Source organism: Grimontia kaedaensis (genome assembly GCF_023746615.1).
Taxonomy (GTDB): Bacteria; Pseudomonadota; Gammaproteobacteria; order Enterobacterales; family Vibrionaceae; genus Enterovibrio; species Enterovibrio kaedaensis.
On the sequence record NZ_CP082276.1, the window covers coordinates 1613103 to 1669887 of the forward strand.

Here is a 56785-nt window from a genome sequence, read left to right on the forward strand (position 1 = left end):
CCGACTGGTCACAGAAAGCCGTAATGCCGCAAGCGCAGAAATCGACAAACTTTCCACGCTGGAAATGCTCGAAGTGATTAATCAGGAAGATCAAAAAGTCGCGCTCGCAGTGAAAGATCAACTCCCACAAATCGCCGAGGCGGTAGACGCCATCACTAAAGCATTTGCGGAGGGGGGCCGACTGATTTATATGGGTGCAGGCACATCAGGTCGTTTGGGTATTTTGGACGCCAGCGAATGTCCACCAACCTACGGCACCAAGCCTGAACTTGTGGTGGGCTTAATTGCTGGCGGTCATCAAGCCATTTTAAAAGCAGTTGAGAACGCCGAAGACAATGTAGAACTCGGCAAACAGGATTTGGTGGATTTGAACCTGACCGCTAAAGATGTGGTGGTGGGCATTGCAGCCAGCGGCCGCACTCCTTACGTGCTAGGTGGCATGAGGTACGCCAAGTCTGTCAGTGCGACTGTTGCGGCGATCGTTTGTAACCCTGTCTGCGCGATGGCAGATGAAGCAGATATTGCCATCCTTCCTGTAGTGGGACCTGAGATTGTGACTGGCTCATCAAGAATGAAAGCAGGGACGGCGCAAAAGCTGGTGCTGAACATGCTCACGACAGGCGCGATGATCCGAAGCGGCAAAGTGTATGGCAACCTGATGGTGGATGTTGAAGCCACCAATGCCAAGTTGGTGCAGCGTCAGGTCAACATTGTCGTCGAGGCAACAGGTGTCGGTACGGAAGAAGCAGAAATCGCTCTTCAAGCATGCGGCCGTCATTGTAAAACCGCGATCTTAATGATTCTGGCTGGCATTGACGCCGAAGAAGCGAAAGCGCGACTTGAAAAGCATAAAGGATTTATTCGCCAAGCATTGAATGCGTAATCAGAAAAAGGACTAATGGCTCAAGGCGAATCGCCTGTTATTCCCAGTGGCAGTCTTCAGGAACAATCAGTTTGAGCAAGGCCGCTGGTGGAAGTTCGCTAAGCGCGACTTGTCGGAAGACATCTGCGATTTGAACATCGCCACCCAAGCACCGAATAATCGTGGTGTTAATGGCTTCTTTTTCCATGCCATCGGCATGAAGCATTTGCACCCAATGGTACTCCGGCGCATTGGCATCAAGAATTGTCCGCCTACCTAATGTGAACGTATGTTCTTTCATTTCTCTCCTTAACATGTCATAAAAATTAAACATCCTTCCATAATGCGCAGAATTTAGACAGCTGGCAAGATATTTTCATAGAATGCTGTTTTTAATGAGCTTTATGATTCTACAGACTAATAATACATAAGTGCTCAGACATAATTTAACTCGTTGATAATCTCCTCCATTCGTCTTTTTATGGATAGATATATAGGCAGAAATAATAAAATACCAACTACCTGCCCCAAACTCTGTTCAACACATATTTATCGCACTTTCATGGTGCATATCCATTGCACCATCGCACCATAATGAAGCATTTCTGTGCATTAAATTTGGAGATAGAAGGATAGATAGTTTCTTTACGGTGCACATCTAAATCATTAAATATCAATAAATTAAAAACATTACGCACTTAATTAGCGCTATGTTGCACACCCTTGGTTCACACGGGCACGATTTGTGCTTATTCCCCTGCGGCCTGAAGAAGCAACTCTTCAGCAAGGAAAGCAATCTCAAGGAAGTAGAGGAATTACAACGTGGAAAATATTAGTAGCGCGATTCAAACGCTGTCAGAAAGCGCGAACACGCTCTTTATTCTGATCGGTGCCATCATGGTTTTGGCAATGCATGCAGGCTTTGCCTTTTTGGAAGTGGGTACCGTCCGCCATCGCAACCAGGTAAATGCCCTGGTGAAAATTATGTCCGATTTTGGCTTCTCAGCTCTTGCCTATTTCTTCATTGGCTACTGGGTTGCCTACGACGTTAACTTCTTCAGCAGCGCCAGCGTACTTTCCGAAGGTAATGGTTATGAACTGGTGAAGTTCTTCTTCTTGATGACTTTCGCCGCGGCGATTCCAGCCATCATTTCCGGCGGTGTTGCTGAACGTGCAAAGTTCTACCCTATGTTGATTGCTGCCGCAGCTATCGTCGCTTTTGTTTATCCATTTTTCGAAGGACTGATCTGGAACGGTAATTTTGGTTTTCAGGATTGGTTAGAAGCAACCTTTGGTGCCCCTTTCCACGATTTCGCTGGTTCAGTCGTTGTTCACGCTGTTGGCGGATGGATTGCGCTGGCTGCCATTATGATTCTTGGCGTGCGTCAAGGCCGTTACCGCGGCGGCAAGCTAATTGCCTTTGCACCTTCCAATATTCCGTTCCTTGCACTTGGCGCATGGATCCTGACTGTGGGTTGGTTCGGCTTTAACGTGATGTCTGCACAAACCATGGACGGTATCAGCGGTTTGGTTGCCGTGAACACCCTGATGGCGATGGTTGGCGGTATCGTCACTTCCCTTATTGCTGGCAAGAATGACCCTGGCTTCCTGCACAATGGTCCCTTAGCAGGACTTGTAGCCGTTTGTGCCGGTTCTGATTTGATGCACCCAATCGGTGCGCTGATCACTGGTGGTGTGGCTGGCGTGTTGTTTGTTTGGCTGTTCACCCTGATCCAAAACCGCTTCAAAATTGATGATGTGTTGGGCGTTTGGCCACTTCACGGCGTTTGTGGTGTTTGGGGCGGTATCGCGGCAGGTATCTTCGGTTCAGAAGCGCTCGGTGGTTTGGGTGGTGTTAGCTTGATGGCTCAAATCATCGGTACAATTGCCGGTGTCGTTGTTGCATTTGTCGGTGGTTGGATTGTTTATACTCTGGCGGAAAAAGCGGCGGGTATTCGCCTGAGCGAAGAAGACGAATATAACGGTGCTGACTTAGCTATTCACAAAATCGGCGCGACATCCGAAGATTAATAGTTTTATTAATTTCTTGCCAAGCCCTGCTGATCAGCAGGGCTTTTCGTAAAAATATAATAATTACAAGATTGCATTTGCTGAAAAAGGCCGTCAACACCTTCCTCCAAAGTTCATTCCCTTTCCCGTTTTTCATCCAGCGCTATTCAGATAAAAAGCAAGAAATGCAATCACACGCATAATCCATTAATATTTTGTCTCATATTGAAAACACCCCTAATATTAATTTGACAAATTATTTGACGAAACTTTAAATATACGCCAACTATTAATACAACAAATTATTAATAAGTAGACACCTGTCTTTTATCTATATATTTGGGACATTGGTATTAGTGGAATATTTCCCGAAAGGGGAGGGAACATGGACTTAGAATACATGCAAGCAGTAGACGTATTGGGACAACTGCGCGTAGGCGACTCTATCAGCGACGCACTGAGAAATGAGGCGCAATGTGTAACCCGTGAAATTTTTGAAAAATATCGGGACCGATGCGACGTCGACTCAATTGAGGGCTTACTGTTTGATGATGAAGTGAGCACCAAATTAAGAAACACATGGACAGATGCGATATGCGATGTATGGCTTAATTAGGCCTGTTTTCTTATATTTTGATGGTGTCCCAAAGCAGCTTTAAACTTGGTAAAATGTGATCATTGAAATTGAGTGAAAACGCTCTGCACATAGAATTATGGAGCCCATAACGGGCTTCATTTATTTTTCTTTACTCTTCGAAGCATCTCATATCTAAGTGTATTCTGACTGACTTGTCAGCTTACTAAACCCTACTCCCAGCAAGTTTCCGATCATTTACCGCAGCAAATTCCGTCATTGGCTTTTCAATTGATGAGCTTGAGATATTAAATCTTTCTCGTCACCGCCTTCGCATTTCAGAGTTGGGAAGTGAGTCGTCCGTTTTCTGAAGAGGGTCTTTGCTTACCATTCAAATGGGACAAAAAAATGCTTAAACAACTCGGATGCGCTTCTTTATTGTTACTAGCCGGAAATGCTATTGCTGGTTCTGTACCTGCCACCCACCATGCCCTCAATTATGAGGGTCGTACTGTTAAAGATTATTCTGGCGGTACCGTTCAATTCAATTGGCCAGGAACGTCAGTCAAAACGCAATTTAGCGGCAGTATGCTGAAACTCACCCTAATAGGAAATGGCGATCATTTCGATGTATTAATTGATGGGAAGTTCACTCAAAAACTTCTCACCAACCGTGGCAATCAACCACAGACATTTACCCTGTTTGAAAGCGACAAGTCACAAAACGTCTTGGTGGAAATCATTAAACGAACTGAAAACTATGACACATTGGCTCAGGTGATCTCTTTTGATCACGATGGCGGCCTGCAAGGGGTTTGGGAAACACAACCCCATATCCTGTTTATTGGGGATTCCATTAGTGCCGGTTTCGGTAGTGAATCAAATAAGCGCGAATGTACTTGGGAAGAGGTGTACGCGTCATCCAACGCCCGACTCGCTTTTCCCTATCAAACCGGCGAAGTGTTGAATGCCAGCATTACGCAAGTGTCGTTTTCAGGCTTGGGGCTGATCCGAAACTGGAGCGGTAACCAGCCTTATCATAATCTTACTTATTACGCCGACAAGGCCAGCGCAGTATTTGGACTCACCCATGACTTCGAAGACACATATCCTAATCTTATCGTTGTAGAAGTGGGCACCAATGATTTCAGCACCGATCCTCAGCCCCATGAACCTTGGGCGGATATTGAGGAAGTGAAAGCAGACTGGACAGCACGTATGGTTGAGTTTGTCGGTGACCTTCGCCAGCGCTACAGCGGCGTAAATGTCATTTTGATGCCTCGCCCAGCGTATCCTTATGACTACATTATTCCAGCGACCGACGAAGCGATTGAAAGGCTCACTGCCCAAGGTCATGAAGGTATTTATAGCCACACCTTTGTGTCGCCGCTGGAAGGATGCATTTGGCACCCAACGGCTGAAGAACACAAGGATATCGCCAACAAGCTGTCTGATTTTATTCAGGTCAATAAGCTTCTTTAACCCCTCTTTGCAAACGTTCGCCTGCCCGTGGTTTTCACCATGACAGGCGTTCTTTTCTAACTTCAGTGATAATATTCACTCATCAGATATTTTCTAATACCCAAACAACTGACGATGCAAACCATCATTGACTGGATTCAAGAAGACGCCTTGCGCATGGAGGCGATCAAGGCGGTTCACTCTCTCAAATTACCCAACGGTTATCTTGCCGCGGGCTTTATCCGAAATCTGGTTTGGGATCGCCTCCATCAAAAAGAAAATACAACGCCACTTAATGATGTCGATGTCATTTATTTTGATGCTGATGAATCTGATAAAAATGCCTATCTAACATATGAACTAAAGCTAAAAGCCATCATGCCCACGCTCAACTGGCAGGTGCGTAACCAAGCTAAAATGCACGTGAGAAATGGTGACCAACCCTATCAGAGTATTCTGGATGCCATGAGTTTCTGGCCGGAGAAAGAAACTGCCATAGCAATTCGTATCAATGACAATCACACACTGGACTGTATCTCTTCGTTTGGATTTGAATCCCTTCTCGCGTTAAAAATCACGCCTAATCCCAAGCGCGATATCACCCTATTCCACCAGCGCATTCAGTCTAAAAATTGGCTCTCAGATTGGCCAAAATTAACCGTGGAAAAAAGTTTCGAATAACCTGCATCCAATCCCCCCGTCCCACCGTCTCCATCTTTGACAGCGCTGTCTCATGATGTCAAAAACAATGAGAAGGAAATCCCATGCACAAACACATGCTTGTCGGCACTTTGTTGGCGCTTCCAGCGCTGGCTATTGCCGCAGACAACACTGTCAACACCGCTGCAGGTGAGGTCTTTGTCGATCCGAACGGACGCTCGCTCTACACCTTCAGCAAAGACAAAAAGGACAGGTCCATCTGTAATGATGGCTGCGCAGCAAAATGGCCGCCTCTTCCAGTCAATCCAGCAACAGAAATGTTGTATGGCAGTCAGTCTGGATTCAGCGTTATTCGTCGCGACGACGGCAGTAAACAATGGGCTTATCAGGGCGCACCACTTTACCGCTGGTTTAAAGACATGAAGACAGGCGATATCGAAGGAGCAGGTATCAAAGGCGTTTGGCCTTTAGCGCGTGCCGATGATGTGACAGTCCGACTATATAACGATGATAACCGCCGCTATCTGGTGGATGACAACAATTTTACCCTCTATACCTTTGATAACGATGAAAAGGGTATCTCCAACTGCTACGGCAACTGCGCCGCTTATTGGCCACCCGCTTTGGTGGACACGCAGAACATGGCATCACTGACATTGTCCGGTGATTTTGGGGTAACAGAGCGCAAGGATGGGAACGTTCAGTGGACATACAAAGGTATGCCGCTTTACCGATGGATTAAAGATACCGCGCCGGGTCAAACGACAGGAGATGGCGTGAAGGACATCTGGCACATGGTGCCGCTATGAGGTGATTTTTGAGTCTCGATACCAAGGAAGTCGGTGAGTTGCTCTCCCGCATTGCATTGAAAGATCGGAGCGCTTTTGAAGCGCTCTATTCGCTCACAGGTTCGCGCCTTTATCATTTACTGGTTTCTATTGTCAAAGACGAAGGATTGGCTGCAGATTTACTACAGGAGGGTTTTCTGAAACTCTGGTTCAGACAGCACAGCTACCCTATTGATTACCCTTGGGCTTGGCTATGTCAGAGTATGCGGAACCTCGCCATTGATGAACTGAGAAAGGCTCGCTATTCAAAGGAAGAATCGGTCTCTGACCCCATGTCAGAGGCCGATAAAGGTCTGGCGATGCTGGAACACAACGCACATCCTGAACACCAGAAGCTGAGTTACTGCCTGCAAGCCCTCACACCAGAAAAGCGCAGTGCCATCGTCCTCGCCTATGAGCACGGCATGAGCCATGAAGAAATTGTCGAACATGTAAAATCCCCACTCGGAACGGTGAAATCCTGGATTCGACGCGGACTGATGGAGCTGAAACGATGCCTAAATTAACCGTTGCCAAGCGCTACCAATCCACAAAGTTACGAGACAGGCTTGCCGCTGAATATGTGCTCGGCACGCTCAAACCCAGAGTTCAACGTCGTCTGGAATTTCTGATGAATCAAGACCCAAGTTGGTGGGAACACATTGAACATTGGCAGCAGCATTTTCAAGGCATCACCCCTTCTATCGATGCAAGTTTAGATTGGGCCTTTACCAAACCGCCGGAGCGGGTCTGGCGCAATATCACTAACGCAGTTTACCCTCAACGAGAAGAGCCAAGAACCCGATCGAAAAAGCCTTGGTGGAAGGCTGTCACCACGCCCATGTCACTGGCTTTTTCTCTGGTTATTGGCGTGTTGATAAGCCCCAGTATCATGCCACCAGAGGCTCCAAAGAAAGGGCCGATTATTGTTCAGCCTGCTAACTACTTTGCTTTGATGTCCTCTGAGCAAGAACACAACCTGTTTGCCATTGTGGCGTATCGCGGATTAGGGGATGCAAAGTCTACACTGCGTCTGCAGCGAAACCTGCGTGAATCGGAGTTGCCGCCGGAAACGGCCACTGTGTGGATGCGGGACAAAGAATCCCGAGAAGTTACGCGCATCGACACGCTGAGAAACATCAACGACACGCGTTTTCTTTCCCGCGCAGAATGGCAACAATTGAAGAACAGTTCAGAACTGATCGTCACCATCGGTGAAACGCCGGATAGTCAGGTTTTGTATGAAGGCCGCTGTGTTGAACTGAGTAACTGGAACGCCATTTAAAAGCTGTTCAGGGGGTGCGCAGAAACCGACGCGGAAATTTAACCAATAAAAAGCCCTCCAAACATTGGAGGGCTTTTTCGATCTAAGGGAGCGAATTAGTTATATTCCGACACCTGCTTCGAGAAGTTATTCATTGCCTTTACGCCGTCGATCTGATTGTCAAAACCCAGCGGTAGCTTAGTGTTTGGAGAGAGCTTTTCTGGCGTAGAGAAATATGGGATCGCATTGCCACCCATCACGGTGCGTTCCGCAGAGTAACCAACCGCGATACTGCGTGCTAAATCTGGCGTCAGTACCCCATGATTCAATCCCATGTTATGTCCCAATTCATGACGCATAACATTGGTGTCACAGTTCAGCGAGCCCGACGCCACCATGTTGAAACGGCTGGATTTCACATACGCTAAGCCGCAACCACTTTCTGTACCCTCATAGTAAATCGCGTCCGCTTTCAGGGCATCACGTCGTTGCTGGGCAACTGGATTTGAGCGTATTTCGCGCAGCACATCACCAAGTCTCAGCCAGGTATCCGGCGTCTGGAATTTCTCAAGAGAAACCATGCGGAAACGGAAGTTCGCCCCTGAATTCAACAGCGCTTCATTGGTTTTCACGAAGCCTTCCACCAAACGGGCACGTGATTTGGTTTCGCCAATTTTCTGCACGTTTCGATGGCTGTAGTAAGCCAGTAAATCGATGGTGACAGTTTCGCGTTCCCAGTTTCCACTGCCATTGACCACAAAGGTTGCCCATTCGCCACGGTAAAGCCTGTTTGGGCTCATACCCTGCCCTGATACGACAAACGACCATGCGGCATCCGTTTTTACATGAACGCGGGTGCCTTCGCCACTGTTTGGCAACTTCAGGTTTCGCACATAGTTTGCGTTGGCAAAATAAACGTGGGTATCGGGCGTGGTGATATTCAACTCACCGTTTTTCACATCACGCGCATTCAAGCGTACTTCTGGGCTCTTATACAAACTCCACAGATTACGGTCACCACGATATACGAACACATATTCCTGACCGGTTCTGAGTGTGAGAGGCGCGCCCAAGTCGGTGCGGGTATTCATAATAGTGGCGTTCCAAGTAGCGCGGGAGCGGATTGACACTATGTCTCCCTCTTTGCCCTGTCTGGGCAACGAAATATTGCCGATGTAGTTAGCATCTGCAAACTGCACCACTGTCATTGGCGAATAAGGAGCGGGTACCACACCGTCTTTAATATCGCGCGCATTGATAAAACGCTCCGGCGCTGATTTGAAGAACCACTTCTTATATTGCCTGTTATACACCAGCACATACTTATCTTTAGTGCGTATGGAGGCAGTACTTTTGGCTCCCAGTTGCGCGTCATCAATGCGTGATGTCCAAGACGCGTTTGAAGTAATCACAATACCCTGAAGCTGATTAACGTTTTCCGGTAATTTAACCGCCCGCGTCCAGTTCCCGTCGTACATGTGATAGCGAACAAAACGCTGTCCCGCATCGTTCTTGATGGTATCCCCCACCTTGTTTGGCGTCTGGAAATCTATGTCCATACCCCACGCTTTGGTGGCAGCATCATAGCGGAACGTCACCGAGTCATTGGTGTAGAGATAAACGGTTTCAAAATCCAGAGAGTCATGACTGATTGAAGAGGTATAACCCGCCTTGGAAACCAGATTCACAATGGTTTTGTCCTGAGGCGCTGTGGGGAATTTTATCTCGCCCACCCAGTTTCCGTTGTAAGTCGTAAACGTGATGTTGTTGTCGTTGTTCGGTAATTGGCCATCGGGAAAATCCTTTGCCGTATAGTTTCCCGCCAAGACCGTTGAAGACAAAAGCGCCAGGCCAAGGCTCCCCGCCATCCGTATATATTTTTTTAAATGCTCCAGATTCATCAAATATCCTTTTTAGTTATTAACTCGTATCTCAGCCAGTACTTTTCTTGGCTGCGAGAAGGGTATTGAATTCGTCTCGATAAATTTGCCTCCAAAATGATACAGGTATTGATATCAATACTTTTGTACCACTCAAGTAGCAAAAAAAGCCCGGCATCCAAGGAGAAAATGCCGGGGGAGTGTTTTGCAGTTCACTGGAAGAAAGAACTGCATCAAATGGAGAATGTGTGCCTTCAGTAAACTCGAAAAACCGAAGACACTTGATCATGATTGCGCGACAGATAATCCTTCCGCGTCGAAGAAGTGAAGCTTGTTAGTATGGAACTGGAGACCCACGTTGTCGCCAGCTCTTACCTCGCTTTCCCCATCGGTGCGAACAGTTATTTTGCCGAGCTCACCACAATCAACAACTACATAGATATCCGCACCAAGGTATTCAGTCACATCTACGATGCCACGACAGTTACCTTCTTCCGGAGAAACCAGATTTATTGCCTTTGGACGCATGCCAAGCTGTATTCGCTACCTTCCGTGACACACGGCATGATGTTCATCATGTCAGGATCTGGTTCTGTTTGAAGGTCAGAAACTTGGACTTCACAGACAGACGCCCGTCAGGAAGGAGATTTAAAGAGTAGATAAATGAAAAACATATTAAAAAGGCAAGCCATTGGCTTGCCCCTTATCAAAGTGTTCGGAGTGATCTATGAGATAAGCGAAGGCACTTTGGTTTGGAAGATGGTTTCCATGGGTACCTTTACATTGATGGAATAGCCAAGGTGGTCAATTTCCATCGCGACCGGCCTTTCTCCCTCGCCATGGGGAAGAATGCCTGTCATGCCGGTGAGGTGACCGCTCACCACTGCCACGGTTACACCATCAACATCGTCGTTAGAGATCGAGGTTGCATCTTCGTAGTAGTAAAGAATCGTTCTCATTTTGACGATGTGCGATTCAGGAATGGTCGCCACGTATTTTCCATGGCGCACCAAATGGGAAAAGCCCGGTGCTTGTTTCACCTTCTGCAGACCTGCCTGCGTCGCGCGCACAAACAGGTGGCACTTAAACAGCGGCTCATAAGCGATTCTGCGCTTGTTGCCAACCGTTTCCCAGAACCTGCGCTCTGGCAAATAAGCTTCATACCCTTGTGAAAGCAGGTAATCAAGGAGAAGGTTTTCCTCGTTGAAATGGGTATAAACTGCATACCATCGATAGTAATGCAATTCGAATCTCTCCAGTAAAATAGAAAGGCCACGTCGACAAACATTCAGACGTGAAAAACGATCGACTCAAGCAAGTTAGAGCTGGATTTCGCGATGCGATGAAAAAGTGATTATTAGAGTGGTTTAACCAACACGAAATCTTTGGGTTGCCAACATAACCCGGCGCTTAGAAACGCACGCTAAAATGCACGAAGTTGATGGACAAATAATATCTTTTTAATGGGCTACAAGGAAGCAAGAATGGGCGCTAGCGTGAAGTGACCTCTAATTACTAAGATGGCATTATGGCATAGCTCACACATCAGGATGAAACCGCTAAAGTTATGCCTGAGAAATACGGTTTGCTGTTAAAGCCACTCCAACCCCGAATAGGGTTTTTCTCTCAGGCTATCCAACCTGCTTTGAAGATCGCCAGCATGCACTTCGAGCTTATGTCCATCCGGATCCAGAAGGTAAAGTGAGCTTCCCTCACTGCGGTTTTGCTTCCACTCGGTCACACCTTTTTCACGTAGCCCTGCGGCAAACGCACTAAAATCTTCAGTGTCAATATTCAACGCAATGTGTGAGTAATCACTTTTCTCACAGGGCTTACCTACAGAGAGACAAAGCCAAAGTTCACCCAAAGAAAGGTAAGCGCCTCCATCCCATTTGACATGGCCTTTAAAGCTCAGCACATCAAGGTAAAACGCCAACGATCTTTCCAAATCAGATACCGCCAGCGTGATGTGATTCAGTCCTGTCAACATGGTTTAATCCACCAGCTTTTTGGTAAGAAAGTGCAGCTGATGCTCATCGCCGGGAAAGGCATCCAGCGTCATTTGGTTGTGATAACCCATAGACTCATAAAACGGTCTTGCCTGAAAGCTGAAAGTATCGACCATGGCAGCTTTACAGCCTTTGCCGACTGCTTCAGCTTCCATTTTCTGCATCAGCGTTTTGCCAACACCTCCCCCTTTCAGCGCTGGGTCAATCCAGAGGAAAAGGATGTGCATCCAGTTCCCCCAAAAGCGCGAGACAATACCACCACGTCTTTGCCCGCTTTCATCGAGGACAAACACGGCCATTTGCATTTCATTCAGATGCTCAACAAAGGGATCGTTGAACGCCCGTAAACCTCCGCGCACATCCATGATGTCCTGCTCTGTTGGGTTGGCAACAACCTGATATTCCATCACTCCTCCCTGAGCCTCAATCAAGGCTAACTAGCCGACGGGTTGTCTTCCTTCACCGCATCTTTCAGCTTCTTGATGCGGGATTCTTTATAACCAAAGATACCGAACATCGCGACGGTAACAGCAATACAGGTATAAAGCTGCAGCTGGGAGTAAAGAGTGAAGTTGGTTGCGAGGAAATAAAGCATCAGTGCCATCAGCACGATTTGGATAACCCAGCGTGGCTTGTCATTGAAGTTGAAGGTCTTAGTATCTTCTTCGTAACGCACGTGCACGCGCCCTACGAGAAAACCAAGGTTAATCAGCAATCCATCGTTATCAGTCGCTGATTTAAAGTCGATGTGGTTCAGCGCCAGGTATTTTTCCAGACCTTTCAGATCCATTCAGAGATTCTCCCAAAAACATCTTGTCGAAAGCACACGCTTTCCATCTGCAAGATAATATCAGAAGAGCAGCGCGAGTCTGAATGCCATGCGTCAGCCGCATTCAATTTGTTGTTACGAAGTGTGAGCCCAAATGAGAAAAGGCCACTGATGCGGGTGACCTTTGTTTACGAGGTAAAGAGATAAAAGCGAATAAACCCAAAAGCGATGATTATTTTATTCACGTTTCTGTGATTGTTTGGTTTCCCAGTCAGCCGTGGAGACCCGCTTTTCGCATAATAAAGTCGTCAATACCAGTCGAGATAATCAAATCTACAACAGCTTCCATACACTCGTCATGTCGACCTTGGATGACTTCACCATATGCCAGAAATGAAAAGTGATTTGTGAATCTCGCCGAAAATTCATCGCGCCGATTCATTTTCTTTACATGCTGATTTTTCGGCCCTTTTCTTGCCTTTGAATTGTTGCCTTTACACCACTGAATGATGAACGGAAAGATGACAAGCACAAAAAAGGCAGCATCAATGCTGCCTTTTAAAATTCTATTTGGGGAGGAAGATACGATAGATCGCACCTTCTTCATCTCTCAGACTGAGGGCCTGTTTGCCAGAGATACGATGTCTGGGAGCTTCTTCAAAGCTCCAGTAAGTAGATTTCGCACCTTCTCGCATTGCGATACTAACACCCAGCGCTTTGAGCTCTTCCAAATTATCCGATTCTCTGACGATATCGCCGCTAAGTACATTCACCAGCTTCATACTGCATACCTCTCGTCGTTGAGGTTTTTCCTAAACCTAATTCGAGGCTAGCAAACGAATGTGACGATTTTTTGAACTATTTTTGGGACTCGTTGGTTTTTAGAGCCACCACTAAGTTCGACCGTAAACTCTCACACCCGCCGATGAGTTTTTCGACTCACCGAAAACTTCCAGCTTCTTCACACAACGTTTGTAAGGCAGTTCACGCCAGTCCGTGTTGTCATCTTCCTTGATATTTCGGTAGAAACGGAACGTCTTGGTGTCGCCGTTTTTAAACGTTGCCACGACCTTTCTCAAGTACATGTCGCGGTCAGCTTTTACCTGAATAGCTTCAACACGGCGACAAACTAGCAGTGGAATCGGTGCACCGTAATCCGTGTTTTCAAACACAATCGTTCGACCCAGCGTGATATCGTCATCTGCCTGAGCGCTTGCACTCGCACCCAATAAGCCCAAAGACAGACAAACCACAGAAAACCAGGATTTCATTTTCATCTTTCAATCTCTCAATATCGGCCCGTCGCCGAAGGACGCGGAGTGTAGCGCCCAACTGGAGATGAAAAGACTGGGGAGTGTTAATTTTTCACCGGTAAGAGTCTGGCTAACAGGATTGATGCAACGCGCGTACTTTTCGTTCCAGCAGCTTTCGGGATGCATCATGTGGTGCTGTCTTAATCGCCTGCAGGTATGCCTCATGAGCGCCGCTGAACTCGCCAAGCTTCTCCAGCACATGAGCGCGAGCCGCGTACCAAGGTTGATAGTTTTTAAGCTTGGGTTTCAGCTCATCCATCTTTTGTAACGCGAGTTCAGGTTGACCGGCTTCTGCCATGGCCACAGACCAGTTCAGTGCGACAACGGGGGTGGGTTCAAAGTGCCAAAGTGATCTGTAGAGAAAGGCTATCTGCAGCCAGTCTGGTTTAGGTCGCATCATATGGCAGTCCGTGATGGCGGCTTTGATTTGAAAAGGGCCAGATTGCCCACGCTCGATGGCGTTTTCAAGAATACCTATCGCCTCTGTCACTGCATCACTTAACCAAAGCGTTTCGTTTTGAGCTTCGACTGGCACCAAAATTCCTTCAGCGTCGATTCTTGCACCCCGCCGGGCATCGGTCAGCAGCATCAAGGCAAGCGCACCCTCGATTTCCGGATCGTTCGGGCAAAGGTTGTGCAAAAGGCGCATCAGAAAAATGCCTTCTTCACACAGGTATCGCGGCCCCTTATCTTCTGTGACATAGCCAGTGGTAAAAATCAGGTATATCGTGGACAGCACCGTGTCCAGCCTGTCCGTCCATATCCCTTTTTCGGGAACAGAAAAGCTGATGCCTTTGGACCGAATCTTCGCTTTGGCCCGGGACAAGCGCTGTCCCATTGTTTGCTCGTTATCGAGGAAGGCTGCTGCAATCTCCCGGGTCGTTAGATGGCAAACAGTACGCAGCGTTAACGCAACGCGGGACTTTTCCTCAAGCGCAGGATGGCAACAGGTGAAAATCAATCGCAGTCGTTCATCAGGGATGACTTCCGCAACATCTACACCCGCTTGTTCTTGTGCGTCTTGGGCGACTAAATCGAGATCGGTTTTTCTCTGAGCTTCACGTTGGGAGGAACGGATTTGATCTATCCCTTTGTTCAGCCCCACCTTCATCAGCCACGCAACCGGATCTTGCGGAACACCATCCCGGCTCCAATGCTTGAGCGCAGAAATTGACGCTTCCTGCAGAGCATCTTCACCCAATTGGAAATTTCCCAGTCTGGCAATCAACCCAGACAAAATCCGCCCCCGATCGCGGCGTAATACCTCATCAATAAGGTGACCTACCGCGATAGCTTTGGGGGCGTTATTTTCCATCTGTCAGCTTTCTTGATCAAAGACCAACAGCGGCCGCACCTCTATGGTGCCGAAGTGGGCGACAGGTATCATCTCGGCATATTTCAAGGCCGCATCCAGATCCGCAACGTCGAGCACGTAATAGCCGCCCAGATGCTCGCGTGTTTCCGCAAAGGGGCCATCCATAATTTCCACCTTGCCGGACTTTATCCGTAAAGACGTCGCTGTTTCGATATCTTGCAGCCCTTCACCACCCACCAGCACCCCATCTTTCTCATAAGCGTCGCTGGTTGCGGCAAATGCGGCCATCATTTCATCGAATTCTGGCGTTCCGTATTGAGGCTCTTTATCCGGTGCAGCGTAAAGCAGTAGCATGTATTTCATTTCCAAATTCCTTGCTTAATGATGGTTCTCGTTACAAGGACGATCCCAATCCGCAATTTTCGACATGTACGGGAAAAAAATTTGTCACCTGCTGCTCAAAACATTCGCTTAACTTCGGAGTACTTACCGCTGGTGCGCAATATCACCATCACAGTGTGGTCATTGCGATTGCGGAAAAACCAGCCATGGTTGCCCGTGAATGCAGCCGTTAGCACACCTTGATCTTCAGTCGCACCGCGGCCCTTTTCATAGCTGACCACATTGCCATTCCCATCACCATGTGCGTCAAAATTCACAGCCCCACCTTTGGCTTTCCATTCAAATATCGCTTGCTCTCCCTGCTGCATCAACAACTTCACTTCCGCCCCTTGTCCGGGCTTAAGGGCCAACAGCACCCGGTCTTTCCAGACGGGTTTTTCGCCCTGAAACTCGGTAATAGTGAGTGCTTCTACGTCCATGTTATCTGACGTGACAGCTAAACTATTGGTGGCTTTATCTGCTGCCGCCTCTTGGGCTAACTGCGTTTTGATATCACCCATCTCTTTAAGCCCCAATACCCGGCCAATACCCGTTGGGTCAATGCCATACTCCGCTGGCAAAATCACTGTCACCAGCAAGACGATAGCGGTGACAAGCGCAATCAGCGTTGAGCGGATAAGCTGTTTCGACGTGGGCAATTCCGCGCGGGTGGGCATATCGGAGTTATACATGTTGAGTTCCTTCTCTTAATGCTGCGCGACGACGTAGCCCGTTAACTGATATCCGATCAGCATAAAACCGAGGCTCATCATCACAACATTGGCAGAATAAGCCTGGCGATAAAAGTGGGTATGCCGACGCCAATACCCCATCAAAATCAGTATCGCCCCCAAAGCCAAGAGTTGACCAAGCTCTACCCCGATGTTGAAAGCAAGAAGATTCGGCACCAATCCATCGGGCGAGATATCGTAATCAATGATTTTGGATGACAAACCAAAGCCGTGACAGAAGCCGAATAGCAAGGTGGCAAGTTTGGTGTTGGGTTGGACACCAAACCAGCGCTGGAAGGCACCGAGGTTATCCATGGCTTTGTAAACCACAGAAAGGCCAATAATGGCGTCAATAATGTAACTGTTGATACCAATGTTGAAATAGACGCCCAGTAGCATTGTCGTTGAATGCCCCAGCGCAAACAGGCTGACATAAAGCGCTATGTGCTTTGGTCTGTAGAGAAAGAAAATAACGCCTAACAGGAAGAGGATGTGGTCGTAACCCGTCACCATATGCTTTGCACCGAGGTACATAAAAGCGAAGATATGTGTGCCTGTGATTTCCTGAATATAACCTTTGTCGCCTTCCGCGACGGCGTGCGCAAACGCCTCTGAGCTGCTGATAGCAGCCAAAAACAGCACCACTGTGCTGAACATGATTGAGCGCGTTTTTCTTTGCATAATTCTACCGTGATTGTTCCGTTGAAAAAGCAATACGTCGTTTGCTGCCTCTACGAGATGCCATTTAACCGAGGAGCTTAGCGTCTTCATTTACCAAATGGTCAAGAAAACAACAAAACAGTGAGATCGTCGTCATTACAGTTTTTGCGCTCTCAACAGTATTGAGGAAAACTTGACCACACTCTCTATTCTTTCAACGGGCAGGCTTCTTCCACACAAGATAGAGCACAAACAAACCGCCCAAGGCCGCTGTCACAATACCGACTGGCAGTTCCTGTGGTGCCAGAATGGTGCGGCTAACAAGATCACCAAGGGTTAAGATCACCGCGCCCCACAATGCAATGAGGGGCAACGCGCGCTTGTGGGTCATCCCTGAAAATGGGCGCACCAGATGAGGCACCATTAATCCCACAAAGCCAACCACACCGGTGAGTGCAACAATCGAAGCTGTACAAAAAGCGCAGCACAGGAATACTTCACTTTGCAGCCTGTGAACATTGATACCCAGCGAGTGGGACGTTTGCTCGCTGACAAGCAAGGTATCCAACTCCCGGTATCGCACCAGAATCAGAACCACCAAGCAGAGCACGCCCACAGCGGCAAAAATCAGGTTATCCCAACGGGCTAAACCCAGTCCGCCCATCGTCCAGAACAAAATTGAGCTCGCAGCACGTTGGTCACCAGAATAGATAAGAAAGCTGGTCACAGCACCAAACAAAAAGGAGATGGCTAATCCACACAGGACAATGTTGTTGTCGCCTTGCTTTTTCTGGAGGGAAAAGAGCATCAGCACCGCTGCGGCTGAGACGATTCCTCCTGCAAATGCAGCAATAGGCAGAGACCATATGCCAAGTGCATCACCAAGCTTGGTAATAACTAATACCGCTCCTGCCGACGCACCGGAAGACAAACCAAACAGGAAAGGATCCGCCAAATCATTGCGTGTGGTGGTTTGAAGCAGTGCACCCACCAAGGCTAAACCAGCGCCTGCAATCAGTGCGAGGATTGCTCTGGGTAACCTCAAATCCATTAGGATACGGCTTATCATACTGGCGTCGTCTTCGTTGAACGCGCCCAAGCCTATAAGCACCTGCTCCAAGGAAAGCGGCACAGTTCCAAACTGCAAACTCAACACAAAAGCAATCAGCATGGCACTGATTCCCAGTAGCCATGCTGCGCGATACTTGTTGATTCCTGCAATCAATCTAGTTGCTTTCTAGGTTATTGCGGATAGAAGGCCTGAGCGAGCTTTTCGATTGCCTGAATATTGGCGGGTCCCGGCGTTAACTGCTCATAACGCAGCTTCACATAGCGACCATCCTTTACCGCATTCGTGTGTTTCATCAAAGGATGTTGTTCCAGGAAAGTTTTCAATGAATCTGCGCCACTGGCGGTTTGATAATCCAAAAGGATAATCACATCAGGGTTTTCTGTCGCGACATGTTCCCATGACGTTCTGGCCCAGCTGGTTTCCATGTCATCAGTGACATTTTCCCCACCCGCCGCTTTGATCATTGCGCTAGGCATCGCGAATTTACCTGCGGTGAATGGCTTGTCTTCACCGGAATCAAACAGAAAGACCTTCGGCGCGTTGTTTTCTGCGTTGCTTTGAGAAGTGACCGTTTTCATTTTGGCTTGCCAGGCTTCCACCAAAGCTGCCGCTTCATCCTGCTTGTCAAAAATCACACCCAGCTTTTTGATGTCATCGTAGAGCAACGCCATGCTGGCGCCTTGCTCCAGCTTGTTGGTGTGAATACAGCTTTCCGAGAGTACAAGGGTGTCGATGCCATAAGGCTTGAGGGTTTCCGGAGTCACTTCGCCACCGACTTTCATCCCGTAGTTCCAGCCGGCAAAGAAGAAGTCGGTTTTAGCCGCAATCAGGGTTTCCAGCGAAGGATACTTGGGTGCCAGTTCAGGAATGTCGCCCAGTGCTTTTTCAAAAGAAGGAGACATCTTGTACCAACCTGTAATGCCCGTCACACCCACCATGCTGTCTTCCAAGCCAAGTGCAAAAGCCATTTCCGTCATGTTGATGTCGTGAAACACAGCAGCATTCGGGCGCTTTTCAATTGTCAGTGGACTCCCACAGTTATCGACCGTGACCGGATATTCCGTGCTTTTGGCATTAGCGATTGCGATGGGAAAAAGGAAGAACAGCGTCGATGCGACTGACCACTTCATTGTGCAGCTCCTATTAATGGCATGGCTTAATGGGACGGTGCGGCTTCAAAATGATGCACCGTGTTGTTGATTTGGGGATGGCTGAGTGGAAATACACGAAGACCAAAAACGGGGGTAATGAATGCGTCCTGCAACACCTCGTTGGGGGACGCGCAGGTCACCATTTTCTGCCCGGACATCAAAATTACTTTGTCCGCAAAAGGCGCGACTAGAGGTAAATCATGCAGCACTGCAATCGACGCGATGCCGCGCTGTTTAATCAAGTCGAGCAGCTCAAGACGCGCCAATGGGTCAAGGTGATTGGTAGGCTCATCCAGAAGCAAAAGTTTGGGCTCTTGAGCAAATGCGCGGGCAATGCTGGCACGCTGTTTTTCACCCCCGGAGAGAGAGCCGAACAGGCGATTTTCTTTGGCAGACAAACCTGTGTCATGAATGGCTTGTTTGACGGCACGTTGATGCTCTTTTTCAGTGCAGCAGAAGGTATGTGGCACCCGACCCAAACCGACATATTCACTCACACTCAACCTTGGGTCGACATGTTCATGCTGGGCAACCACCGCCACTCTTTTCGCCCGGTATAAGCGATTCAGATTTTCTTCAGCGCAGCCTTCAAGCCAGAGTTCACCCGCCACTTTCCGGTATTCACCCGTGATGGCTTTAAGCAAACTCGATTTCCCACTGCCATTAGGTCCGATAACAGCGATGCATTCGTTTGCGGAAACAGAAAACGTCACGTCAGACACCGCGCGCCAACCTGAGAGGCTATCAGCACAGAAGTTAGCCAATGAGAGTATGGGTTGATGAGTTCCTTTCATCTGATGCCCGCGGATTGAATTGATATGTTATAACATAACATTTATATAAGTAGACTTGTCAATAGGCAGGAAAATGAGTCTTTCGGAGCGTCATAAAAGAGAGAATGGCAGCGCCCATTCCCAGAAAAGTTGAAGGGAACAAAGCCGCACAAAAGTACGTTGAGAAAAGAGTCTTTCAGGTTAGCTCATGGTAATGGTCGGCCATCCTTGCACCACCTGACCACCATGCGCGCAACCGTCTCCCATTCTCACCACGGCTTTTCCGTTAATTTTCACCAAAGAGGAGCCTTGCTTCAGGTCATCAGGCATACCTACACCGGTGCAAATTGCCTTGCCTCCGACCACTGCGACAGGAATACCATTGACCTTCACTAGCGATTGGCCAGCATCGATGATTGGACCTCCCACATGAGGTACTGGGCCGGGTTCTACTTTGGGGCAGACATGCATGTGGCCAAGTAAAGAAACAGGTTTACCCATAGCAAAACCTCATTGATATAAGTGAAGGTTTGGGTTCACATCAATGATCGCAAACCCTCTCGATGTATCCAAAACAACATCAATCAGTAGAGGTTGTTCAAGTTGCGCGACATCATCCCCAAGGCCGAGCCACCACTTTTTGATCGCTTCTCGGTAACCGGCTTGAAAATCTTGCCGTTGCCGATAACAACGAGCGTCCAATAATGCCCCTCCGGAAACTGCCAGTCGGTATTCAGAGCGCGCAGAAAAGTCATGATATGGAAACAAATACAGCCTCGGTGTTACCTGATCTACGACATACGCATGAAGTACCTGAGCCATTCGGTCCGATAGGTTTGTCAGCCAGCACGATAGCACTTCATTTTGACTTTCTGGGTGAAGCAACCCTTTGGGCAGCATTGCCATACCAACGCAATCTTTCCAACTCACTACGCCTAATTTGGGTAAATAATCTTGGGGCTCGATGATGCTATTAGCCTTAAATCTCACCGCCCTTTTAGGTAGCCCCGAAAGGCGGCGGTAACTCGTATTGTTTGAAAGCCCTGCTAACAATGTCTCACTTGAAACCGCCAGTGTCGCTGCCGGTTGCTGAAAATAATGATGCAGGAAAACATCGGGAAGATTTCCATATTCTGTCGCGATGATTGCTGTTGAACATTTGGCGATTTTTTCCGGCTGTTTCATCGAGTCATTTCGTCAGGGATATTGAAATCAGGCTCCTCAGCCGAGTCATTCTCTACAATCTTTAACAGCAAATCTGTCAGCGACTCGGCAATTAAAACAAGGTAGTCACTGTCTTCAAAAGCTCCCCATGGTTTCAGATTGCTGAGAAAGTAGATAAAGCCAAATCGCTCGTCACAAAGATCCATCACTAAAAAATCACCGGAAATAGAATCCGCAATGATCAAACTTTCATCCGGGATTCTTCTGTCTTCACCATCATCAGAGTACATTTGGGTGACAACAAGTGCTGAGTCGGCAGCCAAGAATGCAGAGAGAAAAGACAGCGAAATTCCACTCAACTTGAGATGCACTCTTTCATCTTCGAAGCTTCGCATCCCATAGCTTTTCATAAACCATCGATAATCCTTCGGTAGCTTACGATTCAGAAACGTTTCAATCGCGACCAGCTCTTGCTCCGTTGCACAATAAACGTCTTTCGTTTCACACTCCTCGGCGATTGAACTCCAAGAAATATCTTTACAAAGCTGCTCAATCACATGATTGGAATCAGACACTGCTCCCACCCTGAGCCACGATCAATTCGGCTTCGTCATATGTCACCAGACTTTCAAGCCAGTCTTCGAAGCTATTGGCAATCAAGATGATGGAATCATTTCCCTTGTCTCCCCATGCATTCTGGGTAAACCGCCAATGCCACAAAGAGCCATAATGTTTCTCCGCCAAGTTCATCAGAAGGTAGCCATTGTCATCGGCCAAGCTGTCAGCAATGGGGATCATGGCGGGTGGGATCAACGCGGCATCCGTTTCCCAGAAATCAGGTAGTTCCTCGTTCAACTCAAACAGCGTATCTTCAATATCATCCACGTTGTAAATGAAGTTATGCGCCACAAAACCCGGCACACTGCGTTCGCCTACATCCAACATATAAACGCAAAAGTTCTGTTCAAGGTCATTAAAACTACACGCGCCGTATTCTGTCAGAAAAGATTTGAACCCCTCTGGTAACACAACACCATGCTTGGCCTCAAAATCCGATATTGCTTCTTGAGAAGACAAACGGTCACCGAGGTCTTCCGTGCTAACTATTTCCTGCTTCCAAAACGACAACAGTTTCTCTTTGTTCATTTGCGTCTCCTTGTGAAACAGGTGTTGGTTGGCTGATTTCAGTTGGGTTCATATTGGACAATCTTTTCCAACAGCTCGGTGAATGAGTCAGCCAAAAGCACAAGTCCTTCGTAATTGTGTCCAGACCAGTCTTTTTCGCCTTGATAGCCATTCATGTACCAGACTTTCCCGTAGTTGTTCTCGGAGACATCAAGCAACAATAAGTCTCGGGAAATGGAGCTTTCCATCACCACTAAATTCGGTGGAATGCGGGCGTCACCATCATCATCGACATCGCTTGCCATCATGGTGAATGTCAATACATCAACGGCATCCCGAAACCAGTCTAAAAATTCCAGCGATATACCGTTCACTCTGACTTCAATTCTCTGATCCTCAATCAAGCGTCTCCCTACATTTCTGAGGAACCATCTGTAATCTTGGGGTAACTTGGTATTGAGAAATGCTTCCACTGATAGCACTTGTTCTTCAGTCGAACAAAACAGCTCGGGTGTTTCCCCGTCCTCAGCATCAATAGGCTTCCAAACGATTTGCTGACTTAGTGTCTCAATGTTCGACGGCATATCTTTCCTCATTAATTCGTCGCTAGAACGCATCCGTGTCCATGATTGAACGGCTACCTGTGTGGCTTGCTTTGGAGTGTAGCTTGGAAGGGACATAACCCAGCGTACCATCTTCAAAATGGTGTAGAGTCCAATCTTTACCGGGAGCCGTGATCCCCTGTTGCTTCAACAATGCGCTGTCAGTTGCGACGTTGTTGCTCAAATCAGTAACTCTCACCCTGCCATGAACGTGTTTGTCCTTAAATACAGGAAAACCATCCTGATAATCGATTGATTTAACCTGACCACCAGGCGGGTTTGGAAGGTCCACAGGTTTGTTAAACGTCAGTTTCCCTGAGCCAAAATTCGGGCTTTTCGGGTCATTGGCACCGGGTGGATTCCATGTTCCTTTTCGGTTAGATGGCATTTTGTGTTTGCGCTTAAATTGCTCGCATTTTTTGCACTTAAAGGCCCTTTTACGCGCATCAATCATTTGAGCTCTGGCTTTTCTCAGCGCTTGCATCCTAGCTTTCATCACCTGTGTAGCGGACAAGACGCTTTCATAAGACTTGGTCATCGAGGCGACATTGTCGAACTTCTTAAACATCAGCCCGACCAGTCCCTGAACCTTGCTCCCATATTTGGCAAACTTAGCAGGCTTTGCCAATGCATCCCCCGCATAAGGGATCATAGAAACTAGTGACAAACCGGCTCCAAGCCAGTCCCCTTTTGCCGCCGAAATGACGGCAGAAATCCCATCACTTGCCGGTGTCGGGTCAAAAATCCCTGTGATATCTGTGATGATCTGCGGGTTGTTTTTGGCAATCTCTCCCGCTTCTTCCCATAGCTTTTTGTCTCTGGCTTCTTCTAACAAACGCGTATATTCGTTACTCATGACGCCCCCTCACCCTCAGGCCACCAATCCTTGTATTTTTCTGCGCCAGCACGTATCCAGACTTCCTCAAAGTCATCAGACAGCAGCATATCGAACTTTTCTTCTGTGCTGGATGATTGGGATAACACCTGATGTATGGAGGGTTGTAGATGAAACTGGGGGTTGATCGTCCACATCAGGTTAATGAAAAGCCGCATATGGATAAGGTCCAGAACTTTGTAAGTAAAACAGTGCTCTATGCCCTGATTAACCATGGCTCGGACAAACCCTTTTGGATAGAAGTGCACCGTTTCGACTTCTTCATACTCCAGGTATTCAATCAAGTCATCGATCAGTTCGTCACGATGGGCGAACAACGGATACTGAAGCTGCTCCTCGGTGAAAAACCAAGGTAGAGACGGGTCATGTTCTTCGGTTTTTAATCCCGGAAGTGGGTAAATGCCTGAATCTTCAATGTTGCCAGATACCGACCAGTTCATGGTCGCGTCCCCATTCAGCGTGTACGTGAAGAAGCCCTCTTCCCCTTCCTCAGCGTAAACACTGTTCATGGCGCTGAAAAACTCACGTCGCTGCCCTTCTGAAAACACAGGTAAATAACGGTTCAGCGTATTGGCGTCGTAAAACCGGAAATAAACCAACTCCCCACTCGGCTCGACGACCTCTTTGACCCTTTGAAGTTTGGTGAAGAGGCTGTCTATCCCCTGATTGCTGACAAAGTACAGTGCCTGCTGTTTGCCAAAGGTTTCTTTGAGTAGCCAGTCAAAAAGCGGCTCTCCTTCAAGAATTTCAGCTATCCAGGGCGATTCTTCCTGAAATTCTTCTAAATCTTCCCCGACAAACAGGCAACGATGACGCGTCGACATGCCCTGAACCGCGGCGATGAGCTGCTCGTTGTGTGAAGGGTCGAGAAGGACATAAAGGCGACATTCTTCACTTTGATTTTTGGCTTTGAGTAAGGATGCACTGAGGGTTTCTGTTACTGTCATTACCCTTTCCCCTTGGTGCATTTTTCTTTAAATGGCTTGTCTTCTTTGTCGCCACCGCCCGCACTCGAAAAATCAATTGCGTTGCCTTTGATTTTGACTTGATTGCCTTTAATCAAAATGCCGGATGCATCCATTTCAATCATTGCACCCTTTGTACTGAGCACGATTTTTTCCGCTTGAACGACGTATTTCTTGGTGTTGGAGTGAATCGATTTACCCGCAACAATGGATTTAATCGTCCCAACTTGCTCTGCGCTAACCAACGCGACCGATTCATTTTTTGCAGCCCCGACGGTCACTTGATACGCCCCGCCCACCGTAAGTGTGCTGGCTATCCCGACCGTTTCCGTCAAGAAGCGGTTGACCTTGATGTGTTGATCATTGCCGACACTGATCTTCTGGGTATCACCGATTTTTACCGTTTCGTTATTCTTAACGTCCCGTTGCCTGTCATTACCAACAATGTCGCCTTCGTTATTTTCGATAACGCGGTTAACATCCTTCTGAGCATGGACATAAATCTCTTCTTTGCCTGACTCATCTTCGAAGCGCAGCTCATTAAAGCCGTCACCTTTGTGGGTTTGCGTCCGCAACACAGTCTGTGTTTTATGCGCTGGTAATGACTGTGGAACAAGGTTGGCAGCGTGATAGGTTCTTCCCGTTACAATCGGCTGGTCCGGGTCTCCTTCTAGAAAACTGACAATCACTTCGTGACCGATCCTGGGTACACTCACAGCGCCATAGCTCGCCCCTGCCCAGCCCTGTGCCACACGCACCCAGCAACTGGAGTTTTCGTTCCATTCCCCCACTCGGTCCCAAGGAAACTGGACTTTGACCCGCCCATGTTCATCACAGAAGATTTCTTCATTGGCTGGCCCCACGACAATCGCAATTTGAGGACCATCAACACGGGGTTTGATATTCGGCATCGGACGCCAGGTTCTGGTTGCCGGAATCACCAAAGCCTCGTTGTTGTAGGTCGTTTGGCCTTCGCCCCCCGATTCCTGTGCTGCCTGAGGCTGGGTACCTATATGAATAACCCTGACACCAAGCCATTCCATGTTGACGTCAGACGCGTCTTCAGGCCCTTCAACCGTCATTTTCAGACCCGGAGAGATGGCGGGAATATTGCTCAGCAAAGAAGCGGACAGACTTTCGCGCCTCAGAGATTCAAGCCGGAACTGAGTGAAAGGTTTCCCCGAACCGTCGTCTTTAAACCGTCCGGGATAGTCATAGTGTTCATAACTCGTACGCTGAAAGCTGAGATCTGTCCCTGTGTGGCTGTGCACCAACCCATAGTCGGGTTTTTTAAAACTGTAATCTTTGAGAGTTGCACTGGACGCCCCCATTTCGCTGGAGGGTTTGAAGCTACGGATATAGGGATATTCAGCCACGCCGCCAATGTTTGGCTCGTAAGTCAGTGGGGTAGAAATAGCAGATAGTACGGAGCTGTCGTCCGCAAACACCAGAGAATGCTTACCGCCTGATTGCTCGAAGAAGTAAAACATGCCCTCTTCAGCTGCCAAGCGTTCGACAAAATCTAAATCCGACTCTCGATACTGCACACAATACTCGCGGGTAGCAGGCGTGTGTGTCAGTGAGAACGCGAAATCATCAACGCCCATCTCCTCCAGCAGCGTAGAGATGATTTGAACAGCATCAGCACTTTGGAAGATCCGGCTGTTCTGACGCAGGCTCAACCGTTTCAGCGCAGGAACCAGATCCAGAAAGTAGTAGGTTTGCGAATGACCGGTGTCCCCGCGGGTAAAACGGCTGACGATGCCATGGAATTGCCGGTACAGCACACCGTCTTTCCATACGCAAAGTAAGCCGTCTTTGTCTACCAGTTGGTCAGGCGAAACGCCTGCTTCACGGCTTACCAGCTCAACTTTTGCCACGAAGGGCGTCGAAAGCCCCTCCTCAACGGAAAAGCCAAGAACACCAAACAATGAAAGATCCAGACTGCTGGTCTGAAAAGTGAACTGTAGCCCTGTCGCATTCGCCATCGTTAAACCATCCCTAGACGCTTGTGCGGTATCTGTTCGATGGATAACGGGTAAGCATCAACTGAGTCGACGCTTACCCAGTCTTTTACCCTTCGATCGGCGCTCTCCAGTCGTCGGCACCTGATGTACCTGCGACGGTATGTTCCCAATCGATTTTTCGGTAAGCCACGGACACAGTCACTAGCTGAGTAAACTCTTTTTTCTCTAAGTCCTGACAGTGCGGCATATTGCAGTCAATATCGATGATGGTGCCGTCTGTCAAAATGGTCGAGAAAAAGTGTTCCTGCTTACCTTCTACTGACGTTCTGTACCACTTGAGTTCAATTTTCGGCAGCATTTCACCCGATGACAGTGCGTTATACATGAGGGGTACCGCTTTGTTCAGCGCCACGGTGAACTTGAACGGTTTGTGGACACGTTGACCTGACGGCTGACCACTTTGCGGGTCGGTGGGAACTGTCACGATGTGATCAAATGCCTGAACCAGCATTTCATCTTCGTGACCTTCAACATAGATGTTACCGACAGAATCGGCGGTAAATGCACCGGCAGTAATATTGCCTTGGGTTTGTCCTTCAATCGCGATATAGCATGGAGTTGGCATTGCGTATTCCTTCTGCAGCTAGTGTATGTATCGACCAATACACACAGGCAACACATATGCCAATTAGGTTTTTTCAGATAAACAGACACTTGAGAATTTCAACCAAATACCCGGGCAAAAAACTGCTCAAAATTTGCGCAATTCTTGCCCGTTGGGTAATTTTTGGCCTGAAAGGTGAAACCAGATTAATCCTTAGAAACTGATCAGTACCGTTGCGAAAAACCGCTATCCGGCGTCACTGAAAGCTCCATAAATTCACAGAATGCGGTGACCGCATCACTACGCTCGCGCTTTCTCGACCAAACCAAACCAACATCCATCGGCGGTACATGATCAGCCAGTGGACGCACTTCCACCCTTCTCCCTTCCAATGACCAGGGTCGGTAAACCATGTCTGACAGAATGGTGATGCCGTAATCATTGGCGACGAGACTGCGCACGGATTCCACGGAAGAGGTGCGGAAAATGGTATTGGGCTGATAGGGCGTTTGGTTCCAATAGCGCAGAGCGGTATTACTTGCCTCATCGACCGTTAGCATAATGTAGGGATATTGAGCGACATCGTGGAAGGTCACCATTTTGTTTTCCAGCAGAGGATGACTGGAGCTGAGCCACAATCGACGCTGGGAACTCAACAGGGTTTGGAAACTGATGTCTTCCTGGTTAATTAGGTTGGACGTCAGCATAAAGGCAACATCAAATTCCCCTGACACCACGCCTTCTTCGATATCCCCCCGGGTGGCTTCCACCAGCTTCAGGTTCACATTGGGGTAGCTGCGCTGAAACCGGGTGAGGTAGGGTGGCACAAAGTATCCCGCCACGGTGTAAGACATGGCGACGGTAATTGTGCCTTCAACCTGATTGGCGGAGCGGTGCGAAAGTAACATGGCTTCTTCCAGCTCCTTCACAATGTGCGTGGCATGTTGGTAAAACTGGTTCCCCTCATAGGTCAGCAACATGCCATGAGGCTGACGCACAAACAGGTTCACATTCAGCATCTCCTCCAACTGTTTAATGGCGGTGGTAATCGCTGACTGGGAAACGTGCATGGCATTGGCCGCTTGAGAGACCTGCCCGGAGTCCGCCGTCGCGATGAAATAGCGAATCTGTTTCATGGTTGGGAGCATGTTCTGTTTTCCTTAAGTCTTGTATCCATTCTTCTGATATCCAGACCTGTCGACAGGTCTGAAAAATGACACCAAAAAACAATTTAATCATTAAATATCAACAAAATAACTCAGTTTTATTAGGTGATATCAAAGCACTTTTTGTTATCTGTTTTTCTAATAACACTAGACAAAACTCTGTAATTTACATACCAGTGATGCAAATTTAACCTGTTATTAACACATCGAGCAATAGTCAAATCCGGCGTTTCTCGCCATGACCATTGCAAACATTGGTTGAAGTAACAGGGAGAAGAAACATGAACGGCAAACCTTCTGCTGTCCCATGGTTAACCTTGGTCGGTGCAATGGCGCTGACTCAAAGCAGCACTGCAAACAGCGAAAACTGGTACCCGTATACGGTTGATGTCTGGACTACACCATTCGACATGAGCAGTGCCCGCGACGTGATGCAATATCAGCCCGTTGAAAAGGCCAGCAAGGCGTGGGACATCTGCGTCTCCTTCCCGCACCTCAAAGATGCTTATTGGACCGCAGTGAACTACGGCGTTGTGGATGAAGCAAAACGCGCCGGTGTCGAAATGCAGTTGGTGGAGGCAGGCGGTTACACCAACCTCAATACTCAGCTTTCACAGATTGAAGACTGTGTGGCTTCCGGTGCAGACGCCGTGATAGTGGGCGCCATTTCTTACGATGGTCTCAATAATCTGGTGAAGAATATCGCCCAATCCGGTGTGCCGGTTATCGACATCGTCAACGGCATGTCATCGCCAGATATCTCAGCGAAGTCTCTGGTCTCATTTGGCGAGATGGGCGCAAAGATTGGCCAGTATCTGGCGGAGCGCCACCAGAACGATAAAGAGAAAGTGAAAGTTGGCTGGTTTCCGGGACCTCCTGGCGCAGGTTGGGTTGAAGCCGGAAACAAGGGTTTTCAATCTGCCGTAGAAGGCTCAAACATTGACGTAGTAGAAACCAAATACGGCGATACCGGTAAGGAAGTGCAGCTCAAACTGGTGGAAGACACCCTCGAAGCACATCCGGACCTGGATTACATTGTCGGTACGGCAGTGACAGCAGAAGCGGCCACCAGCCTGCTCCGCGCCCGAGGTCTCACTGACCAAATCGGCGTCCTTTCCTACTACTTCACCCCCGGCGTTTATCAGGGGATCAAACGTAACCTTATCGTTGCTGCGCCCACAGACTCGGCGGTTATCCAAGGTCGTGTCGCGATTGATCAAGCTATCCGTATCCTCGAAGGCAAACCCTACACCAAACATGTGGGACCGCAGCTTTATGTCATCGATGACGCCAACATCAACAGCTTTGATCGTAACAGCTCCCTCGCACCAGCGAACTTTAAACCGACGTTTACAGTGAAGCCGCAGTGATGGACGCACCGATTCTCAGCCTACACGGGATACACAAACAGTATCCCGGTGTAAAAGCGCTCGACGGGGTGGACTTCACGCTTGAGCCCGGCGAAGTTCACGTGTTGTTTGGCGAGAATGGCGCTGGGAAATCAACGCTGATTTCCATTATCTCCGGCGCCAACCAGCCTACGGCAGGAGAGATGCGTTTTTTCGAAGACACCGTGCGCTTCAAAAGCGTTTACGACGCGAGGCAAAAAGGCATCAGTGCGGTGTTCCAGGAGTTTTCTCTGGTCGACACCCTCTCCATTGCCCAAAACCTGTTTCTGGGCGAAGAGCCATTGACCGGACACTTTCTGGATAACGCCACCTTGCACACCGAAGCACAGGCACTGCTCGAAAAAATGGGGTTTGACCTTGATGCACACCTGCCCGTCAGCGAGCTTTCCCGTGCTGAAAAGCAAATGGTGGAAATTGCTAAAGCGCTCCGTGGCGAATTGTCAGTACTGATCCTTGATGAGCCGACAGCGTCCCTGACGCATCAGGAAACCGAGCAGTTATTTTCACTGATTGATCAGCTAAAAGCACAAGACGTCGGCATTATCTATATCTCTCACCGTATGGGCGAGATCCGCCAGATTGCAGACCGGATTACCGTACTGCGGGATGGAAAATACATCGGCACCCGCGAGGTTGATACTGTCGAAGAGCAAGACCTCATCACTATGATGACGGGTAGGGAAATCGACAACGTCTATCCGCACGTGCCCTTTTTACCCACTGAAACCGTGTTGGACGTGCAATCCCTAACCACCGACAACCGACTCGTCGAAGACCTTTCTTTCCACGTCAGAGCCGGGGAGATTGTCGGCTTTGCCGGGTTGGTTGGCTGCGGCAAATCCGAAGCGCTCAGAGCCTGTTTTGGTGCAGAGAAGGTCACTGCCGGTTGCGTGGTGTTTAACGGTGAAAATGTCACAGGGCTTAGCATCCGCGAGATGCTGGACCGCGGCTTTTTCTATAACTCCCGTGACCGCAAAGACGAAGGTTTGGTGCTCAACCGCAGTTGCCGGGAAAACATCAGTTTGCCTTCTCTGGGTTCTCATCCCCTTTCCCATCGCCATGGCGCACTGAATCTCGCCCACGAACGCAAGCAAACCCAAAGCCTTGCAACAAGGCTCAAGCTCTACCCGATGCAAACCGAGCGCGATGTCGGCCAGTTCAGCGGTGGTAACCAACAGAAAGTGCTATTGGCAAAATGCCTGACCCGCGATGTCTCGCTGTATGTGTTCGACGAACCCACCGTGGGGGTGGATGTCGGGACACGCGCAGAAATCTATCGCTTTATTGCCGGTTTGTGCGAGCAAGGGGCAGCGGTCGTCATCATTTCTTCCGATCTGCCCGAGGTCGTACACCTCTCCCACCGTCTCTACGTGATGCGTGAAGGACAAATCGCCGCTCACCTTCAGGGAGCAGAGATAACAGAAACCAAGGCGCTCAGCCACTTTTTTGAATCAATGGAGTATGAAAATGAACAGTGAGCCAGTGAAGGCCAGTTCCCAAGACGCCGATCTGGGCGCTTCCAAAGGGCAATTTGCCAACCGGGTGACACGGTTATTTGTGAAGGTGGGTGTCCTGCCTATCCTGGTGGTGGTCGCCGTTGCTATCTTTGCATCGGCATCAGAAAACTTCCTGACTGCGCGCAACCTGCTGAACCTGCTTCGCCAGTCTTCGTATCTGGTGATGGTCTCCATCGGACAGATGTTTGTGCTGTTAACCGCAGGGTTTGATCTTTCCGTCGGCACCATTATCGCCCTCTCATCCGTGGTCGGGGCCACCACCATGGCAGCAACCTATGCGGCTTTCCCGGAATCTGTGTATCTCGCCATTTTTGTGGGGATTGCTGCCGGTGTAGCCGTTGGCTTGGTCGTCGGATTTATCAATGGCATCGGCGTCGCGCATTTTCAGGTTTCACCCTTTGTGATGACGCTGGGCATCTCCTCCATCGGTTTTGGTATCGCCCTTTATATGACAGGCGGATCGCCGGTGTATGGCATGCCGATGGAGTTCGGCAACACCTTTGGCTTTGGCAACATTTTTGGCTTGCCCACACCGATTCTGGTTGCCTTGCTGATGACGATTTTTGCCATGGTCATCGTCAACCGTACCCGTCTGGGCCGCTATTTCTATGCAGTTGGTGGAAACATCAATGCCGCCCGTCTCTCAGGGATCAACACCCACAAAACGCTGATTCTGGCGTACCTGCTCTGCGCGTCCTTCGCAGCCATGGCAGGGATGTTGATCACCGCCCGTCTTGACACCGGCGAGGCCAACATAGGCGCAGCCATGCCCCTCGAGTCCATTGCAGCCTGCGTCATCGCCGGTGTCAGTCTTCGCGGAGGGATCGGGCGAGTGGAACATGTCGTCTTGGGCGCGGTGTTTATCAGTCTGGTGCAAAACGGCATGAACCTGACCCGCGTGGAATCTTACCTGCAAACCGTGGTGATCGGTGCGCTGCTGATTTTTGCCGTCATCGTCGACCAAATTCGTATTCGATTGCGCGCCAAGCTGGGAGCCCACTGATATGCGCCTTACCAACACATTTCAAAAGGAAGGTCTCACTATGATCAACATCAACAGCGACATGGGTGAAGGCTTTGGCATCTACAAACTCAGTGACGATGAAGCGCTGATGCCTTACATCACTGAAGCCAATGTCGCCTGCGGGTTTCACGCCTCAGACCCCAACCACATGAAACGTACCGTAGAGCTTGCCAAGCAATATGGCGTAAAAGTCGGGGCGCATTTCTCGCTACCTGATTTGCAGGGGTTTGGACGCCGTAAAATGCATCTCAGCCAAGGCGAGCTGCACAATATGATTGTGTACCAGATCGGCGCGCTGAAAGGCTTCCTCGATATGCTCGATATGCCGCTGAACCATCTCAAACCGCATGGCGCGCTCTACGGCATGGCAGCGTCGGATCCGGACATCGCTGAAACGATTGCCCGGATCGCACACCACTACCAGGTGCCAGTGTTTGGGCTGTCAGGCACCTACCATGAAACCATTTACAGCGCACACGGTGCAGGCTTCATCCCCGAGTTTTTTACCGACCTCGACTACGATCAAGATGGGCATCTGGTGATCACCCAAACCCACGACGCCACTGATCCTGTCTATGCCGCCAAACGCGTTCTGAAGGCGGTGGAACATGGCAAGGTCACGGCCAACAACGGTCAAGAGATCCCGGTTGTCGCCCAAACCATCTGTGTGCATTCAGATACCCCGAATGCGGTGGATATCGCCAAAGCGGTCAATGAGTTGTTACAGCCTCACCTTTCCCGCCAAAGCGATGTCTGCACCGCCGAAAAAGAATAGACGTTCGAAGGAGTGATACATGTCTGACAAAGAAATTATCTGCCCGTTACCTGGCATTTTTTACCGCTCGGCTTCTCCCGATCAGCCCCGATACAAAGATCCGGGAGACGCTATCGAACCGGGTGACGTGATTGGACTGGTGGAAGTGATGAAATCCTTCCATGAAATTAAAGCGGAAACTTCCGGTGTGATTGACGACTTTTTGATTGAGAACGAAAGCCCGGTCAACGCAGGACAACCTATTGTCCGCCTGAAGTAAGCGCTCTGAATGCACACAAGGAGTCAGTATGACAATCGAAAAATTGCTCATCGCCAATCGCGGTGAGATAGCCGTGCGCATTATCCGCGCGGCCAAGGAAATGGGGATCCATACAGTGCAGGTATACAGCGAGGCGGACAAAGAGTCCCTTGCGGTAAAACTGGCTGATGAAGCCATTTGTATCGGTGCCCCGATGGCTAACCAATCTTACCTTTGCGGTGACAAAGTCATTCAGGCAGCAGAGCAGTCTGGCGCGGATGCTATCCATCCCGGTTATGGCTTTCTCTCTGAAAATGCCAGCTTCTCAGATGACGTGCGTAAGGCGGGCATCATCTTTGTCGGCCCGTCCGGCCAAACCATGACAAAGATGGCTGATAAAGCCCGCGCCCGTGAAACCGCGATGGCAGCCGGTGTACCTGTAGTACCCGGAAGTGCACCCTCTGATAACCCGGAAGCGGCACTGGAGCAGGCCAAACTCATCGGTTTTCCAGTGATGATCAAAGCGTCAGCGGGCGGTGGTGGGCGCGGCATTCGTGTGATTGAAGACGAAAGCGAGTTCCTGACCCAGTACCATCAGGCATCTGCTGAAGCACAGTCGGCGTTTGGTGACGGCACGCTTTATCTCGAAAAATTCATTCGCCAATCCCGCCATGTGGAAGTACAAATTCTTGCGGATGGCCTGAATGCGGTCCACCTGTTCGAGCGAGAGTGCTCGCTGCAACGACGCCGTCAGAAAGTCTGGGAAGAAGCGCCCTGCGCCGTCTTGCCAGATTTGGTGCGTGAAGCCATGTGCCAGTCTGCGGTCTCTCTGGCAAAAAGCGTCAACTACAAAGGCGCGGGCACCATTGAGTTTCTCTACGATGATGAATCTGAGTCATTCTATTTCATCGAGATGAATACCCGCATTCAGGTCGAGCACCCAATCACCGAAGCCATCACAGGGGTTGACCTGATTCGGGAAATGATTCAGATCGCGTCAGGTCAGCACCTTTCTCTCAAACAAGAGGACATTCAGCGTCGCGGCCATGCCATTGAAATTCGCCTGAATGCGGAAGATCCCTTCAACGGCTTTCTCCCTTTCCCCGGCGTCATCAAATCTTTCACCCCACCAATGGGCAGCGGTGTGCGTTTTGACGGGCTCATCTACTCCGGCTTCGCCATTCCCCCTTATTACGACTCATTACTCGGCAAGCTGATTGTCTGGGATGAGGACAGGGAAAGCGCGATTCACCGCATGGCAAGGGCACTGGACGAACTGTCGATTGAAGGTGTGAAAACCACACAACCGCTGTTTCAAAAGCTGTGTGAGGCGCCTGATGTGATTAACGGCAATTTCCACACAGCGTGGCTTGAACAATGGCTGGAGACACTCGACGCCCCAAAGCCTGAACAAGGTCAGTCTGACAACAAAAAGGATTGCTCGCTGCCACAAGCAAGCTAAGGAAGGACAATGAAAACACGCTACTCATACGGCGGCGACGAGCATATTTTCGTCGAAGTCAGCGAAGAAATGTCGCTCGCTGCCTTTTTCAAAAGCTTGTCGATCACCCAGGCCATCCGTGAAGCGAACCTGCCCGGTGTTGAGGAAATCTGCCCGGCAAACGCCTCATTTCAGGTGAAGTACAATCCAGACGTTTGCGCGCCTGAAACTATGCTCGCCGCGATTCAGGACATCGAAAAAGCGCAAGCGGCAGGAAAAGCAGAAATCGATACCCGCATCGTTGAGGTGCCGGTTTTCTACCAAGACCCCTGGACCCATGAAACCCTGATGCGGTTTCGCGATCGCCATCAGGATCCGGAAGGCACCGATCTCTCTTACGCCGCCAGAATCAACGGCTATGACTCCATTGAAGCCTTTATTGAAGCGCATTCCGGTTCCCCCTGGTTTGTCACCATGGTGGGGTTCGTTTCCGGCCTGCCGTTCATGTTCCAAATGGTTGAACGCGAGAAGCAAATACAGGTACCGAAATACGTCAGACCCAGAACCGACACCCCCAAGCTGACGGTGGGCTATGGTGGCTGTTTCTCCTGTATTTACTCCGTGCGGGGCGCCGGTGGCTACCAGATGTTCGGTGTCACCCCTGTCCCTATTTACGACCCGGCGCAAAACGCGGCACACCTGAAGGATTTTCTGGTGTTCTTCCAACCGGGCGACATCGTGAAGTTCAAACCTATCTCAGAAAATGAGTATCACGAGATCGTCAAACAGGTCGAAGACGGTACCTACCAACCTCGCACAAAATCGGTTCGGTTCTCACTGTCTGAGTTTGAAAAAGACATGGCGGGCTATAACGCAGCAATGCAGGAGGCGCTGTATGAGCATTAATGTTATCCACCCCGGGCTCGCCACCTCTGTGCAGGATTTGGGCCGCAAAGGGTATTTTCATCTTGGCATTCCGGTCTCAGGTGCGATGGACAGATTCGCCTGTCGTTGCGCCAACTGGCTGGTTGGTAACGACGAAAACGCGGCAGTGTTGGAAGCGGTGTTTATGGGGCCCAAACTGACGTTCAATCAGGACGCCACCGTGGCCGTTACAGGAGCAGATATGACCCCCATCCTTGATGGGGAAGAGCAGGTCAATTGGGCAAGCTTTGCGGTGAAAGCCGGTCAGACCCTTTCCTTCTCACATCTGACAGGCGGCGCGCGAATTTATATCGCCATTGCTGGAGGCATTGATGTGCCTGAGGTGCTGGGAAGCCGTTCGACCTATACGCTCGGGGCGCTGGGCGGATTTGAAGGCAGATTGCTACAAGCCGGGGACGAACTGCCTGTCGGCAGCGATGAAGCGCCGTTTGAAGAACGCTATTTACCCGACTTTCTACGCAGACCAAGGTTGAATCAGTTGCGGGTGGTTCCCGGCCTTTACTGGCACCGGATCACCAAAGCGGCTGGCGAGCAGTTTTTCAACGATATCTGGCAGGTAGCGCCAGAAGCAGACCGCATTGGCTACCGGTTCAAAAACGGCACGCCATTAGAGTTTGTCGAGCGCGAGCAGCCGTTTGGCGCCGGATCCGACCCTTCCAATATTGTCGACGGCTGTTATCCCTATGGCTCAATTCAGGTGCCAGCAGGGAAAGAACCCATTGTGTTGCACCGAGACGCCGTTTCAGGCGGAGGCTACTTCATGATTGGTACCGTGGTGTCGGTGGACATGGATCTTATCGGACAGATGCAGCCCAATTCACAGACCCAGTTTGTGCAAATCTCGCTGGAAGATGCGCTGAAAGCCCGTAAGGAATATGACGCGCTGTTGAAATATGCCAAACAGCATATCGAGAAGAGCGGGGCCGCACGATGACGTTGATTCGAGATAAGGCATTCATTGGTGGCGATTGGGTCGACAGTGAAAGCGGGAAAACCTACCCCGTTTTCGACCCGGCCTACACCAACATCATCGCCCATGTTCCTGAGATGGGTGAAAGCGACACCCAAGCCGCGATTGATGCAGCCCAAAAGGCATTCGGCAGCTGGCGAACAACCACGGCTAAGCAGCGGTCAGAAAAGCTGATGAATTGGTTTAACCTCATTATGGAAAACCAATCGGATTTGGCAGCGCTCATTACACAGGAATCGGGCAAGCCTTTGGCTGAGTCCATCGGTGAAGTTGGCTACGGCGCTTCATTCATCCAATGGTTCGCGGAAGAGGGGAAACGCACTTATGGTGATGTTATTCCGACAACCGCGATCGACAGGCGATTGCAAACCATCAAACAACCTGTCGGTGTCTGCGCGGCTATCACGCCATGGAATTTCCCCATCGCGATGATCACCCGCAAAGTCGCCCCCGCCCTTGCAGCAGGATGCACCATCGTCGTCAAACCGGCAGAAGCGACACCCCTTTCCGCGCTGGCGCTGGCGTCATTGGCGCAGGAAGCCGGTATACCGGATGGTGTCATTAATGTGGTGACTGCTTCCCACGGCGCCGAGGTGGGTAAGGTGCTCTGCAACAGCGCGGATGTTCGCAAGCTTTCCTTCACAGGCTCAACGGCGGTTGGCAAAACGCTGATCAAGCAATGTGCCGATACCGTTAAACGGGTGTCGATGGAGCTCGGCGGCAACGCACCCTTTATCGTCTTTGATGATGCAGATATCGATGCTGCCGTCGAAGGGGCTCTGGCCTCCAAGTTTCGAAATGCGGGGCAAACCTGCGTGTGCGCAAACCGCATCTTGGTGCAGTCCGGCATCTATGACGCCTTTGCAGAAAAGTTTGCCAATGCCGTCAGCAACCTCAAAGTCGGCGCAGGGCTAGAGCCCAGAAACCAGATTGGCCCACTCATCAACCGCTCTGCACTCGATAAAGTCGAATCACACATACGCGATGCACTGGTTTTGGGAGCACGGCGGCTAACCGGCGGAGCCAGCCATTCGCTGGGTGGCCTCTTCTATCAACCTACCGTATTGGCCGATGTTACCCCTGCCATGCGGATTGCTTCTGAAGAGACCTTTGGCCCCGTCGCTCCCCTTTTCCGCTTTGAAGATGAAGCGCAAGCCGTTGCGATGGCCAACGACACGGAATATGGCCTCGCTGCCTATTTCTATTCGCGGGATATCCAGCGCTGTCTGCGTGTCAGCGAAGCGTTGGAATACGGCATGGTCGGCGTGAACGAAGGCGTGATTTCCAATGAAGTCGCCCCCTTTGGCGGTGTGAAAGCCTCCGGTTTAGGCCGGGAAGGATCGCGACAAGGCATCGAAGAGTACCTCGAAACCAAATACGTCTGCTTTGGCGGACTCTTGTAACTCACCAGTATCAGGAACCAACAATGAACAACCAGTCACTGATGGATCGCCGCAATGCGGCGGTTCCCAGAGGCGTGGCTTCGGCTACCCCTCTGTTTGTAAAACGTGCCAAAAATGCAGAATTTTGGGATGTGGAAGACAACCGTTATATCGACTTCGCTGCGGGAATTGCAGTCGTTAATACCGGTCATAATAACCGCGCTGTCACGCAGGCAGTCACTGAGCAAATCGAGAAATTCAGCCACACGGCTTTTCAGGTCGCAGGCTACGAGAATTACATTGAGTTAGCCGAACGTTTAAATGCCATCGCCCCGATTGATGATGCCAAAACCATCCTGATGACCACAGGTGCTGAGGCATTGGAAAATGCGGTAAAAATCGCCCGTCATTACACCAAACGAAGCGGTGTTATCGCCTTTCATGGTGGGTTTCATGGCCGCACGCTTTTAACCATGGGCATGACCGGAAAAATTGCCCCTTACAAAGAAGGCTTCGGTCCGTTCCCGAACGACATTTACCACATTCCCTTCCCGGTTCCTTATCAGGGCATTGATACCGCCTATTCGCTGCAACAACTGGAGAAACTGTTCAAGACGGACATTGCTCCCTCTTCCGTTGCCGCCATTGTGCTGGAACCTGTTCAAGGGGAAGGCGGGTTTTATGCCGCGCCAAATGCGCTGATGGAACACCTTCGCGCCCTTTGCGATGAACACGGCATTGTGCTGATTTTCGACGAAGTGCAAACAGGCTTTGGCCGCACAGGGAAAACCCTCGCGAGCGAGCATTTTGAAGTGCAGCCCGATTTGATTACAGTGGCAAAAGCGCTGGCAGGTGGCTACCCACTTTCTGGCATTATCGGCAAACGCGACATCATGGACAGCCCAACGCCGGGCGGCCTTGGTGGTACCTATGGTGGTAGCCCAGTGGGATGCGCCGCCGCTTTAGCTGTGCTGGATGAATTGGAATCCAAATGCCTTAATGACCGTGCCGAGGCGGTGGGAAGCCGCCTGCATCAGGCTTTCTCCGAGATAAAAGAACTGAACCCTGAGCTGCCTATTGATCATATCCGCCACAAAGGTGCCATGATTGCGTTTGATTTTGTCTGTGATGGACAACCGGAACCCCGCCATGTGCAGCCTTTTATCAAAGCCTGCCGCAGCAAGAGGCTTATCTTGCTGCCTTGTGGTCAGTTCGGCAACGCAATCCGATTGCTGCCGCCACTCACTGTCGAAAACCATATCGTCGAAGAAGCGATAGACATTATGAGGAAGGCGTTGCTCTCTTTGCGCTAGCGGAAAATAGAAATGCCACCCAGCAGGGTGGCTTTTTGATTCAGTAACACCAATTTTGTCCCACTGAAGACATGCCTAAACGCTTATCGACTCAGAGCAACCGCAGCCCCAAAATACCTTTTCTGAAAAAAATGACCCCATCCATCATCAATATTCCCGAAAATTTCCTTTTAGGGTCCTAGCATATTTTCAAAGTATTGCTTTTGAAATTTTCTCAATCACTCCCGAGAAATAGTCAAAGCAAGCATCCTCTCTTCATTCCTAGACTCATTATTCGATCAACAACATCTGAGGAGATATACATGGAGCAAGATCTAGCTTTTCCAGATATTCCAATGGTAGGCACATACTCACAATGGGTCTCGTAAGCCTGCAAACTTCAAGAACTGAAAGAGTCTTTATCAAAGACGGGAGAGGAAATCTAAGGCTTGCAGGCGACATCTGGTGAGGGCGATAATCAAGTCACCATGACGTTAGTTAATATCCCGCTTGACTCAGCAAAAGGGCTAAAAACATGGGAAGGTCCCTCAGTGGTGTACAATCTCTCAACAAACGAAGGCCTATTGCACAATCTCGAAGAGCTTGAGGAATCGCTGAAGTCACAAGAGTTTGCCGTCACGTTGAGTACCAGTGATACCAACTGGGCATGGGGTAAGACATGGTCGCCGAATGACTCATTTACAATGACACGCTTGGGGGCACGCTATTTTGGTATCGTCCCGTTCGAAGGACCCAATCCATTTGGTTCTTTGTAGATACTAAAGCGCTGCGCAACGCAGCGCTTTTCTTATTGACGTATAAAAAACCATACCTCAATTCTTGAGACTCTTAGACACTGGCCCATTTTCAACATAAAAATGTTCTGAAGAATCATGGAGGCTCAGAGAATCTGAGCGTGACATGCTGCCACCCCCATCGTAGCGATAAAACGGTTTCCGCCCCATTCAGCGTCCACACTACCTGCCGAACATGCTGACTATCCGCCCATAATGGTTTGTGAAGATGGTGAAAGCTTTTGATCTTGCTCTGCTTTGACTAGCCCTTATCGTGACCCGAATGGGCCAAGACGTTGCGAAGCGCAGTTAGGCTTGGTTGAAATGGCGAGACAAGGGAGGAAGGACCGCCGGAGATCTATAACGATATTCAATTGCTAGAATTGCACGACTGCAACTAGCTTCCAGCCCTTTACCTATTGAATGTCTCTTGGGATGCTGGCTGTGTGATGCTAATAATGCTAGTGGCCAGTCTTTTACTTGATTGCAGAAACTCTTTCCTTGTTGTGGCCGGGAGCTTCGCTACCTCTTTCATAAAATCTAGTAAGTCCTGACTTTCTATCGCTTGATAGTAATTCATGTTGTCTTCGGTTTCTTCAAAGAACCACACTAGCGGAAAGTCTGTATAGGTGGCGATTCTTTGCAATGCTGTAACCCGAGGCTCTGTCTTCCCAGATTCCATGTCTAGATAAGTTTGCCTTGCCACGTTGAGATGCTTAGCCATCTGTACTTGAGTCTTGCCGGAGTCAATCCTGGCAATCCTTACCTTGTTAGCTATTGTTTTTCTTGTAGTTGGTTTGCTCATACTACCACCTGGCAAATTATCGATAATTTTGGTTAACACTTTTTCTAGTTATTTCATCTGTTTGTAATGATGAATCACTAGCTTGTATGCATATATATTGCTACCTCATTTATCATGAGGTAGTAAAAATGAAACACGTAGTACTTAACAACAAGCTCTATCGCTATTCCATCAACGAGAACCACACGACAGATCAAGTCGCAGTCTTCTTGTTAGGCGCCCTTCAAGATATTGAAAGCGTCAAAATGTACTCTGACCACTTCTCGAAAACACTGACGTGTATCACGCTAGAAATTCCAGGTACGGGTTATGCAGAACCTCTCGGAGCACAAGTTTCTATCTCTGAACAAAGTGACATGCTGCTAGATTTTCTGAAATACATGAACATTGGGGCCGCCCACCTAATTGGTTTCTCTTACGCGACAGCAATCGCGGCTGAAATTTGTGGTGTATGGAAAGGGGTTCAAAGTCTCAGTATCTGTGGCGGTGTACCAGGTATTCCTGAGTCTGGTATCGCTGCAACTAAGAAAATGATTGCTGCGTCAACACTCAGTAAGCGTGAATTCGCAGCGACCTTTGTTGATTCGCTGACGGCAGACGTTGAAGGAATTCCGCGCTCTGCAGTTATCAAGAAAGCAATGCTAAAAAATATATCTAACCTTGATGATTCCAGGATAAATATGTTCTTTGATAATTCAGTAAGGCTACTTGTACATAAGCCAAGCAACATTAGCCAGATAACGGTTCCTGCTGTTATTTGTGCTGCCGAACATGACCCCTATGTGACCACAAAAATTGCAAAAGAGTTTTCAGATCAACTCCCAAACAGCCACTTTATTGTCATCAAAAATTCAGACCACCTAGCTCATTTACAACACCCTGAAAGGGTAGCTAATGCATTGATTCTTATGGCTTCCACGGCTGTTCATGTAGAGAAAACACTACATGGCCTGACCAATTAATTATTAAGAAATGAATGGGGATGGTCAACGCAATTTCTTGCGTATTTTACGTTGGCCATTTTCTATCAACTGATTGATATCACAGTCCTAAATGTAAAGGCGGGAGAGTGAATTAAGGATTTGCGAGATGCTTTCCTTTTGCTCATGATCCAGATGCCGAAGAGCCTCTACAATCAGGGAGTCTCTGACATGTTGAGCAGTCCTTAAGTGATGAAACTGAGGAAATTTAGTCATTTCAGAAGTGAAGCCGGCGTGAGAATTCAACTTGAAGCCCAGCTTGCCCCGAAACCCAACGGCAACTGAGAATGCAACCGGCTTATTTTCGTTTTCAAGAACCTGATATTGGTAATCGGATAAACCAAGAACCTTTGACATAGTTTCTAGAGGTACGTTGTAGGCGTATCTAAACCGCTTTAAGTTTATTGCCAAACTGCGGTAATAGTCTTCACCAAAAGCCTCAAGATCTAATTCTGGTGGCGGTAACAGTGAGTCATAATCCAGGCCGACATAATCACTGTGACCTTCCAACTCTGTCCGAAACGCTAGAAAATCAGCTCTTTCCCTGTCGTTATATAGGTTGGTAATTATATCTATAACGGAATTGAACTGTGATAGTGGTAACTTACCTATTCTTACCAGTGCCTCTACAGATGAATCTTCCATCCCTCGGTAATACTCGCGAAGCGACAAGCCATAGTAAAAGGCCGTCATTGGTACCATCATCATCCAAGAGAACGCCGCAACAACATGTAATGGCCGGTGTCCTTGATAGCTAGGTTGCATGTACTTCTGCAGTGTTTCTACGTTTACACCTGTGAATTTTCTCTTTAGCTCCACAAAAGATACCTGGTGTGCGCGGCGAACATATGCCATTGACAGAGCAATATCTGAATCGATGTTTTTTAGTAATTCGTTGAGCCTTTCTATGTCTTTGTCTGTAACTTGGCTAGGTGAGTTGTTTTCTACTGTCATTTAAAAGGCCTTTTTACTGCTGTACTTGGTTAGTCACTAGCTGTATGACGAAATTTAAGACGGGATATCATGGAATGTATATATTCGTTTCTCCGCCCCCAAGAATTCTTCGATAGCACTGTGCTGGACAAAACTGCCGAGAGCAACGAGGAAATTGGGAAGACAGCCCCAAAAACAGATAATTCATTAAGGTATACCCCAACGCGACCACCCTACCCTGATACAAAAACTGGCAATGTGACCACTTAAATGCGACACTCCTTATTGCGACCACCTAAATGCGACGTTGACCAACTTCAGGGAGATAAATCATGTTTATTCGCGCTTACCTTCGCGCCTCGACCGATGAACAAAATGCCGAACGGGCAAAAGCCGCCCTCAATCAGTTCACCCAAGAGCATGGCCAACGCATTGCCAGTTACTACACCGAAAACATCAGCGGTACTCAACTCGATCGACCAGAGCTAAACCGTCTACTCACCGACACCCAGGCAAACGACATTCTGCTTGTTGAACAAATCGACCGACTCACCCGCCTTAACGATCATGACTGGAAAAAGCTTAAGCGCATGATTGAGGAAAAAGGCATACGCATTGTCAGCATGGACGTTCCAACCAGCTGGCAAGCACTCGACAACAACGCCCTCACCCACAACGACCCCATCATCAAGGCCGTGCTCGATGCCATCAACAACATGCTAATTGAGCTGATGGCCGCCATGGCCAGAAAGGACTACGAAACCCGAAGAGAACGCCAGCGCCAGGGCATAGAAGCCGCCAAAGCCAATGGCAAGTACAAAGGCAAACGAGCCGACACAGAACGGCACCAGAAAGTGAAATACTACAGAGAGAAAGGCCTAAGCCTGAGAGAAATTGCAGAAGCGACCGGCTATAGCAGATCGCAGGTTTGTAGGATATTGGCTAGCTAAGGGACAGGAATCAGTTAGAGTCAGATTTCTAATCCTCTCACTTCGGATAACTTTAGTTTGGGGAAATCGAAGTAGATGGCTTTGTTGTTCGAGAGCATTGGCTGCTAACGCAGCCAATAGAATACAATTGCCTATTGACCGGGGAAGGGCTCATATGTGTTAGGCTTACTCCTCTTCGTCACATATGGTTCGAATTGATAATTCTGGTGAGTTGAAGTCCACTGGAATGATAAAACCAAGACCGTACTTTTCCTTAAGGTGATGTATAATCGGATTATATAATGGGGAAAGTTTTGATAATGGCGTTAACTTACGATCTATATCAGAATCAGGAATATATGCCACTCCATTTTTTTCTTGTTCTATAGGGTCTATAACTTCCCCTCGAAAAGGTTTGATGAAATTACTTTTTTTTATAAGTTTATAGTTCTCACTATATGGATTCAAAGCCAAGTATACTGTGATTACTCCAGATTGTTCATATCCTATAATCGCTGCATCAATAATTTTATGTCTAAAGAAATCAGCATTTCTATAGAAATAGCATACTTTTGAGTTGCCATTAGAATCTACTATCAAAGTACTCCCATAGATTGTGTCTTTGAACTGATCTGATTTTGTTAATGTATTGGATCCAGTTGCGATAAAACTAATTATTTTGAAATCATGTTCCTTATCTGAGGAGGAACGTAATTGCTTTTTAGCCTCCTTTATTATGCCAGAAATTGTTTCATTTCGACCAAGTTTTCCTTCGACAACTGCGACATCACCTGCATTGAGTTTTTCTTCTTTTTCTTTAGCTATTTCTTCTGAGTCCTTCTTCATTTTAGCTTCAACGATTGCGGTTTCATTGCCATAACTGATAAGAAAGTCTGCTTCCTTTTTTTCTTCATGGTCAGAGGTTGGAATAATAGAAACCTCATAACCAAGCCATTCTAATAACTTTTTTGAAATTTCATCTGATTGATTCATATGGCCAAGAATTCCTTATTAATCACCAATATTTGAAGTAACCAAAAGTAACCCAGTGTTTTTATTCCATTCAAGCCTTTGTTGTGTAACTTGAACTTAAATGGAAACCGCTACCTACCTTTCAAATCATGCGTTACAATTATTGGAATAATTATATCTACTATTTCTTCCATTTCTTCTTCTGAAAATGGGGGGCCATTACGTAAGACATGATCAATCTGAGTCAAGTAATCGGATGAAAACTGAGTGTCAACGGTTTCATCTTTCCCATATATGTCATCAATTAGCCCATCTAACTCAGCTTCGATAAAGTCTTTAAGTGAAGAAATATTATTACTCTCCAAGCAAGATTTAATTTCATCTCTAATTCTTTTTTCTTCTTGACTTGTCAATTAAAACCCCTACTTGACTTGGCAGATTCCAAACTTGGTCATTTAAACACCCATTTTGGAGTTTTCCAAGCATCTCATGAGTGCTAAAGTTCGATCTGACTGCATATTTTCATCATAATATCATGCAGTTAAACAAAATCGAGGATGATGAAATCCGACAATATGGCACACTTCACATCCTTTCCGTTTTACATTAGAAAACCTATCGAAAACTTTTTAATTTAGATCAATGGGATGTGCTTCCGCTGACGCAAAATGGGGCATAAGCGAGCTAGATTCTAACCAATATCAGCAGCCCCACTACGCATTATACCCATAGTGTTAAATCACTTTTCCCCGCGAACCAGAGTGATTACAGGCCCAACCTCAACTTATCCAAAGTGGGCTGCGCCTAAACAAATCAACACCTAACTCGAAACTGTCCAATATCCACTTATTACGCTACCGCTCTACCGCAACGACTTTGCGCTGTTCAGGGGAGCGACCATATATGTCCCGATTTCCACACCCTTATCCAGAGCAGTGATTTGACGTTGGACCTGAGGTAGGAGCCGTGTGCGTTAGTAGCGCTCGTACAGATCTGTTTGGAGGCTAGCCTAGCGGGTGACCATGATTCCTACCGTAACCAAAACTAGCAGAACTTTCATTGATTTTGCTTATTTAATAATTGCTTGTGTGGTTGGCAACCAGTTAGAAGTGTGGGGCATCGCTGTTAGCTCTGCCCCATCGCTTTAGGATTATTCCGTGGACACCGCCCTACCAAATTCATAGTAGACGTGTTTTCTATCGTAGCTTGGTGTAAACAACAGTGGTTTTGTGAAATCCCACAACCAGGAGTTACTGTCTTCGACACCCCAAACTGTGACTGAATTGCAATTTGGTGATACATAACATACGCGAGGCCATTCGAAATATAATCTTTTCTGTTCGTCAGATGGCCTTAATACACCAAAGATGCTCGGAAAATCCCACCCAATATTGAATTTTCCTTGAATAATATCAGTCACCGCTGTGGTGCCATATGGGATTAACTTGGCGTAGTCTTGCGGGTCTATAGAAGAAATGTCCAGCTCAGTAATTGATACTTCAATACCCAACTCATCATATCTTTTCATGTTTTTTATCATGTCATCCCATTTGGGGTTTTGCATGAATGCATGCATCTGAAAACCTACTCCGTCGATAGGAACGCCATCATCGATCAACTCTTTGATAATACTGAATAGATTATTGGACTTCTCTCCAAGGTCTGCCACCAGGTAATCGTTAATAAAAACTTTTGTGGATGGGTCAACTTCTTTTACCTTATTAATCACTTTGGCAAGATAATTTTTACCGAGTTTTTTCATATAAATAGAGTTACGAAATCTCGAGTCAACAGGGGATACACTATCGGGTATGAATTTTTGCTCAAGATACGATCCGGTTATTTCATTTGCAACATCCCAAGCGTAAACTCTACCAGCATACCTTCCGACGACTTTTTCGATATATTCATCAATAATTCTTTCTACTTCTTCAGGCTTTGTTTTGGCATTGATTCCATTAATAACACTTTGGTGCCAAAGAAGAGTATGCCCACGCACACTTATGCCATTTGAAGAGGCAAAATCCATAATTTTATCTGCAGTGTCAAAATGATAGGAACCATCAGAACTTATCAAAGATGTGGGTTTGAATGCATTTTCTGGCGTAAGTACGTTAAATTCTCTTGAAAAAACGTTCTTGTACTTGTCATCGTCAACAAATTTATCATTGAAGGCTGCTCCGACGAGAAAATCATAGTCAACGAAATCTTGAAGGCCATGCTTCTCACTGGGTCCAACTTTAAGCGTGACTGTCGCGGGGGCTGAAGTGTCTATACCATCAGATGCAACAAATTCAATGGAATCTAAACCAATAAATCCCTTGGCTGGTTGATAGGTGACTTTATTCTTATTCAGGGTGGCATTACCAAATTTTGGATACTGGATAATGCGGTAAGTTAAGCTATTTTGGTGATTTGGGTCTTTATCGGTAGCATGTAGCGTGAATAGTTTTTTACTATCTGCTAGCACTACATGCTCGTCATTCTTTGCTTCTGGCATACAACCCTGCAACATGAAAATCGCAATAAGTAGAAGTAGAGTCGACAATGTCGGCTTCAGCGCATAGCTTTTCTGGCTCATTTCCGTTACTCCTTAACGTTTCAAACTATCTGTTTACCGCCTATGCTCAGCCAGTCTAAGCAACCGTTTTGGCATTGGCGCTGCTTGAATACTCAAATAAATGAGTTGTTCGATCGTTTTTTTAAGACAAAACCGCCGGTTGAACTTAAAACAGAACTCACCCAAATACCGTGGCGGGTGTTTTTGGTTTTGGTTGATAGCATGGTAGGTGCCGTACATAGCATCTTTTACATTGCCAATCATGGTGTTAACCCACTAGAAATAGTGGTAACGCTACGCTGTCCGCTCCACTAATGGCTTGATGGCAGTTATCGGCTTGCTCAACGCCTCGAAGCAAGCAAGACCATCTTAAACAACCAATGATTTTGGCGTTAGATGCGCTTTCGCTCACTGCGTTATTTCCTGAATTTTGAACTCTTAAAACGCACTAAAGCGCAATAGTAATAAGGTCAAACGATGATTAAGACCTAGGCAAAAATATTAAGCGTCGCTATACGGTGAATACCATCAAATATCTATTCTTCCTACTGTAGAGTCTACATAGCCCATAAACTCTAGGTATCTGTAAAAAACCGTAGATTAATATGAAAAAAGTACGATTCAGGTGTAAGGAAATTTATGACTCTTTAGGTGGTATGGTTTAAAACTTCCAACCTGCAGTAATAGGAAAGGCAGAACAAGTAATAATAAGTATCGCGCAGCCGATACTTTATTTGGGTGTTGAACAACCCCGTCGCTAGCTTATTAAGTAAATTGCTCGGATGAGCACAGAGTGGATGTACGCCCGTCACTGATTGACAGGCGAGCGCAGCTAGGAAGATACATAAACCTTCACCAGACAATGACAATCCATTTTTCCAAAAGTCAGCTTATACGAAACATGTATCTTAGATCGCCGACTCTAACCCGTTATGGTCTCATATCTGTTGATTACGCAGTACTTCTCCTACTCGCCCGAACGGCCTTTGTGTTCTTCCAGAGGCCGTGAGCCGCACATACCATTGCCAATAAACCAGAAGTTAATAACACCTATTACTCACATCACTCTGACTATCAGCATTAAGCTGTTGGTTTCTCGCCAGAATGTCGATGCCTTGTTGGTGGAAGAAATACAGTAAATCAATAAACACCCAGTTTTCTGCGAGCTTATCGCCGTCGCGGCGGTAGATATCAATCACGCGCATGTCGTAATAGTTGTCACTCGCCGCCATACCCATAAAGCCACCAGAGGGTTTCAAGCTAAGATTCGGCCATCCGAAGAATCCGCCAAAATGCCCTTCGGCGAACTTACAGACATGACCGTTGAAGATGCGGTCGGAGAAGCTGGCTCTGAAAATACCAGAATGCTGTTTGGCATAGCGTTCGATGGTGTAACTCGCGCCAATACCCGTTGGCCCCCACCAAATCATGTCGTCGTGCCAGGTGAGCGCCAGCTCTTCTTCCAGACTCAGTTTGTTGTCCCAATTGCCCAAGTCGGAAATCATCTCGTTGATGACATTGAGCGTTTTTTCCCCTTCTTGCGTGGGCTGAAGGGTTGTCATGATGCCGTCATGAGTGATCGGGCCGGGTTGTATAAGCTGCGTGCCACTCTGTGGTGGGAAAGGATTTACCCCTGCTTGCACCATGACACCGGGAATATCCGCAAAGAAAGCAGACTCAGCGATCTTGCCATCTACCACCTGAGTAAACTCGCAGTAGCGTAAAAATGCCATACGGCCAGTTCTGGGTATGCCGAGCCAATGTTGATCGAACAAGCCCATCAGGTGCCCCATCGACACCACCCAAATGCTGCCATCTTCATCGAGGCTATTTTCACCTGCCATGAAAATATCCTGACGACGCTGAAGTGCGCAGAAGGAGGCTTTCAATGGCTGCCAGACTGTCTTGATGACATCACCGGCATTGTCGATTTCGTTAAAGGGATGGCAGCCCCGAAAGCGGTAATCTGGCGAGCAAAACTCGCCGAAAACTGCTTCCAGCTGGTCATCTTTAGCAGCGTCCAAGGCTTGATAAAACGACCATACTTTCTCTTTCGCTTGCTGTAGCACTGCCGACATGACTTACCCTTTTACCGCGCCAGCGGTCAGGCCGGACACAATTTGTTTTTGGAAGAAAAGAACCAGGAAGAATAGTGGGATCATCGCCGATACCACCGCAGCAACCGCAAACATCACGTTACCTTCCACCTGCGTGGTGCCAAGGAAGCTGGCGATTTTCGGCACCATGGTTTGATTTTCCTGACTGAGTAGCATGCCCGTAACGGCAAAGTCGTTGTAGGCCAGCAGGAAGCTGAACAAACCCGTGGTGATCACGCCCGGCCACATCACCGGGATAATCACGTGCTTGAAGGCTTGGAATCGGGTGCAGCCATCCACCATTGCGCTCTCATCCATGTCTTTTGGAATATTGAGGAAGAAGGAATGAAGCATCCACAACGTAAAGGGTTGGTTGATAGCCACCAGCACAATAATGGTGGTGCCAAGGTGCCCCCACAAATTCCACTCGAAAAAGGGCAGCATGTAACCCGAAACCAGCGTGATATGTGGCATGGCACGAAGCACCAAGGCAATCATCAAAATCCATAAAGAGTAACGAAAACCGGAGCGAGCCAGCGCGTAACCACCCAATGTGCCAATGGTCAGTGAAATGATGACCACAGAAAACACCACCACAAAGGTATTGATGGCGGCGAGCCAGAAATCCTGCTCAATCCACGCGCCGTAGTAACCTTGCCCCGTGAACTCGGAGCCCGTTTCCAGCAAGGTCTTTACACCGTAAATCGCGTTCATCCAATCAGATTTGGAGAAGAAATCTGCCTGCACTTTGAACGAACCCCAAGCCGTCCAAAGGAACGGGCCTGCGGCAATGAGTAGCCAAACAACAACAAAGGCAATCGAGACGGTTTTTAGCCAGACAGGCTTCTTACGTACTTCTTTCATGATGCCCTCCTAGGCTGACTTACGGTTGAAATCACGCCAGGTTCGGATAAACACCGGCATCAGTAGAATGGCCACACCCAAAATAGTGAGCATGGATGTGGATGCAGCAGAGCCAAAGAGCTGGGAGTCTGTGCCACGCAAGTCGTTGTAGATAAGCCAACTGAGTGAGGTCGCATGCGCTTCAGCGGCAAAGCCTACGATAGGTTCGAATACCCGGAAGTTGTCCATCAACTGCATCAACGCCACAAAGGTCACCAGTGGCGCCATGTGCGGGATCACAACAAAACGAATCGTCTCCCAACGCGATGCACCATCAATCATCGAAGCTTCGAGCGTGTCGGTCGGCACGGTCTGAAGACCCGCGTAAAACACGATGAAAGAGAAAGGAACAGACGACCAAATACCGTAGATAAAGAGCGTTATCCAAGTCAGTGTTGGCGAGGCCTTCAGCGAAAGCGTGTCATCATCAAACCAGATCTGTAGCGTTGCCCCAATCACGCCATCGGCGTCAATCATCCAGAACAGAATCAGTGAACCAATCAATGGCGTCACAATCATGGGGAGCAGCGAAAGGAAGATCGTGGGCCCTTTCACCAGCTTGGGTAATGCGTTGACGCAAAGCGCCACCACCAGCCCCAATACAATGACCAGTGGCGTAACGATGAAGGTATAGGCGAGCGTAAAAACCAGCGCTTTATAGAAAGGCAGGTTCATCATGCGATCGACAAAGTCACCCAAGGAAGATGATGCGTCCCACGCCTCTCCTAATTCCTGAAATGCCAGATGGCTTCGGTTAGTGTAAGTATCGGTACCGTTAAAGCGACCAAGCGGCTCTTCTTCACGAAGCTTATCCGTCGCTTCGCGGTCGACAGCGACAGTGGTTTTACAACCAAACGGCCCACAGTTTTCCGTTTCCAACACGATTTGCTCGTGCTCAACATAAAGCGACTGGACGAACACAGAGACGATCGGCAGCGCGATGAGCAAAAACATGACCAATAACGATGGCCACATAAATTTTAAGAATGTGCGATGTGGCATGAACTCCACCTTTCGTTAGGTAAGCCCCGAATCCCTCCGGGGCTAAGGTGTGATAGAAGCCTATCTATTACAGATGCTTGGGTAGTAAAGATTTTTAGTACTTATAGAAAGCCCTGTTCACGGGCAGAGGTCATATACGCTGCTTCAATGTCCTTGAGCGCTTGCTCTGCCGATTCATTACCCAAAAGAAAATCCGGCAGCTCTGCACCCAGTGCGGAGTGCAGCAAACCCATATAAGGCAGCATTGGGTAAGGGTTGGCTTGCTCTTGAACCGTTGCAATCACTCCCATCGCGGACGGATCCGGCTCATAGCCTTCAATCAGCCACACCGCTTTTTCTTGGTTAGCCTGCATCATCTCTGTCGAAATGGCATGGGTCATGACTTTGAACGTCGCTTCAGCGTCTTGCGGGGAAAGGTTGCTGGCCACTGTCCATCCGTCCCACCACAGGGTCGCACCCGGTGTACTGCTCCCTGAAAATACCGGCGTATTGGTGAGTACTGTGTTGGCAACAATCTCTGGACTGGAGCCTTCACCATCCAGAATCGCAGTCGCACGTGAGCCCCATAACAGTGCCAGCGCGACTTTGCCGTCTTCCCACAATGCCTGGGTGCTGTTGGAATCAAAGGTTAAAAAGTCAGGATTAGAAAGCTCCGTCAGTGCTTTCAGTGTATTGAGCGTTTTCACACCATTGGCATTGTTAAGGTTCGGAATCGCACTTCCCGGTTTAAAGAAGCTCTCTCCGGTGGCACTAAAGATATTGATAAACTCTTCACCGAGATTCCATCCGGTTTTGGTATTCAGAGCGACAGGGTATTTCATCAGTCCCATCTGTTGGATTTTCTTGCCTGCAGCAATCATGTCCTCAAAGGTTTTCGGTGGCTCAACACCTGCTTTTTCAAGGATATCTTTGCGGTAAAAGAGGTGCTGCGAATTCGCCATAAAGGCCACGGCCATCACTTTTCCATCAATCTTGATCAACTGTGACGGCTGAAGGCTTTGCCCGTATTTTTCGACCATATCATCGAGAGGCTGGATCAGGCCTTCATTCAGTAAGGGCACAATAGAGCTGGTTGATACAATGGCGGTGGAGTACTTAGCGGGGTTCGCTTTCAGCGCTGCGTTTTGTAGATCGCGGTGGTCTTTGGTTTGGTTTTTGGTCACGCTCAGCTTGTTCGTGGTGCATCCCTCAGCTTGCGCTGCTACCGCGTGCAGTGCGGGAAAGTCATTCGACAATATGTTGACCTTTCCTTCCCCTGCACCGCACCCGTCTGCGGCTGTCGCCTGATGAGTGATAGCGAGCAAACTCGCCATGGCTATCCCTTTCACGCTGCAATTCATGTTGCTCTCCTACTTCTTCATCCGATAAGCAATAACTAAAACGATTGCGTCTCTCACTAACTTGCCTGACTTCAAATCCAGACAGAAATAGATACGTATGCAAAAATAAGATTTATTGGTTTAGGCAGATTTGGCAAGAAATCTTTAATTCCATCCCGAACGAAAAACAGTCAATTTTTATTTCCTTTAACTCATTGAAAATCATTTAAATATTAAATTTTGTGATAATTTTCATTAATTTATAAGCAGATGATTTAACTAATATTCTTATTAATAAGAAAAAAATACAAGTAAATATATTTGTGTGACCGCACTCAAATATCGCCAAACTCAGCATTCTAAAACTCATATTTCTCTGCTTATTTTGAATACGTACCCATCAAGTTTCGTTCAACATGGAGAGCAATCATGGCTGAAGTGCAGTTGCGTCATATCGATAAACGCTGGGGCGACTTTATCGGCGTCAAAGATTTCGATTTGACCATTCCTGACAAGGAGTTTCTGGTATTACTTGGACCATCAGGCTGCGGTAAAACCACCACCATGCGCATGATTGCTGGGCTAGAGGAAGCGACCAGCGGAGAAATATTGATTGATGGCAAGGTCGTGAACGATCTTGAGCCGAAAGACAGAGATGTAGCCATGGTGTTCCAAAGCTATGCGCTCTACCCCAACATGAGCGTGTATGAGAACATCCGGTTTCCGCTGAAAGTTCGCAACATCGACCCGGCCACCCATGATGAGAAAGTCATGCGTGCAGCGGAAATGGTCGAGCTCACTAATTTCCTACACCGCCGCCCAGCCGATCTTTCCGGTGGGCAGCGCCAGCGTGTGGCGCTGGCACGTGCCATTGTGCGCGAGCCCAATGTGTTCCTGATGGACGAACCGCTCTCGAACCTGGATGCAAAACTGCGCGTTTCAACTCGGGCGCAAATCAAGAACCTCTCCCACGAGCTACAAATCACCACGATTTACGTCACCCATGACCAGATCGAAGCCATGACGTTGGCAGATCGCGTGGTGGTCATGAGTGCTGGTAACGTGCAGCAAGTGGGCACACCAACAGAAATTTATAACTACCCAGCCAACACCTTTGTGGCGAGTTTTATTGGCTCACCCGCGATGAACCTGATGAAAGGCAGCATTGCAGATGGTGTATTTACCGCAGAGAACGTCACTATCACAGGGTTGGATACGCGCCTTTCCGGCAACATCACGCTGGGGTTCCGCGCAGAAGATGCCGTTGTCACTGATGGCAGTGAAACGTCTAGCGGCATTAACGCCAAGGTCTTCTCCATCGAGCTGTTGGGTGATGCCACCATGATCACTGTCAAGGTCAATGATGAACTCGTCGCCATCAAGGCAGATAAAGAGTATGTCACCGACATTGGCCAACCCTTCTCAGCCACCATTTCCGCCAGTATTTGTCATCTTTTCGACGCAGAATCTGGCGAACGGATCTCTCAACCGGAGTCAGCGTAAATGAAAGGCTCAAGACCCGAACAGGCCGCTCTCACCAAAGACACAGACATGACCAAGACAGATGAAACCCGCCAGGTTATCGAGTCGATGGTCGATGGCCTCAACGATCACCGCATTGCTGATATCGGTGAGTTTTTTTCTCAAAGCTTTCGTTGGTTTGGTAATCAGGGCTGTGGCACCAAACATGGTTTGGAGGCCTTCCAACGCAACTGGCAAAGGCCTTTTCAGGCAGCCTTTTCAGACAAAGTCTGCGTGGACGAAGCAAGACTATATATGGGCGAATGGGCGGCCGCATTTGGCCATCAAACCGCCAAACATACCGGCACATTCATGGGCATCGCCCCAACCGGTCAACAAGTGGAAATCCGTTACATGGATTTTTGGAAAGTGCAGGACGGAAAAATCGTCGACAACTGGGTGATGGTGGACTTTCCACACGTGCTCGCCCAGTTAGGTGTCGATGCATTCAACGGCGAAGGCTGGGAAGCGTTTGACCGCAATGAAAAAGTCCCGCCATCACCCGCTTCATAATTTTCATTATTTTCGCCTTTAGAGGAAAAACACATGACAGTCAGATATTTAAAAACAGGGAAGTCAGAGTCTGATAAAGAGAGCGACAACGAGAAAGTCGTCCAGATCGTTGCTGATACCCTGAAAAAGATTGAGCACGAGGGCGATGCCGCCGTTCGCGAGCTGGCGATCAAATTCGACAATTACGCGCCAGAATCTTTCCTTCTGTCCCAAGAGGATATCGAAAGCATTATTGCCAAAGTCTCCCCTGAAAATATGGCAGACATTCGCTTTGCCAACGAGCAGGTCACCAACTTTGCGAAAGTGCAACTGGCATCAATGAGCGACGTGGAAGTCGAGACCTTGCCGGGCGTCATCCTCGGGCACAAGAATATTCCGGTACAAAGTGTCGGCTGTTACGTCCCTGGCGGAAAATTCCCTATGGTGGCCTCGGCGCACATGTCGGTCGCCACGGCGAAGGTCGCGGGCGTGCCACGCGTGATTGCCTGTACACCGCCGTTTAATGGTGAGCCTAACCCTGCAGTTGTCGCAGCGATGCACCTGGGCGGTGCCGACGAAATCTATGTGTTGGGTGGTATTCAGGCTGTGGGCGCGATGGCGCTGGGCACCGAAACCATCGCGCCGGTGCATCTGCTCGTCGGTCCGGGCAATGCCTTTGTGGCAGAAGCGAAGCGCCAGTTGTTCGGGCGCGTGGGTATCGATCTCTTTGCCGGGCCAACAGAAACCATGGTGATCGCTGACGATACCGTGGACGCCGAAATGTGTGCGACAGACCTTCTCGGTCAGGCAGAGCATGGCTACAACTCACCTGCTGCGCTGGTCACGACCAGTGAAAAGCTGGCGACCGAAACCATGGCGGAAATCGAACGTATTCTGAACATCCTGCCCACCGCCGACACCGCCAGTGTCAGTTGGCGGGATTATGGCGAGATTATTCTCTGCGATACCTACGAGGAAATGCTCGCCGTTTCTGAGGAAAAAGCCTACGAACATGTGCAGGTGATGACAGACAAGGACGACTGGTTCCTCGACAACATGACCTGTTATGGCGGCCTGTTCCTTGGCCCGCGTACCAATGTGTCCAACGGTGACAAGGTGATTGGGACCAACCACACCCTGCCGACCCAGAAAGCCGGCCGATATACCGGCGGACTTTGGGTAGGCAAGTACCTCAAGACACACAGTTACCAGAAAATCCTGACCGATGAGGCCGCAACCCTGATTGGTGAGTATGGCTCACGCCTTTGTATGCTCGAGGGCTTTGTAGGCCATGCGGAGCAGTGCAACGTGCGAGTAAGACGCTATGGCAACAAAGTCGTGCCATACGGCGAAGCTGCGGCAAGAGGATAAGCGTCCGTGACGATGGAAAATCACCGCATTGCCGACGCCTTTTCTCGCTGGCGTCAGTGTCAGAGAAACGCTGAGCTTGGCATGCTGGAAGCAGCCGCCGAAGGGCTGTTCGACCCTAATGCCGTGATCCACATGTGTCATCCTTTCGGGGACATGACAGGCGCGTCGCAATGGATTCGTCAAAGCTATGAGCCTTTGCTCGAAGCCATGCCGGATCTTGAGCGTCGGGATACCATCGTCATTCATGGAAAAGACCAACACGGTCAGCAATGGATAGGCTGCTGCGGCTATTACTGCGGCACCTTTCTCAATCCATTTTTGGATATTCCACCGACCGGGCACTTCACCCACATGCGCTATCACGAGTTCTATCAGATTGCTGATGACCGCATCGTTCAGGTGCAGGCCATCTGGGATGTGGTCGAAGTGATGATGCAAGCCAATGCCTGGCCAATGACGCCGTCTTTAGGACGGGAAGGACTGGTTCCGGGGCCAGCGACCCAAGATGGCGTGAAAGTGTTGTCGCCTGAAGCGAGTGATACGCCATCCAGCACCAAACTTGTTTTAGCGATGCTTAATGACCTGATCCGTCACCCCGCCCAAGGTGGCCCCGAGGTGATGAACCTGACGCATTATTGGCACCCAAATCTGACTTGGTATGGCCCAGCGGGTATTGGCACTTGCCGCGGTCTTTCAGGTTTTCGTCATTGGCATCAAATCCCCTTTCTCAACGCGATGCCTGATCGGGGAAAAGTACACAGTGACGCGGATATTCACCTGTTCGCCCAAGACAACTATGTCGCGGTAACGGGCTGGCCAAACATGCGACAAACGCTCAGCGCCGATGGCTGGCTGGGCATCGCCCCCTCCGGTCAACAGGTCTCGCTGCGCAGTCTGGACTTCTGGCGTATCGAA

At 48.7% G+C, this 56785-nt stretch carries 61 protein-coding genes and 1 pseudogene (2 of these 62 only partly in view); 25 read left to right on the forward strand and 37 right to left on the reverse strand.

Annotated features, from left to right (window positions below; all coding sequences use genetic code 11):
- On the forward strand, positions 1–883 hold the 3' portion of the coding sequence (murQ, locus tag K6Q96_RS24200) for an N-acetylmuramic acid 6-phosphate etherase (protein ID WP_251880965.1). 17 nt of this gene lie to the left of the window's left edge; only the last 883 of its 900 coding nucleotides appear in the window; its start codon lies beyond the left edge, outside the window; its stop codon occupies positions 881–883.
- Positions 884–920: 37 nt separating this feature from the next.
- Here the strand turns inward: murQ and K6Q96_RS24205 are convergent, their stop codons facing one another.
- Positions 921–1163 (reverse strand): hypothetical protein, encoded by a 243-nt coding sequence (locus tag K6Q96_RS24205; RefSeq protein WP_251880966.1) that lies wholly within the window; start codon positions 1161–1163, stop codon positions 921–923.
- Between the two features lie 521 nt (positions 1164–1684).
- Between K6Q96_RS24205 and K6Q96_RS24210 the strand changes: the two genes are divergently transcribed.
- From K6Q96_RS24210 to K6Q96_RS24240, 7 genes are all read left to right on the forward strand, one after another.
- Positions 1685–2893, forward strand: a complete 1209-nt coding sequence (locus K6Q96_RS24210; protein ID WP_251880967.1) for an ammonium transporter — start codon at positions 1685–1687, stop codon at positions 2891–2893.
- 364 nt (positions 2894–3257) lie between these two features.
- On the forward strand, positions 3258–3488 hold the full coding sequence (locus K6Q96_RS24215; RefSeq protein ID WP_251880968.1) for a hypothetical protein: 231 nt from the start codon (positions 3258–3260) through the stop codon (positions 3486–3488).
- A gap of 366 nt (positions 3489–3854) precedes the next feature.
- Positions 3855–4928 (forward strand): SGNH/GDSL hydrolase family protein, encoded by a 1074-nt coding sequence (locus K6Q96_RS24220; RefSeq protein WP_251880969.1) that lies wholly within the window; start codon positions 3855–3857, stop codon positions 4926–4928.
- A gap of 114 nt (positions 4929–5042) precedes the next feature.
- Positions 5043–5588, forward strand: a complete 546-nt coding sequence (locus tag K6Q96_RS24225; RefSeq protein WP_251880970.1) for a nucleotidyltransferase family protein — start codon at positions 5043–5045, stop codon at positions 5586–5588.
- An 83-nt stretch (positions 5589–5671) separates the two neighbouring features.
- Positions 5672–6376 carry a hypothetical protein gene (locus K6Q96_RS24230; RefSeq protein ID WP_251880972.1) on the forward strand — a complete coding sequence of 235 codons (705 nt, stop codon included), beginning with the start codon at positions 5672–5674 and terminating at the stop codon, positions 6374–6376.
- Positions 6377–6384: 8 nt separating this feature from the next.
- Positions 6385–6921 (forward strand): RNA polymerase sigma factor, encoded by a 537-nt coding sequence (locus K6Q96_RS24235; RefSeq protein WP_251880974.1) that lies wholly within the window; start codon positions 6385–6387, stop codon positions 6919–6921.
- The gene (locus K6Q96_RS24240) at positions 6909–7679 is read left to right on the forward strand and encodes a hypothetical protein (protein WP_251880976.1); all 771 of its coding nucleotides are present in this window, start codon (positions 6909–6911) and stop codon (positions 7677–7679) included. Before K6Q96_RS24235 ends, K6Q96_RS24240 begins: the two co-directional genes overlap by 13 nt.
- Before the next feature lie 95 nt (positions 7680–7774).
- On the opposite strand, the gene K6Q96_RS24245 is transcribed toward K6Q96_RS24240, so the two are convergent.
- From K6Q96_RS24245 to K6Q96_RS24370, 26 genes are all read right to left on the reverse strand, one after another.
- On the reverse strand, positions 7775–9559 hold the full coding sequence (locus tag K6Q96_RS24245) for a zinc-dependent metalloprotease family protein (protein ID WP_251880978.1): 1785 nt from the start codon (positions 9557–9559) through the stop codon (positions 7775–7777).
- Positions 9560–9823: 264 nt separating this feature from the next.
- Complete coding sequence (locus K6Q96_RS24250; RefSeq protein ID WP_251880981.1) at positions 9824–10066, reverse strand: TOBE domain-containing protein; 243 nt, start codon at positions 10064–10066, stop codon at positions 9824–9826.
- Between the two features lie 197 nt (positions 10067–10263).
- On the reverse strand, positions 10264–10782 hold the full coding sequence (locus K6Q96_RS24255; protein WP_251880983.1) for a transcription termination/antitermination NusG family protein: 519 nt from the start codon (positions 10780–10782) through the stop codon (positions 10264–10266).
- A gap of 347 nt (positions 10783–11129) precedes the next feature.
- Positions 11130–11528 carry a fosfomycin resistance glutathione transferase gene (fos, locus tag K6Q96_RS24260; protein ID WP_251880985.1) on the reverse strand — a complete coding sequence of 133 codons (399 nt, stop codon included), beginning with the start codon at positions 11526–11528 and terminating at the stop codon, positions 11130–11132.
- A 3-nt stretch (positions 11529–11531) separates the two neighbouring features.
- The gene (locus tag K6Q96_RS24265) at positions 11532–11954 is read right to left on the reverse strand and encodes a GNAT family N-acetyltransferase (protein WP_251880987.1); all 423 of its coding nucleotides are present in this window, start codon (positions 11952–11954) and stop codon (positions 11532–11534) included.
- 26 nt (positions 11955–11980) lie between these two features.
- The gene (locus K6Q96_RS24270) at positions 11981–12337 is read right to left on the reverse strand and encodes a hypothetical protein (protein ID WP_251880989.1); all 357 of its coding nucleotides are present in this window, start codon (positions 12335–12337) and stop codon (positions 11981–11983) included.
- A 250-nt stretch (positions 12338–12587) separates the two neighbouring features.
- The gene (locus K6Q96_RS24275; protein ID WP_251880991.1) at positions 12588–12914 is read right to left on the reverse strand and encodes a hypothetical protein; all 327 of its coding nucleotides are present in this window, start codon (positions 12912–12914) and stop codon (positions 12588–12590) included.
- The gene (locus tag K6Q96_RS24280) at positions 12883–13098 is read right to left on the reverse strand and encodes a hypothetical protein (protein WP_251880993.1); all 216 of its coding nucleotides are present in this window, start codon (positions 13096–13098) and stop codon (positions 12883–12885) included. Before K6Q96_RS24280 ends, K6Q96_RS24275 begins: the two co-directional genes overlap by 32 nt.
- Before the next feature lie 111 nt (positions 13099–13209).
- Entirely contained in the window at positions 13210–13593 is a 384-nt protein-coding gene (locus K6Q96_RS24285; protein WP_251880995.1) for a DUF2541 family protein, read from the reverse strand.
- Positions 13594–13699: 106 nt separating this feature from the next.
- The gene (locus K6Q96_RS24290) at positions 13700–14944 is read right to left on the reverse strand and encodes an RNA polymerase sigma factor (RefSeq protein ID WP_251880997.1); all 1245 of its coding nucleotides are present in this window, start codon (positions 14942–14944) and stop codon (positions 13700–13702) included.
- 3 nt (positions 14945–14947) lie between these two features.
- On the reverse strand, positions 14948–15307 hold the full coding sequence (locus K6Q96_RS24295; protein ID WP_251881000.1) for a YciI family protein: 360 nt from the start codon (positions 15305–15307) through the stop codon (positions 14948–14950).
- A 95-nt stretch (positions 15308–15402) separates the two neighbouring features.
- The gene (locus K6Q96_RS24300; RefSeq protein WP_251881002.1) at positions 15403–16017 is read right to left on the reverse strand and encodes a transmembrane anchor protein; all 615 of its coding nucleotides are present in this window, start codon (positions 16015–16017) and stop codon (positions 15403–15405) included.
- A gap of 15 nt (positions 16018–16032) precedes the next feature.
- A complete protein-coding gene (locus K6Q96_RS24305) occupies positions 16033–16737 on the reverse strand; it encodes a HupE/UreJ family protein (protein ID WP_434802178.1) in 705 nt (234 codons plus the stop codon).
- 193 nt (positions 16738–16930) lie between these two features.
- On the reverse strand, positions 16931–17887 hold the full coding sequence (locus K6Q96_RS24310) for a FecCD family ABC transporter permease (RefSeq protein ID WP_062713131.1): 957 nt from the start codon (positions 17885–17887) through the stop codon (positions 16931–16933).
- A gap of 71 nt (positions 17888–17958) precedes the next feature.
- Positions 17959–18918, reverse strand: a complete 960-nt coding sequence (locus K6Q96_RS24315; RefSeq protein ID WP_251881004.1) for an ABC transporter substrate-binding protein — start codon at positions 18916–18918, stop codon at positions 17959–17961.
- A 26-nt stretch (positions 18919–18944) separates the two neighbouring features.
- The gene (locus K6Q96_RS24320; protein ID WP_251881006.1) at positions 18945–19733 is read right to left on the reverse strand and encodes an ABC transporter ATP-binding protein; all 789 of its coding nucleotides are present in this window, start codon (positions 19731–19733) and stop codon (positions 18945–18947) included.
- 180 nt (positions 19734–19913) lie between these two features.
- Positions 19914–20213 (reverse strand): PAAR domain-containing protein, encoded by a 300-nt coding sequence (locus K6Q96_RS24325; RefSeq protein ID WP_002540662.1) that lies wholly within the window; start codon positions 20211–20213, stop codon positions 19914–19916.
- A 9-nt stretch (positions 20214–20222) separates the two neighbouring features.
- On the reverse strand, positions 20223–20897 hold the full coding sequence (locus tag K6Q96_RS24330) for a hypothetical protein (protein WP_251881008.1): 675 nt from the start codon (positions 20895–20897) through the stop codon (positions 20223–20225).
- A complete protein-coding gene (locus K6Q96_RS24335) occupies positions 20894–21451 on the reverse strand; it encodes an SMI1/KNR4 family protein (RefSeq protein ID WP_251881011.1) in 558 nt (185 codons plus the stop codon). The genes K6Q96_RS24330 and K6Q96_RS24335 overlap by 4 nt, the downstream gene beginning before the upstream one ends.
- Entirely contained in the window at positions 21444–22022 is a 579-nt protein-coding gene (locus K6Q96_RS24340; protein WP_251881013.1) for an SMI1/KNR4 family protein, read from the reverse strand. The genes K6Q96_RS24335 and K6Q96_RS24340 overlap by 8 nt, the downstream gene beginning before the upstream one ends.
- Positions 22023–22060: 38 nt before the next feature.
- A complete protein-coding gene (locus K6Q96_RS24345; protein ID WP_251881015.1) occupies positions 22061–22585 on the reverse strand; it encodes an SMI1/KNR4 family protein in 525 nt (174 codons plus the stop codon).
- Between the two features lie 22 nt (positions 22586–22607).
- Positions 22608–23459, reverse strand: a complete 852-nt coding sequence (locus tag K6Q96_RS24350) for an HNH endonuclease (protein ID WP_002540656.1) — start codon at positions 23457–23459, stop codon at positions 22608–22610.
- Positions 23456–24445 (reverse strand): DUF4123 domain-containing protein, encoded by a 990-nt coding sequence (locus tag K6Q96_RS24355; protein ID WP_251881017.1) that lies wholly within the window; start codon positions 24443–24445, stop codon positions 23456–23458. The genes K6Q96_RS24350 and K6Q96_RS24355 overlap by 4 nt, the downstream gene beginning before the upstream one ends.
- Positions 24445–26451 carry a type VI secretion system Vgr family protein gene (locus K6Q96_RS24360; RefSeq protein WP_251881019.1) on the reverse strand — a complete coding sequence of 669 codons (2007 nt, stop codon included), beginning with the start codon at positions 26449–26451 and terminating at the stop codon, positions 24445–24447. Before K6Q96_RS24360 ends, K6Q96_RS24355 begins: the two co-directional genes overlap by 1 nt.
- A gap of 85 nt (positions 26452–26536) precedes the next feature.
- On the reverse strand, positions 26537–27055 hold the full coding sequence (locus K6Q96_RS24365; RefSeq protein ID WP_002540653.1) for an Hcp family type VI secretion system effector: 519 nt from the start codon (positions 27053–27055) through the stop codon (positions 26537–26539).
- Positions 27056–27258: 203 nt separating this feature from the next.
- Positions 27259–28182, reverse strand: a complete 924-nt coding sequence (locus K6Q96_RS24370; protein ID WP_002540649.1) for a LysR substrate-binding domain-containing protein — start codon at positions 28180–28182, stop codon at positions 27259–27261.
- Between the two features lie 299 nt (positions 28183–28481).
- Between K6Q96_RS24370 and torT the strand changes: the two genes are divergently transcribed.
- The 11 genes from torT to K6Q96_RS24425 all read left to right on the forward strand — a co-directional run bounded on the left by torT (position 28482) and on the right by K6Q96_RS24425 (position 39969).
- On the forward strand, positions 28482–29570 hold the full coding sequence (gene torT / locus K6Q96_RS24375; protein WP_251881021.1) for a TMAO reductase system periplasmic protein TorT: 1089 nt from the start codon (positions 28482–28484) through the stop codon (positions 29568–29570).
- On the forward strand, positions 29570–31087 hold the full coding sequence (locus K6Q96_RS24380) for a sugar ABC transporter ATP-binding protein (RefSeq protein ID WP_251881023.1): 1518 nt from the start codon (positions 29570–29572) through the stop codon (positions 31085–31087). Before torT ends, K6Q96_RS24380 begins: the two co-directional genes overlap by 1 nt.
- The gene (locus K6Q96_RS24385; protein ID WP_251881026.1) at positions 31077–32129 is read left to right on the forward strand and encodes an ABC transporter permease; all 1053 of its coding nucleotides are present in this window, start codon (positions 31077–31079) and stop codon (positions 32127–32129) included. Before K6Q96_RS24380 ends, K6Q96_RS24385 begins: the two co-directional genes overlap by 11 nt.
- 40 nt (positions 32130–32169) lie before the next feature.
- Positions 32170–32925: a 5-oxoprolinase subunit PxpA gene (gene pxpA, locus K6Q96_RS24390; protein WP_251881028.1), complete on the forward strand. Its 756-nt coding sequence runs from the start codon at positions 32170–32172 to the stop codon at positions 32923–32925.
- Between the two features lie 19 nt (positions 32926–32944).
- Positions 32945–33184, forward strand: a complete 240-nt coding sequence (locus K6Q96_RS24395; protein WP_046303945.1) for an acetyl-CoA carboxylase — start codon at positions 32945–32947, stop codon at positions 33182–33184.
- Positions 33185–33212: 28 nt separating this feature from the next.
- Positions 33213–34625, forward strand: coding sequence for an acetyl-CoA carboxylase biotin carboxylase subunit (locus K6Q96_RS24400; protein ID WP_002540641.1), 1413 nt, complete (start codon positions 33213–33215; stop codon positions 34623–34625).
- A gap of 9 nt (positions 34626–34634) precedes the next feature.
- Positions 34635–35510 carry a 5-oxoprolinase subunit B family protein gene (locus K6Q96_RS24405; RefSeq protein ID WP_251881031.1) on the forward strand — a complete coding sequence of 292 codons (876 nt, stop codon included), beginning with the start codon at positions 34635–34637 and terminating at the stop codon, positions 35508–35510.
- Positions 35500–36483 carry a 5-oxoprolinase subunit C family protein gene (locus K6Q96_RS24410; protein ID WP_251881033.1) on the forward strand — a complete coding sequence of 328 codons (984 nt, stop codon included), beginning with the start codon at positions 35500–35502 and terminating at the stop codon, positions 36481–36483. Before K6Q96_RS24405 ends, K6Q96_RS24410 begins: the two co-directional genes overlap by 11 nt.
- A complete protein-coding gene (locus tag K6Q96_RS24415) occupies positions 36480–37922 on the forward strand; it encodes an NAD-dependent succinate-semialdehyde dehydrogenase (protein WP_251881035.1) in 1443 nt (480 codons plus the stop codon). The genes K6Q96_RS24410 and K6Q96_RS24415 overlap by 4 nt, the downstream gene beginning before the upstream one ends.
- Positions 37923–37945: 23 nt before the next feature.
- Entirely contained in the window at positions 37946–39214 is a 1269-nt protein-coding gene (gene gabT / locus K6Q96_RS24420) for a 4-aminobutyrate--2-oxoglutarate transaminase (RefSeq protein WP_251881037.1), read from the forward strand.
- Positions 39215–39642: 428 nt separating this feature from the next.
- Positions 39643–39969, forward strand: coding sequence for a hypothetical protein (locus tag K6Q96_RS24425; RefSeq protein WP_251881039.1), 327 nt, complete (start codon positions 39643–39645; stop codon positions 39967–39969).
- Between the two features lie 430 nt (positions 39970–40399).
- Here K6Q96_RS24425 and K6Q96_RS24430 read toward each other — a convergent pair whose 3' ends face one another.
- Positions 40400–40792 carry a helix-turn-helix transcriptional regulator gene (locus tag K6Q96_RS24430; RefSeq protein ID WP_251881041.1) on the reverse strand — a complete coding sequence of 131 codons (393 nt, stop codon included), beginning with the start codon at positions 40790–40792 and terminating at the stop codon, positions 40400–40402.
- A 128-nt stretch (positions 40793–40920) separates the two neighbouring features.
- On the opposite strand from K6Q96_RS24430, the gene K6Q96_RS24435 reads away from it, so the two are divergent.
- Positions 40921–41754: an alpha/beta fold hydrolase gene (locus K6Q96_RS24435; RefSeq protein WP_251881043.1), complete on the forward strand. Its 834-nt coding sequence runs from the start codon at positions 40921–40923 to the stop codon at positions 41752–41754.
- An 87-nt stretch (positions 41755–41841) separates the two neighbouring features.
- Here the strand turns inward: K6Q96_RS24435 and K6Q96_RS24440 are convergent, their stop codons facing one another.
- On the reverse strand, positions 41842–42726 hold the full coding sequence (locus K6Q96_RS24440; protein ID WP_251881045.1) for a hypothetical protein: 885 nt from the start codon (positions 42724–42726) through the stop codon (positions 41842–41844).
- Between the two features lie 311 nt (positions 42727–43037).
- On the opposite strand from K6Q96_RS24440, the gene K6Q96_RS24445 reads away from it, so the two are divergent.
- Positions 43038–43655 carry a recombinase family protein gene (locus K6Q96_RS24445; protein ID WP_251881047.1) on the forward strand — a complete coding sequence of 206 codons (618 nt, stop codon included), beginning with the start codon at positions 43038–43040 and terminating at the stop codon, positions 43653–43655.
- A 165-nt stretch (positions 43656–43820) separates the two neighbouring features.
- On the opposite strand, the gene K6Q96_RS24450 is transcribed toward K6Q96_RS24445, so the two are convergent.
- The 8 genes and pseudogenes from K6Q96_RS24450 to K6Q96_RS24485 form a co-directional block, all read right to left on the reverse strand.
- On the reverse strand, positions 43821–44627 hold the full coding sequence (locus tag K6Q96_RS24450) for a hypothetical protein (protein WP_251881049.1): 807 nt from the start codon (positions 44625–44627) through the stop codon (positions 43821–43823).
- A 110-nt stretch (positions 44628–44737) separates the two neighbouring features.
- Positions 44738–45019, reverse strand: coding sequence for a hypothetical protein (locus tag K6Q96_RS24455; protein WP_251881051.1), 282 nt, complete (start codon positions 45017–45019; stop codon positions 44738–44740).
- 737 nt (positions 45020–45756) lie between these two features.
- Positions 45757–47187 carry an endo-1,4-beta-xylanase gene (locus K6Q96_RS24460; RefSeq protein WP_251881053.1) on the reverse strand — a complete coding sequence of 477 codons (1431 nt, stop codon included), beginning with the start codon at positions 47185–47187 and terminating at the stop codon, positions 45757–45759.
- A 33-nt stretch (positions 47188–47220) separates the two neighbouring features.
- A pseudogene (locus K6Q96_RS24465) lies at positions 47221–47601 on the reverse strand (transposase); the annotation flags it as partial.
- Between the two features lie 605 nt (positions 47602–48206).
- Positions 48207–49244, reverse strand: a complete 1038-nt coding sequence (locus tag K6Q96_RS24470; protein WP_251881055.1) for an ester cyclase — start codon at positions 49242–49244, stop codon at positions 48207–48209.
- 3 nt (positions 49245–49247) lie between these two features.
- Positions 49248–50126, reverse strand: a complete 879-nt coding sequence (locus tag K6Q96_RS24475; protein WP_251881057.1) for a carbohydrate ABC transporter permease — start codon at positions 50124–50126, stop codon at positions 49248–49250.
- 9 nt (positions 50127–50135) lie between these two features.
- Positions 50136–51167, reverse strand: a complete 1032-nt coding sequence (locus K6Q96_RS24480) for a carbohydrate ABC transporter permease (RefSeq protein ID WP_251881059.1) — start codon at positions 51165–51167, stop codon at positions 50136–50138.
- 101 nt (positions 51168–51268) lie between these two features.
- The gene (locus K6Q96_RS24485; RefSeq protein ID WP_251881061.1) at positions 51269–52507 is read right to left on the reverse strand and encodes an ABC transporter substrate-binding protein; all 1239 of its coding nucleotides are present in this window, start codon (positions 52505–52507) and stop codon (positions 51269–51271) included.
- Positions 52508–52915: 408 nt separating this feature from the next.
- Here K6Q96_RS24485 and K6Q96_RS24490 point away from each other — a divergent pair, with 408 nt between their 5' ends.
- The 4 genes in view from K6Q96_RS24490 to K6Q96_RS24505 are tightly spaced (at most 33 nt apart) and all read left to right on the forward strand, a layout consistent with a single transcriptional unit that may run on beyond the window.
- Positions 52916–53989 (forward strand): ABC transporter ATP-binding protein, encoded by a 1074-nt coding sequence (locus tag K6Q96_RS24490; protein ID WP_251881063.1) that lies wholly within the window; start codon positions 52916–52918, stop codon positions 53987–53989.
- The gene (locus tag K6Q96_RS24495) at positions 53990–54520 is read left to right on the forward strand and encodes an ester cyclase (protein WP_251881065.1); all 531 of its coding nucleotides are present in this window, start codon (positions 53990–53992) and stop codon (positions 54518–54520) included.
- Between the two features lie 33 nt (positions 54521–54553).
- Positions 54554–55870 (forward strand): histidinol dehydrogenase, encoded by a 1317-nt coding sequence (gene hisD, locus K6Q96_RS24500; RefSeq protein ID WP_251881067.1) that lies wholly within the window; start codon positions 54554–54556, stop codon positions 55868–55870.
- A gap of 12 nt (positions 55871–55882) precedes the next feature.
- On the forward strand, positions 55883–56785 hold the 5' portion of the coding sequence (locus tag K6Q96_RS24505; RefSeq protein WP_251882385.1) for an ester cyclase. 144 nt of this gene lie beyond the right edge of the window; only the first 903 of its 1047 coding nucleotides appear in the window; it begins with the start codon at positions 55883–55885; its stop codon lies off the right edge, out of view.

Excerpts from the sequence above, each read along its gene's own strand:
- K6Q96_RS24330 (WP_251881008.1), bottom strand. The coding sequence starts at position 20,897 with ATGAAACAGCCGGAAAAAATCGCCAAATGTTCAACAGCAATCATCGCG.
- K6Q96_RS24440 (WP_251881045.1), bottom strand. The coding sequence starts at position 42,726 with ATGACAGTAGAAAACAACTCACCTAGCCAAGTTACAGACAAAGACATA.
- K6Q96_RS24470 (WP_251881055.1), bottom strand. The coding sequence starts at position 49,244 with ATGTCGGCAGTGCTACAGCAAGCGAAAGAGAAAGTATGGTCGTTTTAT.
- K6Q96_RS24385 (WP_251881026.1), top strand. The coding sequence starts at position 31,077 with ATGAACAGTGAGCCAGTGAAGGCCAGTTCCCAAGACGCCGATCTGGGC.
- K6Q96_RS24220 (WP_251880969.1), top strand. The coding sequence starts at position 3,855 with ATGCTTAAACAACTCGGATGCGCTTCTTTATTGTTACTAGCCGGAAAT.
- K6Q96_RS24350 (WP_002540656.1), bottom strand. The coding sequence starts at position 23,459 with ATGAGTAACGAATATACGCGTTTGTTAGAAGAAGCCAGAGACAAAAAG.
- K6Q96_RS24495 (WP_251881065.1), top strand. The coding sequence starts at position 53,990 with ATGAAAGGCTCAAGACCCGAACAGGCCGCTCTCACCAAAGACACAGAC.
- pxpA (WP_251881028.1), top strand. The coding sequence starts at position 32,170 with ATGATCAACATCAACAGCGACATGGGTGAAGGCTTTGGCATCTACAAA.
- K6Q96_RS24300 (WP_251881002.1), bottom strand. The coding sequence starts at position 16,017 with ATGTATAACTCCGATATGCCCACCCGCGCGGAATTGCCCACGTCGAAA.
- K6Q96_RS24370 (WP_002540649.1), bottom strand. The coding sequence starts at position 28,182 with ATGCTCCCAACCATGAAACAGATTCGCTATTTCATCGCGACGGCGGAC.
- K6Q96_RS24290 (WP_251880997.1), bottom strand. The coding sequence starts at position 14,944 with ATGGAAAATAACGCCCCCAAAGCTATCGCGGTAGGTCACCTTATTGAT.
- K6Q96_RS24430 (WP_251881041.1), bottom strand. The coding sequence starts at position 40,792 with ATGAGCAAACCAACTACAAGAAAAACAATAGCTAACAAGGTAAGGATT.
- K6Q96_RS24345 (WP_251881015.1), bottom strand. The coding sequence starts at position 22,585 with ATGCCGTCGAACATTGAGACACTAAGTCAGCAAATCGTTTGGAAGCCT.
- K6Q96_RS24365 (WP_002540653.1), bottom strand. The coding sequence starts at position 27,055 with ATGCCAACTCCATGCTATATCGCGATTGAAGGACAAACCCAAGGCAAT.
- K6Q96_RS24295 (WP_251881000.1), bottom strand. The coding sequence starts at position 15,307 with ATGAAATACATGCTACTGCTTTACGCTGCACCGGATAAAGAGCCTCAA.
- K6Q96_RS24240 (WP_251880976.1), top strand. The coding sequence starts at position 6,909 with ATGCCTAAATTAACCGTTGCCAAGCGCTACCAATCCACAAAGTTACGA.
- K6Q96_RS24310 (WP_062713131.1), bottom strand. The coding sequence starts at position 17,887 with ATGCTGATTGCTTTTGTGTTGAGTTTGCAGTTTGGAACTGTGCCGCTT.
- K6Q96_RS24435 (WP_251881043.1), top strand. The coding sequence starts at position 40,921 with ATGAAACACGTAGTACTTAACAACAAGCTCTATCGCTATTCCATCAAC.
- K6Q96_RS24355 (WP_251881017.1), bottom strand. The coding sequence starts at position 24,445 with ATGACAGTAACAGAAACCCTCAGTGCATCCTTACTCAAAGCCAAAAAT.
- gabT (WP_251881037.1), top strand. The coding sequence starts at position 37,946 with ATGAACAACCAGTCACTGATGGATCGCCGCAATGCGGCGGTTCCCAGA.
- K6Q96_RS24360 (WP_251881019.1), bottom strand. The coding sequence starts at position 26,451 with ATGGCGAATGCGACAGGGCTACAGTTCACTTTTCAGACCAGCAGTCTG.
- K6Q96_RS24405 (WP_251881031.1), top strand. The coding sequence starts at position 34,635 with ATGAAAACACGCTACTCATACGGCGGCGACGAGCATATTTTCGTCGAA.
- K6Q96_RS24250 (WP_251880981.1), bottom strand. The coding sequence starts at position 10,066 with ATGCGTCCAAAGGCAATAAATCTGGTTTCTCCGGAAGAAGGTAACTGT.
- K6Q96_RS24265 (WP_251880987.1), bottom strand. The coding sequence starts at position 11,954 with ATGGAATATCAGGTTGTTGCCAACCCAACAGAGCAGGACATCATGGAT.
- fos (WP_251880985.1), bottom strand. The coding sequence starts at position 11,528 with ATGTTGACAGGACTGAATCACATCACGCTGGCGGTATCTGATTTGGAA.
- K6Q96_RS24445 (WP_251881047.1), top strand. The coding sequence starts at position 43,038 with ATGTTTATTCGCGCTTACCTTCGCGCCTCGACCGATGAACAAAATGCC.
- K6Q96_RS24280 (WP_251880993.1), bottom strand. The coding sequence starts at position 13,098 with ATGAAGCTGGTGAATGTACTTAGCGGCGATATCGTCAGAGAATCGGAT.
- K6Q96_RS24380 (WP_251881023.1), top strand. The coding sequence starts at position 29,570 with ATGGACGCACCGATTCTCAGCCTACACGGGATACACAAACAGTATCCC.
- K6Q96_RS24475 (WP_251881057.1), bottom strand. The coding sequence starts at position 50,126 with ATGAAAGAAGTACGTAAGAAGCCTGTCTGGCTAAAAACCGTCTCGATT.
- K6Q96_RS24245 (WP_251880978.1), bottom strand. The coding sequence starts at position 9,559 with ATGAATCTGGAGCATTTAAAAAAATATATACGGATGGCGGGGAGCCTT.
- K6Q96_RS24205 (WP_251880966.1), bottom strand. The coding sequence starts at position 1,163 with ATGAAAGAACATACGTTCACATTAGGTAGGCGGACAATTCTTGATGCC.
- K6Q96_RS24285 (WP_251880995.1), bottom strand. The coding sequence starts at position 13,593 with ATGAAAATGAAATCCTGGTTTTCTGTGGTTTGTCTGTCTTTGGGCTTA.
- K6Q96_RS24225 (WP_251880970.1), top strand. The coding sequence starts at position 5,043 with ATGCAAACCATCATTGACTGGATTCAAGAAGACGCCTTGCGCATGGAG.
- K6Q96_RS24410 (WP_251881033.1), top strand. The coding sequence starts at position 35,500 with ATGAGCATTAATGTTATCCACCCCGGGCTCGCCACCTCTGTGCAGGAT.
- K6Q96_RS24230 (WP_251880972.1), top strand. The coding sequence starts at position 5,672 with ATGCACAAACACATGCTTGTCGGCACTTTGTTGGCGCTTCCAGCGCTG.
- torT (WP_251881021.1), top strand. The coding sequence starts at position 28,482 with ATGAACGGCAAACCTTCTGCTGTCCCATGGTTAACCTTGGTCGGTGCA.
- K6Q96_RS24450 (WP_251881049.1), bottom strand. The coding sequence starts at position 44,627 with ATGAATCAATCAGATGAAATTTCAAAAAAGTTATTAGAATGGCTTGGT.
- K6Q96_RS24315 (WP_251881004.1), bottom strand. The coding sequence starts at position 18,918 with ATGAAGTGGTCAGTCGCATCGACGCTGTTCTTCCTTTTTCCCATCGCA.
- K6Q96_RS24480 (WP_251881059.1), bottom strand. The coding sequence starts at position 51,167 with ATGCCACATCGCACATTCTTAAAATTTATGTGGCCATCGTTATTGGTC.
- K6Q96_RS24325 (WP_002540662.1), bottom strand. The coding sequence starts at position 20,213 with ATGGGTAAACCTGTTTCTTTACTTGGCCACATGCATGTCTGCCCCAAA.
- hisD (WP_251881067.1), top strand. The coding sequence starts at position 54,554 with ATGACAGTCAGATATTTAAAAACAGGGAAGTCAGAGTCTGATAAAGAG.
- K6Q96_RS24305 (WP_434802178.1), bottom strand. The coding sequence starts at position 16,737 with ATGCAAAGAAAAACGCGCTCAATCATGTTCAGCACAGTGGTGCTGTTT.
- K6Q96_RS24460 (WP_251881053.1), bottom strand. The coding sequence starts at position 47,187 with ATGAGCCAGAAAAGCTATGCGCTGAAGCCGACATTGTCGACTCTACTT.
- K6Q96_RS24415 (WP_251881035.1), top strand. The coding sequence starts at position 36,480 with ATGACGTTGATTCGAGATAAGGCATTCATTGGTGGCGATTGGGTCGAC.
- K6Q96_RS24395 (WP_046303945.1), top strand. The coding sequence starts at position 32,945 with ATGTCTGACAAAGAAATTATCTGCCCGTTACCTGGCATTTTTTACCGC.
- K6Q96_RS24400 (WP_002540641.1), top strand. The coding sequence starts at position 33,213 with ATGACAATCGAAAAATTGCTCATCGCCAATCGCGGTGAGATAGCCGTG.
- K6Q96_RS24485 (WP_251881061.1), bottom strand. The coding sequence starts at position 52,507 with ATGAATTGCAGCGTGAAAGGGATAGCCATGGCGAGTTTGCTCGCTATC.
- K6Q96_RS24320 (WP_251881006.1), bottom strand. The coding sequence starts at position 19,733 with ATGAAAGGAACTCATCAACCCATACTCTCATTGGCTAACTTCTGTGCT.
- K6Q96_RS24340 (WP_251881013.1), bottom strand. The coding sequence starts at position 22,022 with ATGAACAAAGAGAAACTGTTGTCGTTTTGGAAGCAGGAAATAGTTAGC.
- K6Q96_RS24270 (WP_251880989.1), bottom strand. The coding sequence starts at position 12,337 with ATGGATCTGAAAGGTCTGGAAAAATACCTGGCGCTGAACCACATCGAC.
- K6Q96_RS24215 (WP_251880968.1), top strand. The coding sequence starts at position 3,258 with ATGGACTTAGAATACATGCAAGCAGTAGACGTATTGGGACAACTGCGC.
- K6Q96_RS24490 (WP_251881063.1), top strand. The coding sequence starts at position 52,916 with ATGGCTGAAGTGCAGTTGCGTCATATCGATAAACGCTGGGGCGACTTT.